At 69.1% G+C, this 57,232-nt stretch carries 44 protein-coding genes and 4 pseudogenes (2 of these 48 cut by a window edge); 20 read left to right on the top strand and 28 right to left on the bottom strand.

Annotated elements, in window-relative coordinates; genetic code table 11:
* The 6 genes from ACIBEI_RS19795 to ACIBEI_RS19770 all read right to left on the bottom strand — a co-directional run.
* On the bottom strand, window positions 1-1,022 hold the 5' portion of the coding sequence (locus ACIBEI_RS19795; RefSeq protein WP_398890445.1) for a beta-ketoacyl-[acyl-carrier-protein] synthase family protein. The gene continues 295 nt to the left of window position 1, outside the view; the window shows 1,022 of its 1,317 coding nt (coding positions 1-1,022); the start codon lies at window positions 1,020-1,022; the stop codon falls past the left edge of the window.
* Window positions 1,012-1,359: an acyl carrier protein gene (locus ACIBEI_RS19790; protein ID WP_398890443.1), complete on the bottom strand. Its 348-nt coding sequence runs from the start codon at window positions 1,357-1,359 to the stop codon at window positions 1,012-1,014. The genes ACIBEI_RS19795 and ACIBEI_RS19790 overlap by 11 nt, the downstream gene beginning before the upstream one ends.
* A complete protein-coding gene (locus ACIBEI_RS19785) occupies window positions 1,356-1,631 on the bottom strand; it encodes an acyl carrier protein (RefSeq protein WP_189843965.1) in 276 nt (91 codons plus the stop codon). Before ACIBEI_RS19785 ends, ACIBEI_RS19790 begins: the two co-directional genes overlap by 4 nt.
* Window positions 1,632-1,764: 133 nt before the next feature.
* Window positions 1,765-3,129 carry a class I adenylate-forming enzyme family protein gene (locus ACIBEI_RS19780; RefSeq protein ID WP_398890839.1) on the bottom strand — a complete coding sequence of 455 codons (1,365 nt, stop codon included), beginning with the start codon at window positions 3,127-3,129 and terminating at the stop codon, window positions 1,765-1,767.
* A 119-nt stretch (window positions 3,130-3,248) separates the two neighbouring features.
* Window positions 3,249-4,589 carry a 3-dehydroquinate synthase II family protein gene (locus ACIBEI_RS19775; protein ID WP_398890440.1) on the bottom strand — a complete coding sequence of 447 codons (1,341 nt, stop codon included), beginning with the start codon at window positions 4,587-4,589 and terminating at the stop codon, window positions 3,249-3,251.
* Window positions 4,586-5,413, bottom strand: coding sequence for a 2-amino-3,7-dideoxy-D-threo-hept-6-ulosonate synthase (locus ACIBEI_RS19770; RefSeq protein ID WP_398890438.1), 828 nt, complete (start codon window positions 5,411-5,413; stop codon window positions 4,586-4,588). Before ACIBEI_RS19770 ends, ACIBEI_RS19775 begins: the two co-directional genes overlap by 4 nt.
* A gap of 527 nt (window positions 5,414-5,940) precedes the next feature.
* Between ACIBEI_RS19770 and ACIBEI_RS19765 the strand changes: the two genes are divergently transcribed.
* Window positions 5,941-7,311 carry an MFS transporter gene (locus tag ACIBEI_RS19765; RefSeq protein WP_398890436.1) on the top strand — a complete coding sequence of 457 codons (1,371 nt, stop codon included), beginning with the start codon at window positions 5,941-5,943 and terminating at the stop codon, window positions 7,309-7,311.
* 146 nt (window positions 7,312-7,457) lie between these two features.
* Window positions 7,458-8,048 (top strand): hypothetical protein, encoded by a 591-nt coding sequence (locus ACIBEI_RS19760; RefSeq protein WP_398890434.1) that lies wholly within the window; start codon window positions 7,458-7,460, stop codon window positions 8,046-8,048.
* Window positions 8,049-8,066: 18 nt separating this feature from the next.
* Here the strand turns inward: ACIBEI_RS19760 and ACIBEI_RS19755 are convergent.
* A pseudogene (locus ACIBEI_RS19755) lies at window positions 8,067-8,291 on the bottom strand (IS630 family transposase); the annotation flags it as partial.
* A gap of 223 nt (window positions 8,292-8,514) precedes the next feature.
* On the bottom strand, window positions 8,515-8,862 hold the full coding sequence (locus ACIBEI_RS19750) for a MerR family transcriptional regulator (RefSeq protein WP_398890432.1): 348 nt from the start codon (window positions 8,860-8,862) through the stop codon (window positions 8,515-8,517).
* 535 nt (window positions 8,863-9,397) lie between these two features.
* On the opposite strand from ACIBEI_RS19750, the gene ACIBEI_RS19745 reads away from it, so the two are divergent.
* On the top strand, window positions 9,398-9,784 hold the full coding sequence (locus ACIBEI_RS19745; RefSeq protein ID WP_398890430.1) for a hypothetical protein: 387 nt from the start codon (window positions 9,398-9,400) through the stop codon (window positions 9,782-9,784).
* Window positions 9,785-9,930: 146 nt separating this feature from the next.
* Here the strand turns inward: ACIBEI_RS19745 and ACIBEI_RS19740 are convergent, their stop codons facing one another.
* From ACIBEI_RS19740 to ACIBEI_RS19725, 4 genes are all read right to left on the bottom strand, one after another.
* Window positions 9,931-10,260, bottom strand: coding sequence for an SCO5918 family protein (locus tag ACIBEI_RS19740; protein ID WP_398890428.1), 330 nt, complete (start codon window positions 10,258-10,260; stop codon window positions 9,931-9,933).
* A gap of 203 nt (window positions 10,261-10,463) precedes the next feature.
* Window positions 10,464-12,011 (bottom strand): DEAD/DEAH box helicase, encoded by a 1,548-nt coding sequence (locus tag ACIBEI_RS19735; protein ID WP_398890426.1) that lies wholly within the window; start codon window positions 12,009-12,011, stop codon window positions 10,464-10,466.
* A gap of 330 nt (window positions 12,012-12,341) precedes the next feature.
* On the bottom strand, window positions 12,342-12,545 hold the full coding sequence (locus ACIBEI_RS19730) for a cold-shock protein (protein ID WP_055611897.1): 204 nt from the start codon (window positions 12,543-12,545) through the stop codon (window positions 12,342-12,344).
* A gap of 305 nt (window positions 12,546-12,850) precedes the next feature.
* Window positions 12,851-14,449, bottom strand: coding sequence for an alpha/beta hydrolase (locus tag ACIBEI_RS19725; protein ID WP_398890424.1), 1,599 nt, complete (start codon window positions 14,447-14,449; stop codon window positions 12,851-12,853).
* A 339-nt stretch (window positions 14,450-14,788) separates the two neighbouring features.
* On the opposite strand from ACIBEI_RS19725, the gene ACIBEI_RS19720 reads away from it, so the two are divergent.
* Entirely contained in the window at window positions 14,789-15,400 is a 612-nt protein-coding gene (locus ACIBEI_RS19720) for a phosphoribosylanthranilate isomerase (protein ID WP_398890422.1), read from the top strand.
* A gap of 778 nt (window positions 15,401-16,178) precedes the next feature.
* Here the strand turns inward: ACIBEI_RS19720 and ACIBEI_RS19715 are convergent.
* Complete coding sequence (locus ACIBEI_RS19715; RefSeq protein ID WP_398890420.1) at window positions 16,179-16,511, bottom strand: antibiotic biosynthesis monooxygenase family protein; 333 nt, start codon at window positions 16,509-16,511, stop codon at window positions 16,179-16,181.
* Window positions 16,512-16,726: 215 nt separating this feature from the next.
* Here ACIBEI_RS19715 and ACIBEI_RS19710 point away from each other — a divergent pair, with 215 nt between their 5' ends.
* The 3 genes and pseudogenes from ACIBEI_RS19710 to ACIBEI_RS19700 all read left to right on the top strand — a co-directional run bounded on the left by ACIBEI_RS19710 (window position 16,727) and on the right by ACIBEI_RS19700 (window position 23,649).
* Window positions 16,727-20,200: a S8 family serine peptidase gene (locus tag ACIBEI_RS19710; protein ID WP_398890418.1), complete on the top strand. Its 3,474-nt coding sequence runs from the start codon at window positions 16,727-16,729 to the stop codon at window positions 20,198-20,200.
* A 63-nt stretch (window positions 20,201-20,263) separates the two neighbouring features.
* A pseudogene (locus ACIBEI_RS19705) lies at window positions 20,264-21,601 on the top strand (SpoIIE family protein phosphatase); the annotation flags it as partial.
* A 107-nt stretch (window positions 21,602-21,708) separates the two neighbouring features.
* Window positions 21,709-23,649: a glycoside hydrolase family 5 protein gene (locus ACIBEI_RS19700; protein WP_398890837.1), complete on the top strand. Its 1,941-nt coding sequence runs from the start codon at window positions 21,709-21,711 to the stop codon at window positions 23,647-23,649.
* Between the two features lie 37 nt (window positions 23,650-23,686).
* Here ACIBEI_RS19700 and ACIBEI_RS19695 read toward each other — a convergent pair whose 3' ends face one another.
* From ACIBEI_RS19695 to ACIBEI_RS19685, 3 genes are all read right to left on the bottom strand, one after another.
* Window positions 23,687-25,045, bottom strand: a complete 1,359-nt coding sequence (locus ACIBEI_RS19695; protein ID WP_398890416.1) for an MFS transporter — start codon at window positions 25,043-25,045, stop codon at window positions 23,687-23,689.
* A gap of 82 nt (window positions 25,046-25,127) precedes the next feature.
* The gene (locus tag ACIBEI_RS19690) at window positions 25,128-26,048 is read right to left on the bottom strand and encodes an amidohydrolase family protein (RefSeq protein WP_398890414.1); all 921 of its coding nucleotides are present in this window, start codon (window positions 26,046-26,048) and stop codon (window positions 25,128-25,130) included.
* A gap of 5 nt (window positions 26,049-26,053) precedes the next feature.
* Window positions 26,054-27,079, bottom strand: a complete 1,026-nt coding sequence (locus tag ACIBEI_RS19685; RefSeq protein ID WP_398890412.1) for an amidohydrolase family protein — start codon at window positions 27,077-27,079, stop codon at window positions 26,054-26,056.
* A 193-nt stretch (window positions 27,080-27,272) separates the two neighbouring features.
* Between ACIBEI_RS19685 and ACIBEI_RS19680 the strand changes: the two genes are divergently transcribed.
* From ACIBEI_RS19680 to ACIBEI_RS19670, 3 genes are read left to right on the top strand one after another with little or no spacing between them, the layout of a single operon-like run.
* Window positions 27,273-28,001 (top strand): response regulator transcription factor, encoded by a 729-nt coding sequence (locus tag ACIBEI_RS19680; protein WP_398890410.1) that lies wholly within the window; start codon window positions 27,273-27,275, stop codon window positions 27,999-28,001.
* Between the two features lie 11 nt (window positions 28,002-28,012).
* Entirely contained in the window at window positions 28,013-29,611 is a 1,599-nt protein-coding gene (locus ACIBEI_RS19675) for a sensor histidine kinase (protein ID WP_398890408.1), read from the top strand.
* A 20-nt stretch (window positions 29,612-29,631) separates the two neighbouring features.
* Window positions 29,632-30,624, top strand: coding sequence for a TAXI family TRAP transporter solute-binding subunit (locus tag ACIBEI_RS19670; RefSeq protein WP_398890835.1), 993 nt, complete (start codon window positions 29,632-29,634; stop codon window positions 30,622-30,624).
* A 171-nt stretch (window positions 30,625-30,795) separates the two neighbouring features.
* Here the strand turns inward: ACIBEI_RS19670 and ACIBEI_RS19665 are convergent, their stop codons facing one another.
* A complete protein-coding gene (locus ACIBEI_RS19665; protein WP_398890406.1) occupies window positions 30,796-31,062 on the bottom strand; it encodes a hypothetical protein in 267 nt (88 codons plus the stop codon).
* A gap of 74 nt (window positions 31,063-31,136) precedes the next feature.
* Here ACIBEI_RS19665 and ACIBEI_RS19660 point away from each other — a divergent pair.
* Window positions 31,137-31,460, top strand: a pseudogene (locus tag ACIBEI_RS19660) (DUF6928 family protein); the annotation flags it as partial.
* Between the two features lie 93 nt (window positions 31,461-31,553).
* On the opposite strand, the gene ACIBEI_RS19655 reads toward ACIBEI_RS19660, so the two are convergent.
* Both ACIBEI_RS19655 and ACIBEI_RS19650 read right to left on the bottom strand, forming a co-directional pair.
* A complete protein-coding gene (locus ACIBEI_RS19655; protein WP_398890404.1) occupies window positions 31,554-31,961 on the bottom strand; it encodes an NUDIX domain-containing protein in 408 nt (135 codons plus the stop codon).
* Between the two features lie 312 nt (window positions 31,962-32,273).
* Window positions 32,274-32,705 carry a hypothetical protein gene (locus ACIBEI_RS19650; protein ID WP_398890402.1) on the bottom strand — a complete coding sequence of 144 codons (432 nt, stop codon included), beginning with the start codon at window positions 32,703-32,705 and terminating at the stop codon, window positions 32,274-32,276.
* A 338-nt stretch (window positions 32,706-33,043) separates the two neighbouring features.
* Here ACIBEI_RS19650 and ACIBEI_RS19645 point away from each other — a divergent pair, with 338 nt between their 5' ends.
* The 4 genes from ACIBEI_RS19645 to ACIBEI_RS19630 all read left to right on the top strand — a co-directional run bounded on the left by ACIBEI_RS19645 (window position 33,044) and on the right by ACIBEI_RS19630 (window position 37,324).
* On the top strand, window positions 33,044-33,631 hold the full coding sequence (locus tag ACIBEI_RS19645) for a hypothetical protein (RefSeq protein ID WP_398890400.1): 588 nt from the start codon (window positions 33,044-33,046) through the stop codon (window positions 33,629-33,631).
* A 93-nt stretch (window positions 33,632-33,724) separates the two neighbouring features.
* Window positions 33,725-34,243, top strand: coding sequence for a hypothetical protein (locus ACIBEI_RS19640; RefSeq protein WP_398890398.1), 519 nt, complete (start codon window positions 33,725-33,727; stop codon window positions 34,241-34,243).
* 265 nt (window positions 34,244-34,508) lie between these two features.
* On the top strand, window positions 34,509-34,757 hold the full coding sequence (locus ACIBEI_RS19635; protein WP_398890396.1) for a DUF6959 family protein: 249 nt from the start codon (window positions 34,509-34,511) through the stop codon (window positions 34,755-34,757).
* Window positions 34,758-35,320: 563 nt separating this feature from the next.
* Window positions 35,321-37,324 (top strand): P-loop ATPase, Sll1717 family, encoded by a 2,004-nt coding sequence (locus ACIBEI_RS19630; RefSeq protein ID WP_398890833.1) that lies wholly within the window; start codon window positions 35,321-35,323, stop codon window positions 37,322-37,324.
* A 169-nt stretch (window positions 37,325-37,493) separates the two neighbouring features.
* Here ACIBEI_RS19630 and ACIBEI_RS19625 read toward each other — a convergent pair whose 3' ends face one another.
* From ACIBEI_RS19625 to ACIBEI_RS19615, 3 genes are all read right to left on the bottom strand, one after another.
* Window positions 37,494-38,420 carry an HNH endonuclease signature motif containing protein gene (locus ACIBEI_RS19625; RefSeq protein ID WP_398890394.1) on the bottom strand — a complete coding sequence of 309 codons (927 nt, stop codon included), beginning with the start codon at window positions 38,418-38,420 and terminating at the stop codon, window positions 37,494-37,496.
* Between the two features lie 689 nt (window positions 38,421-39,109).
* Window positions 39,110-39,739: a pentapeptide repeat-containing protein gene (locus ACIBEI_RS19620; protein WP_398890392.1), complete on the bottom strand. Its 630-nt coding sequence runs from the start codon at window positions 39,737-39,739 to the stop codon at window positions 39,110-39,112.
* A gap of 366 nt (window positions 39,740-40,105) precedes the next feature.
* Entirely contained in the window at window positions 40,106-41,188 is a 1,083-nt protein-coding gene (locus tag ACIBEI_RS19615) for a DUF1152 domain-containing protein (protein ID WP_398890390.1), read from the bottom strand.
* Between the two features lie 79 nt (window positions 41,189-41,267).
* Here ACIBEI_RS19615 and ACIBEI_RS19610 point away from each other — a divergent pair, with 79 nt between their 5' ends.
* Both ACIBEI_RS19610 and ACIBEI_RS19605 read left to right on the top strand, forming a co-directional pair.
* Window positions 41,268-42,008, top strand: coding sequence for a GntR family transcriptional regulator (locus ACIBEI_RS19610; protein ID WP_398890388.1), 741 nt, complete (start codon window positions 41,268-41,270; stop codon window positions 42,006-42,008).
* A gap of 274 nt (window positions 42,009-42,282) precedes the next feature.
* Complete coding sequence (locus ACIBEI_RS19605) at window positions 42,283-42,747, top strand: ATP-binding protein (RefSeq protein WP_398890386.1); 465 nt, start codon at window positions 42,283-42,285, stop codon at window positions 42,745-42,747.
* A gap of 258 nt (window positions 42,748-43,005) precedes the next feature.
* On the opposite strand, the gene ACIBEI_RS19600 is transcribed toward ACIBEI_RS19605, so the two are convergent.
* From ACIBEI_RS19600 to ACIBEI_RS19585, 4 genes are all read right to left on the bottom strand, one after another.
* Window positions 43,006-43,926: a helix-turn-helix domain-containing protein gene (locus ACIBEI_RS19600; RefSeq protein WP_398890384.1), complete on the bottom strand. Its 921-nt coding sequence runs from the start codon at window positions 43,924-43,926 to the stop codon at window positions 43,006-43,008.
* Between the two features lie 481 nt (window positions 43,927-44,407).
* Window positions 44,408-45,307 (bottom strand): hypothetical protein, encoded by a 900-nt coding sequence (locus ACIBEI_RS19595; protein ID WP_398890382.1) that lies wholly within the window; start codon window positions 45,305-45,307, stop codon window positions 44,408-44,410.
* Between the two features lie 2 nt (window positions 45,308-45,309).
* Entirely contained in the window at window positions 45,310-47,052 is a 1,743-nt protein-coding gene (locus ACIBEI_RS19590; RefSeq protein WP_398890831.1) for a sulfite reductase flavoprotein subunit alpha, read from the bottom strand.
* A gap of 5 nt (window positions 47,053-47,057) precedes the next feature.
* Complete coding sequence (locus tag ACIBEI_RS19585) at window positions 47,058-52,691, bottom strand: glutamate synthase-related protein (RefSeq protein WP_398890380.1); 5,634 nt, start codon at window positions 52,689-52,691, stop codon at window positions 47,058-47,060.
* A gap of 442 nt (window positions 52,692-53,133) precedes the next feature.
* Here ACIBEI_RS19585 and ACIBEI_RS19580 point away from each other — a divergent pair, with 442 nt between their 5' ends.
* Window positions 53,134-53,919 (top strand): SGNH/GDSL hydrolase family protein, encoded by a 786-nt coding sequence (locus ACIBEI_RS19580; RefSeq protein WP_398890378.1) that lies wholly within the window; start codon window positions 53,134-53,136, stop codon window positions 53,917-53,919.
* Window positions 53,920-53,993: 74 nt separating this feature from the next.
* On the opposite strand, the pseudogene ACIBEI_RS19575 reads toward ACIBEI_RS19580, so the two are convergent.
* Together ACIBEI_RS19575 and ACIBEI_RS19570 are read right to left on the bottom strand one after the other, a co-directional pair.
* Window positions 53,994-54,155: pseudogene (locus tag ACIBEI_RS19575) on the bottom strand (TetR/AcrR family transcriptional regulator); the annotation flags it as partial.
* A 306-nt stretch (window positions 54,156-54,461) separates the two neighbouring features.
* Window positions 54,462-55,118 (bottom strand): TetR/AcrR family transcriptional regulator, encoded by a 657-nt coding sequence (locus ACIBEI_RS19570; RefSeq protein ID WP_398890376.1) that lies wholly within the window; start codon window positions 55,116-55,118, stop codon window positions 54,462-54,464.
* A 166-nt stretch (window positions 55,119-55,284) separates the two neighbouring features.
* Here ACIBEI_RS19570 and ACIBEI_RS19565 point away from each other — a divergent pair, with 166 nt between their 5' ends.
* Both ACIBEI_RS19565 and ACIBEI_RS19560 read left to right on the top strand, forming a co-directional pair.
* Window positions 55,285-56,220 carry an MBL fold metallo-hydrolase gene (locus tag ACIBEI_RS19565; protein WP_398890374.1) on the top strand — a complete coding sequence of 312 codons (936 nt, stop codon included), beginning with the start codon at window positions 55,285-55,287 and terminating at the stop codon, window positions 56,218-56,220.
* A 64-nt stretch (window positions 56,221-56,284) separates the two neighbouring features.
* A protein-coding gene (locus ACIBEI_RS19560; RefSeq protein WP_398890372.1) for an MFS transporter crosses the window boundary here: on the top strand, window positions 56,285-57,232 show its 5' portion. Its footprint extends 825 nt past the window's final position; 948 of the gene's 1,773 nt are visible here — the first part of the coding sequence; its start codon is at window positions 56,285-56,287; its stop codon lies off the right edge, out of view.

The following is a 57,232-nucleotide window of genomic DNA, read 5'->3' as shown; positions in this document are numbered from 1 at the left end:
TCGGCCCCGTCGTTGTACTTGGTGCCGGTGCCATGGGCGTTGACGTAGTCGAGGGTGGCCCCGTCCGGGTCGCCGACGAGCCGCATCGCCTGCCGTGTCGCGCGGGCGAGCCCGACACCCTCCGGGTGCGGCTGGGCGATGTGGTGGGCGTCCGAGGCCGCGCCCCAGCCCACCACGCCCGCCAGCGGCCGGGCCCCGCGCCGCCGGGCATGCTCGGCGGACTCCAGCACGACGACCGCCACACCGTCGCCGAGCAACAGCCCACTCCGGTCCACGCTGAACGGCCGCACCATCCCGTCCCGCGACAGCGCCCGCCCGGAGTCGAACTTCCCGAACGTCTCCTCCTCCACCAGATACCCGCCCCCACAGACGGCCACATCGATCCGCCCGGAGGAAATCAGCCGACAGCCATGAATGATCGCGGCAGCAGAGGCGACACAGGCATTGGTGAAGGTGAGCCGGGTCCCGACCAACCCGAGTTCCCTGGCCAGGAGTTCGGCCAGCCGAGCGGGCACGGCGTCGGCAACTCGCTGAGAGCCGGTGGCGGGGAAGGTGTCGGCAACTCGCCGTGAGCCGGTGGCGGGAACGGCATCGGCAACCGACTCTGCGCCCACGGAGCTCCCGCGCACCGGCTGCTTTTCAGGGGCGCGGGGAACTGCGCGACCAGCCACAACGGACCCGCAGCCAGCATCCGACCCGGCGCCCCGCCAATACCGAGTCACACTCGTGTGATCCCCGGCCACACCGAGCAGAACGGCAGCCTCCGCACCCGCGCCGAGCCCCGCCATGGCAAGGGCTTCGTCCCCACACTCTGCAAGCGCATGCCGCAGGGCCCAGCCCTCAACACCCCCGGGCCCATCAGCCGCAGCCCCCGCCATCGCCGTACGGTAAGGCCCGGTATCGAACCGGGTCGTAGCCGTGAACGACGGAACCCCCGCAAAAACCCCCCGCCGCAAGGCATCGCCCCCCATACCGAACGCGGTACGCACACCGAACCCGGTGACGGTCACCTCACCGCTCACGGGGACCACCCCCTTCACGGCGGACGGCCTGGTCCGTCTGCGCGGCGCACAGATAGTCGGTGAGCCGCCGCAGAGAGGTGAACCCGGCGATGTCCTCGTAGCTGGGCTCGACGACCAGCCCGAACCGCTCCTCCACCACGTGCAGCAGCCACACCAACCCCAGGGAATCCAGGATCAGTTCGGTGTCCGCACCGAGCTCGTCGGGCACGCCGGGAAAGATCTTGCGGTCCGCCAGCAGCTCACGGACGGTGTCGACGGTGAGGGGCGAGAGCGTGGGCGTGGGCGTGGGCGCGGGTTCGCCCTCGCGTGCGTCGCTCGCCGTGGCCCCCGTACTCATGCCTTCGCACCGCGTCGGACGATCTCGGCGACGAGGGAGCCGAGGGTCAGCGAGGCGAGGGGCTCGATGTCGGTGTCCGGTATCTCCACACCGAACCGCGTCTCCAGCCGCAACGTGAGCTCGATCAGACTCAACGAGTCCAGATCCAGCCCCCCGACGGTCACCGGACTCTCGTCGGTGATGCCGTCACGGCTCATCAGGATGTTCATCTCGTCGATGACGGTGCCAAGAACGAACTCACGGATCTCGTCTTCCAAGACAGACGTACTCATGATGGATGTCTCCATGTGAAGGATCGCGAAAGGTGTATTCCGGCGCAGCACGGGCGCCCCTTCAGGGGCGCGGGGAACTGCGCGACAAGCCACAACGGGCCCGCGGCCAACGATCAACGGGAGCTACCCCGCCTCACCCGACAGCGCGTTCACGCAACAACGTGGGCTGGCGAACAAGCTTCCCGTTGGACGTACGAGGCAACGCATCCAACAGCCGAACCACCCGGGGCAACTTGTAGTCGGCGAGCCGCTCCCGACACCACCGCAGCAACTCCTCGGAGGAAGCCACGGCAGCCGTCACGACATACGCCTCGGTCACGCCCTCGTGAACCACGACCGCCTGCTCAACCGCAGGATGCCCCCGCAACACGTTCTCGACCTCGGTGAGATCCACCTTGAGACCGCCGATCACGACGAGCGAGTCGGCACGGCCATGCACCCGCACCGCCCCGCTGTCGTCGACCGAGGCCCGGTCCCGCGTACGCAGCCAGCCGTCGGCGTACTGCGTACCGCCGGAGTCGAAGAGGTAGGGCGACTCGTCGAGGGCGACGTCCAGTTCGCCCTGCCGCACCCGTACGACCATGCCCGGTGCGGCCGGGCCGACCGACGGCCGCAGCGTGCCGCCGACGTCCATGGCGACCACACCGCTCTCGGTGGTGCCGTAGGACTCGCCGACCGGCACCCCGTACCGCTCGGTGAACCGGGCGGCGACGTCCGGCGGCATCAGTTCGCCGCCGGACACCGCGACCCGCAGGTCGGGCAGTTCGGGGGGATCGATGGCGGCCGCGAGCAGTTCGTAGTGCATCGGCACCCCGAACACGGCGGTGACCCGGTGGTCCACCGCGGTCCGCAGGAGGTCGCGGGCGGAGATCCGGGGTGCGAAGACGACGGAGACGCCGGCCGCCAGGGAGTGCAGCAGCCCGGCGACCAGGCCGAAGCTGTGCGCTGTCGAACTGAGCAGCAGTACGCGGTCGCCCTCGCCCGGCATTCCGCCGATGCCGGCGAACCGGTCCACCTCGGCGGCGAGCGAGGCGGCGGTCCTGCCGATCACCTTGGGCCGCCCGGTGGAGCCGGAGCTGAACTGGACAAGCCGGTGCCCGGTGGCGGCCGGCCGTCCCGTTCCGCGGCACTCGGTGACGACCTCGTACTCGGGCCGGAAGCCGAACGTCGCCTGGACGTTGGAGCCCGCCCGGACCATGAACTGCGGCCGGCAGGACGCGCAGAGGGCCGCCACCTCGGCCGGTTTGAGCCGGAAGTCGAAGAGCATCACCTGGGCGCCCAGCCGCCACAGTGCGAGCAGCACCTCGACCTGGGTGAAGCTGGGCGGAGTCCGCAGACCGACGGCGCTGCCCGGCCCGATACCGAACCCGGCGAACACGGCAGCCTGCTTGGCCACCCGCTCCCGTAACTCGCCGCGGGTGATGGTCTCCTGTTGATGCGTCAGATACGGCAGAGCGTCGTCCCGCGCATCGAGCAGCCGCCGGACCAGAGAACCCATCCCGTCGACGTCCACGGGACCACCGGACGGGTGATCGCTGACTGTGTCTCTGTCTCTGCCTCTGTCCTTGAGGGGGTCTCTCAGCGGGCCTCTCCGGGGGTCTTTCAGGCCGCCGCCCATCAGACCTCCTTGCAGAACTCGCCGATGGGCAGGCCCACATGGCGCTTGTCCGTGGCCAGATAGCCGAGGAGTTCGTCGCCCGTCCGCAGTTCGGTGACGTTGAGGACCTTCCCGCCCGGGCCGAGCACCCGTACGTGCCAGTCGTCCTGCACGGTCAGACTGACCAGCCGTCCGTCCTCGGCGTGGGTGCGGATCTCAAGCAGCGGCCGGGACTCCAGCTTGGCGCGGCCGACCACGACCCGCCGGGTACGGCCGTCGGCGCCGACCCCGAGCAGGACACTGCCGGAACCGACCTCGCTGAGGTAGCTGGTGCGATTGTAGGGCCCGAGCGTGTACGAGTGCAGGGCACCGGCGTTGACCCGGAACGGCCTGGTCGGCATGTACGGCAGCGGGTGTGTCTCGCTGCAGCAGAGCACGAACCCGGAGGAGTACGAGCCGACGAGGATGCCCTCGTCCTCCTCGAAGTGCGAGCAGGTGTCCACGCAGACCCGGTCGCCGAGCCCGACGTGCCGGATGCTCTCCACGGTCAGCGTGGACAGCTCCAGTTGGGGGGTCGTGGCCTCCAACAGCCGTGCCAGCGCGAAGACTTCGTCGGCGCTGCGGGGCGTGAACAGGATGCCGTCCGAGCCGCGTTCGAGGACGTCGAAGACGATGGCCGCCTCCTCCAGGCCGTCGACGACGGTCACCAGCTTGCCCTCGGCGGACTCTGCCGCGGCGAGCACGATCTCCAGCGGGATCTTGGTCGGGTCGGCGAAGTGGATGACGGTGTACGGCAACGCCATGGCGCCCGCGCAGGACAGCGTCAGGGTGCGGTCGTCCCGTACGTCTATGAATCCGGCGGCGGGCGTGCCACTGGTGCCTCCGGTGCCGCCAGTCCCACCGCCGGCCTGGTTGTCCGCGGCGAGGGCGTCCAGCTCCTCCTGGGTGCCGAACTTCCGCAGCAGGAGGTCGATTCCGGCGGCGGGTCCGGCGGGTCCGGCGGGTCCGGAGGCGGCTCCGGTGACGGTTCCCGTGACGTTTCCGCTGCCGGCCGGGGAACTACCCTTCCCGGAGGGCAGGTTGGTGTCCTGCGCACCCCCGGAACCCTTCACCTCCTTGTCGCCGGGCCTCGCCCCGGGCCTGTCACCGGCCCTGTCACCGGGCCTGTCCCCGGGCTTCTTCGTGGCGGCCGTGCCCCCGGCCCCCGTGACCAGCACCCGGGTGACAGTCGGCGGCAGCGTCCCGAGGAACTCGGCGTCGGTGGCCACGACTCCGGCCATCCGGCTGTGGACGGCCGCGTCGACCACCGCCTGGAGCTGCGGACGGGGGACCTCACGGAGATCGATCCATGCGAACCTCATGCGACTCCTGCCACGATCGTCGAATATTTAGGCATGCTCATGTCATCTGTGATGCCGCTGCCGCTGCCGCCGCCGTGCACGACCGCGGAGAGCCGGGACACCAGCGCGGCGGGCGAGGGGGCCGAGAAGATCCGGCGGCCGATGGCAAGGCCCCGGCAGCCGGTGGCCATCACGGCGGCCCCGTACTCGACCAGGTCGGAGCCGTCAGGCGGACCGCCGGCCGCGAGCACGGGGATCGGGCTGTTGGCCACGACCTCGGCCATCCGGTCGATCGGCAGGGCGACGGAGGTCTTCACCATGTCCGCGCCCAGGTCGGCGGCGACGTTGGCGAGATGGGCGAGGAGGGCGGGGTCGCGCGGGTCCTCGATGCGGGGGCCGCGGGGGTAGACCATCGCGATCAGCGGCATGCCCCACGCGTCGCAGGAACGGGCCACCGCCCCCAGGTCGGCGAGCTGCTGGGCCTCGGTGTCCGAGCCGATGTTCACGTGGACGCTGACCGCGTCGGCGCCGAGCCGCAGCGCCTCCTCGACGTCGGCGACCAGCACCTTGGCGTGGACGTCGGCGGAGCGGGCGGTGCTGGCGCTCAGGTGCACCACCAGGGCGCAGCTCTTCAGGATGTCCGGCGGGAAGGCGCTCGCCCGCCCCTTGTGGACGATGATCCCGTCGGCCCCGCCGGCCACCAGGGCGCGCAGCAGGTCGTCCCACTTGTCGGCGGGGACGATCGGGCCGTCCGAAACGCTGTGGTCGAGCGGTACGAGCAGGTGCCGGTCGTCACCCGCGAGCGAAAGTCTTCTCAAGCGTAATAGCTTGCCAGTTTTCAGCATGGGTAATGCGCCTTCCCAGCCCGGAGGCCGCATTTAAGAAAGCCGAACCGCGACATCCTGTTGCGGTCTCCATGTCCGAAAAACGATGGTCGTAGAACTTTCAAGTTCAGTCGGTCATCAGCATTCACGCGTAATCAGCCGTTGGCAAGGCGTGATCACCGGCAAATTTTTATGTGGGATCGGGAATGAATATTGACAGCGATTTGACAGGTATGACGGGGTTGACGCCACGGGAGGGTGCTGTTCGTGGGGTGTTGGGCGGCAAATGACGAGGTGGCGGGTGTGGTGTGCTCTATGCGCATTGAGGAGGTCTGCCCCCGCGCATGGCCGCATCGGGCGCTTTCCTACGGATGTCACGTGTAAATGCCAGGCAATTCCCGCGGGCGGCTTTTCTTTCGGGCTTCCTTGTCGAAATTGAATTTCCGGGCTTAGGGTGACAGGCGCGCTCCGGAACGTGTTTCATGCGAGGCCGTCCCCCCCATCTGCACCCGGACCGTGTGGCCCGGGCGTACCGGAAGTGACTCCCCATGCCTGATTTACCGTCCAAGACCGCTCCCGTGACCGTCGGCCCAAGACCGGCCGCGTCCCCTCCGCCGGCGGCGAAGACCGAGGCCCCACGGGTCGCCGTCGCCAGCCTGGTCGGCACCACGATCGAGTACTACGACTTCGCGGTGTACGGCACCGCGAGCGCACTTGTCCTCGGCCCCGCCTTCTTCCCCTCGGGCAACCCCACCGTCTCCTCCCTGGCCGCGTTCCTCACGTTCGCCGCGGCCTTCCTCTCCCGCCCCCTGGGTGTCGTCCTGTTCGGCACGATCGGTGACCGGCTGGGCCGCCGACGGGCCCTGGTCGCCTCGCTCCTGCTGATGGGCGTGGCCACGGTCGGCGTCGGCCTGCTGCCCACGTACGAGACCGCCGGACTCCTCGCCCCCGTACTGCTGGTGACGCTCCGTCTGCTCCAGGGCGTCAGCATGGGCGGCGAATGGGGTGGGGCGGTACTGCTCGCCGCGGAACACGCGCCGCCGGGCCGCCGCGCGCTGTACGCGTCCATCCCGCAGGCCGGCCCCTCGCTCGGCTTCCTGCTCTCCACCGCGGTCATCCTGCCCACCCTGAACATCGTGGGCCGGGACGGCTTCGTCGACTGGGCCTGGCGCATCCCGTTCCTGCTCAGCACCGTGCTCGTCGTGATCGGCCTGTGGGTGCGTACGACGGTCTCGGAGTCGCCGGTGTTCAGCGCGACGGCCGCCGACCGTACGGGACAGCCGCGCCCGGAACCCCCGACGGCATCCCGCTTTCCGCTGGTCACACTGCTCAAGCGGTACCCCGGCCGGGTGCTGCTCGGCACGGGCGCGGCGATCGGCGGCTCGGCCGTCTACTACCTGACGATCGTCTACAGCATCTCGTACGGGCCGAAGGAACTCGGCATCCCCCAGAACACGATGCTGACGGCCGCGAGTATCGGCGCGGCGGCCGGAATCGCCATCACCCTCCCCGTCGCCAGGCTGTCCGACCGGATCGGCCGGCGCCCGGTGATGCTGACCGGAGCCGTCGGCTGCGTGGTGTGGGCGGTGCCCATGTACGCGTCCCTGAGTTCGCGCAACGGGCTGGTGATCACCGGCGCGTACACGGTCGGCCTGATGTTCCTCGCGCTGATGTTCTCCCCGGTGGCGGCCTTCCTCCCGGAGCTGTTCCCGGCCCGGCTGCGCTACACCGGCGCCTCCGCGGCCTTCATCCTCGCCAACACCCTCGGCGGCGGCTTCGCCCCACTCGTCGCCACCTGGCTGAACAGCCACTGGGAATCACCACTGGTCCTCGGCTTCTACACCGGCACCCTCTGCCTGCTGAGCCTCCTGTGCCTGCTCGCCCTCCCGGAAACCCGCGACAAGGAGTTCGACATCTGACGGGCCCGTAAGCCCGTAACCGGTCGTCAGTTTCGGTGGTGTCGGTGGTGTGGAGATCGAGGCGACCGGAGTGACGGGAGTGGCGAGAGGGGGTCGCGGCGGCGCGTTCGCCGGGGAGGAGGAACGAGGACGAGGGCGAGGGCGGCGTGTTCCTGGCCGCCCGCTTTCTGGAGACCACCGACTACAACCCGTACGGCTTCGGCACCCATGTCGGCACATCGCCGAACTCGACGACGCCGGCTCCCCCGTCCGTCTCGTGCTGTGACCGCGAAGGTTCACCGGGTTCGGGTCTTCCGCCGACGCTGACGATCTCGGAGTATCGGAGAATGGGGAATCGGGGGGATCCGGCCGAGGCATTCCGGGCGGAGGTGGGCGTTGAGTTCGCGTTCCTGGTCGAGGACGCCGGCTTTTCGGGCCCGGAGCAGACTGACAATGGACTTCTCTTCCACGGCGTCGGCCTGGACGTGGAGGTCTGGTTCCTTGACGGGCACGAGCCCGTGGTGACGACGCTGGTCGCCCCGGTCGCATCGAACGGCGTGAGGTCCAGGGGAGTATGGCTGGACGAGTTGTATGTCGTGAGCGGATGCGGTCCCGCTCAGGACGTTCCCGGCTCGGCCTCGACCCGGCGAGCGACGCTCAAGCGAGTCCGTCAGCATGCGGCTGCGCTGCGTCGGCTCATTCCGCAGTTGCTCACCGCTGAGGGTTCACAGCTCATTGCCCGCTGTCGCCAGGGCTGAGCCGCGCCGGCCGGATCCTCATGCGGCCGGCGCGGTCCGTCCTCCCCAGCGGATGCCCTTCTCGCTGCGGGTGCGGGCGCGTTCCTTGCGTTCGGCGGCCAGGACGTCGCGGTGGCGGGCGTTGGCGTTGCGCCAGCGCAGGTAGGCGTGCCGGGCCCGGGTCCGCACGGTGTGGTCGGGGTGGTGGGAGTTGGCGATGGTGAACTGCCTCACCGGTCCGAAGTGCGCCTCGATCGGGTTCGCCGGCCGGCCCGGCGAACCTATGCGGTCAGAGCACAAGCGGCGGCTCCGGACGACCTGACCCGCATCCTCCGCGAGCCCGCCTCCGAGAGGACCCCCGTGAACGCCGCCGACACCGGGCACTCCGGCACCTGACCCCCTCCGGCGCACCGGCACCGGCACCGGCACCAGCACCGGCCGGTCCGCGTCGGCGTCGGTGTACTCGGTCGTGAGTGTGCCGACGTACTCAGGCGGACGTCTCGGGAGACTCGGACGTCTCCTTCGCGGCGCGGCGGTACTCGGCGTTGATGCGCTGTGCTTCCTCGAGCTGGTCCTCAAGGATGACGATGCGGCAGGCGGCTTCGACAGGGGTTCCCTGGTCGACGAGTTCGCGGGCGCGCGCGGCGATCCGTAGCTGGTAGCGGGAGTACCGCCGGTGTCCGCCTTCGGAGCGGAGCGGAGTGATCAGCCGTGCCTCGCCGATGGCCCGGAGGAAACCCGGGGTGGTGCCGAGCATTTCGGCTGCCCGGCCCATCGTGTACGCGGGGTAGTCGTCGTCGTCCAGACGACCGCTGAGCGGAGTATCTGCTGTCATGTCACCTCGTTGACCAACGCGTCGAGGGGCCCTGGTGCCGTACGGCACCAGGGCCCCGAAGGAAATTGAACACCATCTGTCGGCTCTACTGCTGCGCCGACCTTCTGTTTCCGCGGTCCGGCCCGGGAGACGGGCGGGTATGCGGGGATCGCGAATGCGTGACCGGGAACCACCTTCCATTCCGGGGTCTTGCGGTACCCGGCCGGATGATGCCCTGGCCGGGCGATCCTGATGGCGTCTGCTCCCTCCGTTCTTCCTCGGGACCTGTGGTGGAACTGTCGTCTTCTACCCGCCAGTTCGTGTCTGCCGGGTCTCTCTCGACCTTGTCTACGAGAGAAACACTAACCACGACGCAGGCCAATGTCTACTCTGGCGAGAGTAGATTTCGGTTCGCTTGAGGCGTAGGTATTCTGCGGTCCGCGGTGACGGCCGGTAACACCAGGTGACGCCGGGGCGGAGGCGGGTGTCACCTGGCGGGGCCGGGGCGGGGCCGTGCGGGTGAGGCCGGGCGGACCGCTGAATAGACTCGGCTTCCATGACGAACCCCGACCGGCTCCTCGTGGACATCTCCGCCCTCGTGGAGTCCGGGCAGAGCAATCAGATGTCGCTGACCGTGGTGGTCGGCGGTGCCGTCATCACCGGCCGGCTCGCTCCGGAAGCCGTGTGGAGGGAGCGGGTGTCGGAGGTCCTGAACGATTCGGACCGCCTGGGCCCGTTCTCCGCCGTCTTCGGCGCCGAGCCGGCAGCGGGTGGCGGCCCCGGGGACGGCGACCGTGGCGGCCCACCCGCGTATCTGCACTTCCACCTCGCCCGGATCCTCCAGGGCAACATCGGGATTCCCGAGACGGGCGGGATGTACCGCGTCGCGATCGAGGACGTCAGCGCCTGGACCGTGGGCGACGTCAGCTATTCCGACCACTGAACCGCCGTACCCGACACGCTCCGCAAGAGCGAGACGCTCCGCAAACAACGATGAGGGCCCTGCCGACGCGCGTCGGCAGGGCCCTCATCGTTGTTCCCGGTGTCAGCCGGGGAGTGGTACGTCCTGGTGTCGGCTCGCGCCGGCCGTCACAGGCCCAGGGGGGCCGGGGAAGGGGCCGGGCTGCCGAGCAGGGCCGACGCGGTCTGGAGCGGTGTGGCGGCGACCGGTGCGGGCTCGGGCGCGGGACCGGCCTGGCAGGTGAAGCCGAGCCGGGTCATGGCCCGTACGACCTCTCCGCTGGTGAAGTCGCGGCGGTCCTGCCGGGTGATGATCTCGCCCACCTGCTTGACCGGGTAGTGGCGGCGGCCGATGATCACGGACTCGCCCGTGATGGCCTCGGGCTTGACGCCCTTCATCGAGTCCAGGACCCCGCTCTTGTCGAGGTCGAACGGGAACCGGGCGATGACGCAGCGCATGATGCCTCACAGGGAAAGGAGGGGTGGGGAGGGGGGAGAAGAAAGACGAGGGGGACCGGGCCGGCCGGCCGGGGGACGATCAGCGGGAAGGCGCGAGAACGCCGGGCGACGCCCGGCACACTCTCCCACTGCCCGCCGGGAGCGCGTACCGGACGCGGCCCGGACCGCCCTTCCGGCGAGCGACGGGAAGACGACGACAGGACCTAGGCCGCCGCACCGGTGGCGGACGGGCGCTGCGGAGTGCGGCGGGCCTCGCCGGTCGAGCGGCCCTTGCCGCCCGTACGGCCCCGGCGGCCCCGGGACGAGGAGGAGGCGCCGCGCCGCGGCCGGTCCACGACCGGAGCGGTGATGACGACCGGCACGCCCGAGGGAGCCTGCGCGCCCGTGATGCGGTTCAACTCCGCCTCGCCCGAACGCACTTGAGTGGTCTGCGGGGTGATGCCGGCGGCGGCCATCAGCCGGCTCATGTCGCGGCGCTGGTTGGGGGTCACCAGCGTGACGACGCTGCCGGACTCGCCCGCGCGGGCCGTACGGCCTCCGCGGTGCAGGTAGTCCTTGTGGTCGCTGGGCGGGTCGACGTTGACGACCAGGTCGAGGTTGTCGACGTGGATGCCGCGGGCCGCGACATTGGTCGCCACCAGCACCGTGACGTGCCCCGTCTTGAACTGGGTCAGCGTCCGCGTGCGCTGCGGCTGGGACTTGCCGCCGTGCAGGGCGGCTGCCCGGACGCCGCTGTTCAGCAGGTGCTCGGTCAGCCGGTCCACCGCGTGCTTGGTGTCCAGGAACATGATCACCCGGCCGTCGCGCGCCGCGATCTCGGTGGTCGTCCGGTGCTTGTCCGCGCCGTGCACATGGAGGACGTGGTGCTCCATCGTGGTGACCGCGCCCTGGGACGGGTCGACGGAGTGGACCACCGGGTCGGCCAGGTAGCGGCGGACCAGCAGGTCGACGTTGCGGTCGAGCGTGGCCGAGAACAGCATCCGCTGGCCCTCGGGCCGCACCTGGTTGAGCAGTTCGGTGACCTGGGGCATGAAGCCCATGTCGGCCATCTGGTCGGCCTCGTCGAGGACGGTGATGGCGACCTGGCCCAGGCGGCAGTCGCCGCGCTCGATGAGGTCCTTGAGCCGGCCCGGCGTCGCGACGACGACCTCGGCACCGGCACGCAGCGCACCGGCCTGCCGCCCGATCGGCATCCCGCCGACCACGGTGGCGAGCCGCAGCGACACGGAACGGGCGTACGGGGTCAGCGCGTCGGTGACCTGCTGCGCCAGCTCGCGGGTGGGTACGAGGACGAGCGCAAGCGGCTGCCTCGGCTCGGCGCGCAGTCCCGCCGTACGGGCGAGAAGTGCGAGACCGAACGCGAGGGTCTTGCCGGAGCCGGTGCGGCCACGGCCCAGTACGTCACGGCCCGCGAGTGAGTTCGGCAGGGTCGCCGCCTGGATCGGGAACGGCACGGTCACGCCCTCCCGGCCGAGCGCGGCCAGCAGCTGCGCCGGCATGTCCAGCTCGGCGAACGCCTCGACGGCGGGCAGCGCGGGGGTGGTCGTCACCGGCAGTGCGAACTCGCCCTGCGGCGCGGACCGTTGACGGCTGTAGCCGCCCTCGGAGCGGCGCGAGCCACTGGAGTAGCCACCGGAGTAGCCGCCGCCCCTTCCGGAGCCCGAGCCGCCCGTGCGGGCGGATCCTCCCGAACGGGTGGACCCACCCGAACGGGTACGGGAGAAGCGGTCGTTCGTGCGTGTGCGGTTCATGCGGAACCTTCCTTGATGAGGCACGTATCAAGGAATTCCCGCAGCAAATGAGCAGCGCAGAGAATTGCAAGAACGAGCCGAAGAGAAGCCGAAGAGAATGGGGGGCCGAATCGGATCGGCGGAGAATGCTCGCGGGATACGTCGCTGAAGTGCGGGGCGATATTCCGGCGGCAGTGCCGGGTATTCCGTTCCAGAGGGTCCGGCAGTATGTCAACCGGAGCGTCGGTCCGAGCATTCCCGAGGAGCGGGATCGTGCGGGTTTTCTGGAATGCAGCGAGCTGGGGCCCGCACCCCAAGGTGCGGGCCCCAGCTGCGAAGTACGCGTCAGCGTCAGGCGGGAACGATGTTCTCGGCCGTCGGGCCCTTCTGGCCCTGGGCGATGTCGAAGGTGACCTTCTGGCCCTCCTGCAGCTCGCGGAAGCCCTGGGCGGCGATGTTCGAGTAGTGGGCGAAGACGTCGGCGCCGCCGCCGTCCTGCTCGATGAAGCCGAAGCCCTTTTCCGCGTTGAACCACTTCACGGTGCCTGCAGCCATGTCAAATCTCCTTCGGGGGTGCGTCGGAATCCACAACCTGTGAAATCCGAGTCGCCGTGATGATCGCCCCGTCTTCAAGATTTCGGGAACCACAACTGCAACTGAGATCGAGAGTAGCACGCTGCGGTCGGGCGTGTGCGGAGGATAATTCTGCTCTGCCTGTCGAGGAAGGAATGTTCATCGCGCGTCGTGTTCATTTCTTACTTCGCGGGCACAGATATTGACGCGCCAGGGGCGCCGGGCCGGGAAGGGCCCGACGCCCCTGGCGTCGATCGGTGTCGGTCAGCGTAGGTCCACCGAGTGGCTCAGCGCAGGGAGCCGAGCCGGTCGAGGCGCTCGTTGACGCCGTTGCGGAGCTCGCCGAGCGTCGTGCCGGGCGGGGCCACCTTGGGTGTGACGGTCGGCGGCTGGGTCTCGTCCGCGCAGGTCGCGCCCTTGGCCGGAACCTTCAGGTCGACCAGGTAGCCCGTGACCGCGTCCGTCGCGCAGACGCTCCGCCCGAAGGCGGTGTGTCCCTCCGCCTTGAACGTGAGCAGCGAGGCGTTGTCGAGCTGCCGGGACAGAGCCACCGCGTCCTGGTAGGGGGTGTCCGGGTCGCCGGTGGTGCCGAGGACCAGGATCGGCTTGGAGCCCTTGGCACGGTAGGAGCCGTCGTAGCGGCTGACGCGCTCGCCGGGCCACTGGGTGCAGGCCGTGGCGTGCTGGTGGTCGTAGGTCGGCGGGCCGAAGGCCATGGCCGGGCCGAGCAGCGGTGCCGCCTTGGCGTAGGCCGTGACGTTCCGCTTCAGCAGGGCCTGGTCACGCGGGTAGTCCCTGTCGACGCACTCGACGACCACGTTCGGGACCAGGAAGTCGAAGCTGCCCGGGGACGGCGGACGCAGCAGGAACGAGGTGTTGTCGCGCTGCTGGGCCTTGCGCAGGGCCTCGCCGAACGCGGGCCAGATGACCTTGCCCTCGTTGATGTTGAACATCAGCCGGTAGACCAGGGTGTAGCCGTTGGCCAGCCCGCCGCTCGCGGTCGGCACCGGGTTGGCGTCCAGGTCGCGCTTGAGCTTCTCGAACGCGGCCCGGGGGTCGCCGTCACCGAACCCGCAGGTGGCCTGGTCGGCCTTGCACCAGTCGAGGAAGCGGCTCATCGCGCCGTCCAGGGCCAGGTACTGGGGCTTGTCGTAGGAGTACGGCCGGTTGGCGTAGTGCACCGGGTCGTACGCCCCGTCGAGCGCCAGGGCGCGCACCCGCTTCGGGAAGAGCGCGGCGTAGACCGTACCGATGTACGTGCCGAACGACCGTCCGTAGTAGGTGAGTTGCTCCTCGCCCAGGGCCTGGCGGAGCAGGTCGATGTCACGGGCGACGTACTCGGTGCCCACGAACGGCAGCAGGTCGGCCGACTTGTCCGTGCAGGCCTGGTTGAACTCGGCGGCCTCGCGCAGGGCCGGGCCGAAGGCGTCGGGGCCCGGGGCGCCCTTCGCGTCGGTGACGGCCTTGGTGTACCGCGTGTCGTCCCAGCATTCGAGCGCCGAGCTGCGCGCGACGCCTCGTACGTCGTATCCGAAGACGTCGAACGAGTCGCGCAGGGCGGCCGGCAGGTCGTCGTAGTTGCCGCGGACGAAGTCCACGCCGGAGTTGCCCGGTCCGCCGGGCTGCATGAAGAGCGTGCCCTTGCGCTTCGTCTGATCGGCGGCCTTCTTGCGGATCACCGCCAGGGTGATCTTGCGGCCGTCCGGGGCCCGGTAGTCCAGCGGCACGTCGGCGTTCGCGCATTCGAAGCCGCCCTGGCAGTCGGTCCAGGAGAGGGACGGCACGGGCGGTGTCGGCAGCGAGCCCTTCGAGGCGGCCGCTGCCGTCGGGTCCTGCTGGGCGGCCGTCGCCTGGGCCCCCGACCCGGCGACGACGAGTGCGGTCACCGCGGCCGCGGCGATCCTCAGGCGGGTGAGGCCGTTCCGCGCCCCGGAACCGGACCTGAATCTGAGCCGGTGCGTCGGTCGGCCGTCTCGGCCGTCTCGGCCGGGCGGGACATGATCGTGCGTTGTCACTTCGTGCTTCCCCTCGGGCTGGTGTGACACCAAGAACCCACTGGTCAATGTGAGTTCGGAGAATTTCTAGCTCAACGGGACGGGGAATGGCCAGAAGAGCGGATCATGTCGCGGCCGTTCGGCCGGATCTCCACAACCGGTGGTGGCTGCCCCGGTACGGGACGGCACCCAACGCCGCGCGATCGGCCCCGCATACGGCAGGCTGAGGGGGTGAGCAGCTCCCTCTTCATCAAGATCTGTGGCCTGAAGACCGAGCGGGACGTCGACACGGCCGTCGAGGCGGGCGCCGACGCGATCGGCTTCGTCTTCTCGGCCAGCCCGCGCCGCATCGACACGGCCACGGCGGCGCGGCTGTGCGCCCGTGTGCCGGAGAACGTCCTGACGGTCGGTGTCTTCCGCGACGAGCCCCTGCGGGACGTACGGTCCCTGGCCACCGACTCGGGGATCCGTGCCGTCCAACTGCACGGCCCCGAGGACCGCGCCTATTACGACGACCTCGCGACGGCCGGCTGGACACTGATCCGCGCCGCGGCCTTCGGCGACCCCGCCCCGCGCCACGGGGACATGGGCGAGGACATCCTCCTCCTCGACGCCCCCGTCCCCGGCTCCGGCATCGCCTGGGACTGGTCGACCAAACCCCTGGCCGCTCCGGGGGAGAAGTGGCTCCTCGCCGGCGGCCTAACCCCGGACAACGTTGGCGCCGCCGTCACCGCCACCTCACCCTGGGGCGTAGACGTCTCCAGCGGCGTGGAACGGAGCCGCGGAGTCAAGGACCCCGCCCTCATCACAGCGTTCATCACAGCCACCCGCCACCGACCTTGACATAAACGGCCTGGCCCGCGCCGACCGGCGACCGGCCGTCACTCGCACGGCTCGCGGCCGGCTGCGACCAGAGTCGCCTGCGGCTGGCCTTGACCTGGGCTGCCCGCAACCGGCTCTGACCCGTGGAGCGGGTGAATGACCTGGTTTGCGCCGACCTTCGACCGGCCCTGAGCCGGCCTTCCGCGACCGGCCTTGACCGGCGCCGACCCGCGACCGCTCCTCACTCGTGCGGCTCGCGGCCGGCTTTGACCCGAGTCGCCTGCGGCTGGCCTTGACCTGCGCTGCCCGCAACCGGCTCGGACCCGCGCCGCGGGTAAATGGCCTTGAACCGGCCGACCGCCACTGGCATTGACCTGCGCCGACCCTCGACCGGCCCTCACTCGCGCGGCCCGCGACCGGCCTTGGCCCGAGCCATCCGCAGCGGGCCCGGCCCCGAGTCGCCCGCGACCGGCTTCTGAACAGTGCTGCCCGCAACCGGCCCTGCCCCGCGCCGCGGGTAAACGGCCTGCCCCGCGCCGACCCTGAACCGGCCGACCGCGACCGGCCTTGACCCGCGCCGACCCGCGACCGACCCTCACTCACGCGGCCCACGACCGGCCTTGACCCGAGTCGCCCGCGGCTGGCCTTGATCCGCGCAGCCCGCAGCCAGCGTTGATCCGAGCCACCCGCAGCGGGCCCCGCCCCGAGCCACCCGAAGCAGGCCCCGCCCCGAGTCGCCCCCGACCGGCCTCTGGACAGCGCTGCCCGCGACCGGCCCCGGTCCGCGCAACCGCCCGTGTCAGCCCTGCTTGGGGGCGGCCTGCTGGACCACCTCGAAGGTCCACAGGGTCGAGTCCGTCGCGGCGGGCTTTGGGCGCTCGCCGCCACCGGCGGCGGCGCTGTCGCGGTGGGCGGCCTGGCCGCGGCCGGACATCCAGTTCTGGAAGTCCTCCTCGGCGCGCCAGCGCGTGTAGACGAGGTAGGAGTCGGTGCCCTCCACCGGACGCAGCAGCTCGAACCACTCGAACCCGTCCGAGCTGTCCACGGTCCCGGCACGGGAGGCGAACCGCTTCTCCAGCGTCTCGCGCTGCTCTTCGGGAACGGTGAGTACGTTGATCTTGACGATGCTCATGTCCCCATTCTCCAGCAGCCGGCACGGCGGCGGATGGCGGGCCGCGCCCAAGCCCGGCGCCCCCCCGGGTTCCCCCCGACACATGCCTGACGCGTCGTCAGAAATAAATCGGATGTCTTGACAACCCGACTACAGCCCGACCCGTCTCTATGGCGAGTCGTTGGGCGTACGGGTGAGGCGCCGGGGTTCCGGTGTCGCGGGACGACTCCTGTCCGATGGTCCAAGTGTCAGGAGTTCAGGTGGAGTTACGTGCGAGACCCTTACGTTCCGTCGTGGCGGCAGGGGCCGTTTCGGCGGCCCTTCTGCTGGCCGGTGTCCCGGGCGGGACGGCCCAGGCCGCGCCCGCCGGTGACCCGGCCGACGGGCGTACCGGGTCGGTAGTCGTTGGCGCGAGCGGCGTTGGCAAGGCACAGAAGGTGAGGACGGTGACGCTGGTCACCGGCGACCGGGTCCGGCTGGACGGCGCCGGCCGGGTCACCGGGGTGGAGCGGGCCAAGGGCCGGGAGCGGATTCCCTTCTCGGTCCGGGTGGTCGACGGACACACCCAAGTGGTGCCGGGCGACGCGCAGTTGCTGCTCGCACAGGGCAAGCTGGACACCCGGCTGTTCGACGTGACGCAGCTGCTGGCGGACGGCTACGACGACGTCGGCCGGTCCGAGCTGCCGCTGATCGTCACGTTCCGGGGCAAGAAGGCGCCCTCGATGAGCCCGTTCACCGGGGCCGGGGCGCGGCTGGGCCGGGCGCTCCCGGTCGTCAACGGCAAGGCGATGCGCTCCGTGAAGCAGCGTGGCGCCGAGTTCTGGAACGCCATGACCGGCACCGGCACCGGCACCGGCGGTGAGGGCAAGGGCGATGGAACAGCCCGGTTCGCCGACTCGACCGCCGTCGAGAAGCTGTGGCTCGACGGCAGGCGCAAGGCAAGCCTCGACAAGAGCGTCCCGCAGATCGGCGCGCCCACGGCCTGGGCCGCCGGGTTCGACGGCACCGGCACCAAGGTCGCCGTCCTGGACACCGGGATCGACACCACCCACGCCGACCTGGCGAGCCAGGTGATCGAGGAGCGGGACTTCTCCGGCTCCTCCGGCCCGGGTGACAAGTTCGGCCACGGCACCCACGTGGCGTCCATCACCGCCGGTACGGGAGCCAGGTCGGACGGCAAGTACAAGGGCGTCGCCCCGGGCGCGAAGCTCCTGAACGGCAAGGTCCTGGACGACAACGGCTTCGGCTCGGACTCCGGGATCATCGCGGGCATGGAGTGGGCGGTGGCGCAGGGCGCCGATGTCGTCAACCTCAGCCTCGGCGGCACGGACACGCCCGGCGTCGACCCGATGGAGGAGACGGTCAACCGGCTCTCCGCCGAGTCGGACACGCTCTTCGTCGTCGCGGCGGGCAACGACGGCGAGTTCGGCGAGGGGACCGTCGGCTCGCCCGGCAGCGCCGACGCCGCGCTCACCGTCGGCGCGGTCGACAAGGCCGACCGGCTCGCGGACTTCTCCAGCCGCGGCCCGCGCGTCGGCGACGGCGGGGTCAAGCCCGACCTGACCGCGCCCGGTGCCGCCATCACGGCCGCCTCGGCCGCCGGCAGCGTCCTGGAGGGCGCGTACCCCTCCGACATACCCGGCTACCTCACCATCGACGGCACCTCCATGGCGTCCCCGCACGTCGCGGGCGCCGCCGCGATCCTCGCCCAGCAGCACCCCGACTGGACCGGTGAGCGTCTCAAGGCGGTCCTCACGGGCTCCGCGAAGCCGGGCGCGTACAGCTCCTTCCAGCAGGGGACCGGCCGCACCGACGTGGTGCGGGCGATGGAGCAGAGCGTCGTCACCGAGCAGGGGCCGATCGACTTCGGCAAGCAGCGGTGGCCGCACAACGACGACGAACCGGCGACCAAGAAACTGACGTACCGCAACCTCGGTTCGGAGCCGGTCACCCTGGACCTGTCCGTCGACGCGTTCTCGGTGGACGGCAAGCCCGCGGCCGAGGGCATGTTCGCCGTGTCGCCGCGGCAGCTCACCGTCCCGGCGGGCGGCGAGGCGACCGCCGACGTGACCGCCGACACCCGCGCCGGCAGCGCCGACGGCACCTTCGGCGGCTCGGTGCAGGCCACCTCCGCCGACGGCAAGACCCAGGTGCGTTCCGCCGTCGGCGTGGAGCGCGAGGTCGAGTCGTACGACCTGACGGTCAAGCACCTCGACGAGAACGGCGAGCCGGTCGGCGACGCTGCCACCCAACTCAGCGCCATCCACAGCGACTTCTACGCCGACCTCGCCGACGAGCAGGACGGCGAGATCACCGTACGGGTGCCCAAGGGCGTCTACACCCTGAGCGGTGTGATCCACCCCTCGTACGACGCCGCCACGCACGCCGTGCTGGTGCGGCCGATGCTGAACGTGGACAAGGACACCACCGTCGCCGTCGACGCCCGGCAGGCGCGGCCGGTGGACATCACCGTGCCCGACGCGGCGGCGAAGAACACCGAGGCCACGGTCGTCTACACCTACGACCGGGGCGGTGAACTGAGCCCGGGCAACCTCCAGTTCCTGGTGCCGACCTTCCAGGGCACGCGGTTCGGGCAGCTCGGACCCGACGAGTCCGCGGGCGGCATGTCCGCCGTGTTCGCCGGCGACTGGACCCGCACGGACGACACGGGTCGGCCGGTCGCCTACCACCTGGCCTGGAACCGCGCCGGCCGGCTGGACGGCTTCACCGCCGACATCCGGCAGGACCAGCTCGCCAAGGTCGACGTCCAGGTGGGCGTGCCCGTCGAGGGCAGAGGCGTCCAGTTCGAGGCGTCCGCGCACACGCCCGACGGGGGCCTGGTCCTCAGCTACGACGACCTGCGCGCCGACCTGCCGCTGAGCACCACGGAGTACGTCCTCGACAACGACGTCAAGTGGTCCTTCCGCGCCTGGCAGATGTTCGGCGAGGGCGACGACAGGGTCTCGGAGAGCTTCCTGATGCGGATGCCGAGGACCTGGCAGGCCGGACGGAGCTACACCGAGCGGTTCAACGTCGGCGTCTTCGGCCCGACCATGCCCGCCGCGGGTGACCTCGGCCCGGAGCGGGGACTCCCCGGAGTCGTGCGGTACGGGAACGTCATCAGGGCCTACACGCCGCTGTTCGGCGACGGCTCCGGCCACTGGGGCCTCAGTGACTACACCTCGGTGACCAGTTCGCTGCAGGCCAACGGCAAGGAGATCCCCGACGACCACGGCATCTCGCCGATCGACCTCACCGAGTACACCGTTCCGGCCGGCGACAGCGCGTACCGACTGACCGTGGACGCCTCACGTGATCCCGCGGTGTACCCGGTCAGCACCCGGGTCCGCACGGAGTGGACCTTCCGCTCCGCCACCACCCCCGAGGACGGCACGACCGCGCTCCCGCTGTCGGTGATCCGCTTCTCCCCCGACCTGACCCTGTCCAGCACGGCGAAGGCGGGCAAGCGGTTCGAGGTCCCCTTCACCGTCGAGGGCGCGGCCACGGGCAAACGCCCCGCCAAGCTCGCCTTCGAGGTCTCGTACGACGGAGGCACCACCTGGCAGCCCACCAAGGCCGTCGGCGGCACGCACCTCTCCCTGAAGCACCCGGCGAAGGCGGGCTCGGTCTCCCTCCGGGCCAAGCTGACGGACCGCGCCGGCAACACCCTGGTCCAGACGATCGAACGGGCCTACAACACGACCCTGTAACCCCGTAGCTGTCTGGATCTTGCACCCGGCCTCGTCCGGGGCGGTGTCACCACCGCCCCGGACGAGGCCGTTCGTGAGGTGTACGGCTTCCACTCGGCCATGACCGTGCCCCTGTCGGCGCGCGGCACCGCCCTGGGTGTCGTCGTCCTCGCCCGGCACCGGCACCCCGACCCGTTCAATCAGGACGACCTGGTACTGGCCGAGGAACTGGCGGCCCGGGCGGCGGTCTGCATCGACAACGCCCTGCGCTACACCCGCGAACGCGGCACGGCCGTCACCCTGCAGCGCAGCCTGCTGCCGCAGAGCCTGCCCGAGCAGGCCGCGGTGGAGGTCGCCTTCCGCTACCTCCCGGCCGGTGCCCGGGCCGGCGTGGGCGGGGACTGGTTCGACGTGATCCCGCTGTCCGGAACCAGGGTGGCGCTGGTCGTGGGCGATGTCGTGGGCCATGGCATCCACGCCTCGGCGACCATGGGCCGGCTGCGTACCGCCGTACGCACGCTCGCGGACATCGGCCTGCCTCCCGACGAACTGCTCACCCACCTCGACGACCTGGTCGGCCGCCTGGCCACCGAGGCGGAGGGCGTGGAGCCGTCCGCCGCCGAGGGGGAGAGCCCGGGAGGCGTCGGAGCGACCTGCCTGTACGCCGTGTACGACCCCGTCTCCCGCCGGTGCACCCTCGCCAGGGCCGGGCATCCCCCGCCGGCCGTCGTGACCCCGGACGGCACGGTGGAGCTGCTCGACGTTCCCGCGGGGCCCCCGCTCGGCCTGGGCGGTCTGCCCTTCGAGTCCCTCGACACCGAACTGCCGGAAGGAAGCCTGCTCGCCCTCTACGCCTACGGCCTGATCGAGTCCAGCGACAGCGACAGCGACCTCGACGAGGGCACCTCCAGGCTGCGCCGCGCCCTCGCCGCTCCCGCGGTCTCCCTGGAGGCGCTGTGCGACGCGGTCCTGGCGGCCGTGCTCCCCCGGCGGCCCAGCGACGACGTGGCCCTGCTCATCGCCCGGACCCGGGCGCTCGACACCGACCGGGTCGCCGCCTGGGACATCGACCCCGACCCCGCCGCCGTCGGTGAGGCCCGCAAGAACGCGCTCGGCCGGCTGGCGGCCTGGGGCCTGTCCGACGCCGCCTTCGTCACCGAACTGGTCGTCGGCGAACTGGTCACCAACGCCATCCGGCACGCCGCGCCGCCCATCCAACTGCGCCTCATCCACGACCGGACCCTCATCTGCGAGGTCTCGGACGCCGGCAGCACCGCACCCCACATGCGCCGCGCCCGTTCGTACGACGAGGGCGGCCGAGGTCTCCTCCTGGTCGCCCAGCTGACCCGGCGCTGGGGCACCCGCCCCACCCCCACGGGCAAGACGATCTGGGCGGAACAGAGCGTGGAGCCGGACCTGTGACCCACGAGGCCGGAGAGCCGCACCCGTAGGCCTGGACCAATACCGCCCCATCCCTCATGATGACGCTGGCATGACAACGTCAGTCAGTGTCGTCCTCGGGATTCGGGATGGTGACCGTGCGCGGATCCTTCGTCGGGGCGGCTCTGACCGCCGTACTTCTGCTGGCGCCCCTGACGCCCGTACCGGCTGCCGCGGCCCCGCAGGGGTCTGCCGCCAAGAGTGCTCCCCGATCGGAATCCGCCTCGGCCGCCGCGGACTGGACGGCGCCGCTCAGTGCACGAGGCCGCTGGATCGTCGACGCGGACGGCGACCGCTTCAAGCTGCGGTCCGGCAACTGGCATGGCGCCAGCGGTACTTGGAACGGCTCGGGAAGCGTGGACGAGGACGCCAACCATCACGCGGGGGAGAACTCGGGCCGGACCCCCCTCGGCCTGGACCGGGCCCCCATGGCCGAGATCATCGCCGGTTTCCAGGAGATCGGGATCAACAGCATCCGGCTGCCGTTCTCCAACGAGATGATCCACGACGGCGTGCCCGTCAAGGACGACGCGGTCGCCGCGAACCCGTCCCTGCGCGGCATGACCCCGCTCCAGGTGTACGACGCGGTGGTACGCGAACTCACCGCCGCGGGCCTCGCCGTGATCCTCAACAACCACACCAACACGACCCGTTGGTGCTGCGGAGTCGACGGCAACGAACGCTGGAACGCGAGTCAGTCCACCCAGACCTGGGAGGCGGACTGGCTCTTCATGGCCCGCCGCTACAAGGACAACAAGCGTGTCGTCGGCGCCGACCTCTACAACGAGGTCCGCCGCAACATCTGGGACGACCCCAACTGGGGCCTCGGCGACGACCACGACTGGTTCGCCGCCTCCCAGCGCGTCGGCGACCGCATCCTGACGGAGGCCAACGCGGACCTCCTGATCATCGTCGAGGGCATCAACTGGACCGGCATCCCCATCGACGGCTTCGCACACGAACGCCCCACCCTGGAGCCCGTACGCCGTCTCTCGCACACCCTCGTCGACTCCGGCAAGCTCGTGTACTCCGCCCACTTCTACGACTACACGGGCCCGAACCACAGCGGCGCCACGGGAACGGGCGAGACGACCGACCCCCGCTACCGCGACTTCAGCCCCGCCGAACTGACCGCCGTACTGAACCGCCAGGCGTTCTACGTCACCGCGGAACAGGACCAGCACTTCACGGCCCCCGTCTGGATCAGCGAGTTCGGCGTCGGCGGCCGTGAGGAGACGGGCGCCGAGCAGCGTGCCTGGTTCGAGAACTTCGTCGACCAACTGGTCCGTACCGACGCCGACTTCGCGTACTGGCCGCTCGTCGGGTGGCACGAGAACCGCAGGGGCAACGGCTGGGCCCTGCTGCACTGGGACTCTGCGGGCCACCGCATGGGCGTGTACGACGGTGACGACTGGCGGGCCGCGGCGTGGACCCGGCTCGTCCAGGCCTCCGGCCGTACGGGCCCTGTCGCCCCCGTGACGGAGTGGTCGATGCTCAGCCCCGACCACGGCGACTTCGTCGCCTCGCGACGCATGCGCGCACTCCCCGACTGGGACTCCGGCGCCCGCAAGGCCGCCTGCCCCGACGGACAACGCCTCCTCGGCCTCAGCCACACGGGCAACCGGGGCCTGTGCTCGGACGTGACCGCCGGGGCCTTGTGGGCCCCGGCGGGCGGACACGAGGTGGTCAGGGACGAGCGCCACGTCGTCCCGGGCGGCGACTGGGCCTCCGGATACACCAAACTCCAGTGCCCCGACGGCCACTTCCTCACCGGCTACAGCGTCCGCGGCTCCGCCGTCTCCGCCGCCCTGTGCGCGGCCGCCCCGACCGGGAAGCTCGGGGCGGCCGGCCGTACGGTCTGGTTCGACCGCGGCGACGACAGGGGCCCGGCCCCCAAGGGCGGCGACTTCGCGAGCGGCCACTACAAGGGCCAGTGCGCGGCCGACGAGTACGCGGCCGGCATCGCCTACACCGGCCGCGTCGGCTCGGCACGGACCCCGGACGCGCTGTACTGCCGGAAACTCGCCTGACCCGCCTGGTCTCAGGCAGGGACCCCCGCACGTTGTCTCAGGCAGGGACCCCCGCACGTTGCCGCTCCGCTTCCGCGAGGCGTGCCGAGCGGGTCAGGGGGCCGAAGACGGCCAGCACGACCGCGCCGACCAGCCAGGTGCCGGCGATGAAGTAGAAGACGCTCTGATAGCCGTGGCCGTTGTAGAGCGCCGCGACGATCAGCGGACCGGCGGCGTTCGACAGCCGGCCGAAGCCGTAGGAGACGCTCGTCCCCAGCGAGCGGCCCCGGGTGTCGAAGAGTTCGGGTGAGTAGGCGTAGGCGAGGGCGGTGTAGCCGCGCTCGAAGAGGTTCACCAGGAAACCGAACACGATGATGAGGACCGGGTTGAACGTGAGCCCGTACAGCAGACCGCAGGCCGCGATCACCGTGCCGAAGGCGACCAGGCACCACTTGCGTTCGAACCGGTCGGTGACCAGCGACGCGAGATAGCAGCCGAGCGGTGCGCCGACCGTCGTCAGGGCCACGTAGAAGACGGACTTCTCGACGCTGAAGCCCTCCTTGGCCAGCAGGGTGGGCGCCCAGCTCGAGTAGCCGAAGAAGCCGATGGTCTGCGTCATCCACAACACGGTGAGCAGCAGCGTCGGGTACAGGTACTTCTTCTGGAGGAGCAGGCGGAGCGGTGCCTTCGTCGACGGTGTCACGTCGACCGGGGGCGCGGGCTCGGGCAGGGGTCCCTTCTCCGCGACGACGCTCGCCTCGATCTCTCTCAGGACCGCGTCGGCCTTGGCGTGCTCGCCCCTGCTCTCCAGCCAGCGGGGTGACTCCTTGAGATGCCGGGTGAACAGGACGAGCAGGATGCCCAGGGAGCCCCAGATGTAGACCAGCCGCCACGACCAGTCGGTGAGCGGTACGACCGCGCTCGCGATGAGGTTGGTGACGGGAGTGCCGCAGATGCCGATGACGATGGCGTACGCCTGGTACTTGCCGCGGACCGCCGACGGATACATCTCGTTGATGTAGACGACTCCCACGACGGTCATCGCCGACAGCCCCGCCGAGGTCAGCACACGGAACACACCGAGGGACACGAGGTCCCAGGAGAAGGCCGCCGCGAACGAGAAGAAGCCGAAGAACATCGTCGTCCACAGCAGGGCCCGCTTTCGGCCCCACCGGTCGGAGATGGACCCGGCGACGATCGCCCCGATGAACATGCCGACGAACGAGAGCGAGGTGACGTAGGCGACCTGGTCGACCGTCAGGCCCCACAGCTTGATCAGTTTCGGCGCGGTGGTGGCGAAGCTGTTGATGTCCGCGAACTCGAAGAAGTAGGCGAAGGCGATGGCGAGGAGAGTGACTTTGTGGAACCGGGAGACCGGAAGCCTGTCCAGCCGGTTCAGCGCGTTGGCTTGTCGCATGAGCGGACCCTTGTCCAAGTTGGGGAGAAACAGGGGGAGTTGGGGGTTGGGGAGGAACAGGGGGAGTTGGGGATTCGGTGGGTCAGAGGTTCTCGTCGGGCCAATAGAGGCCCATCGGGTTGGCGACCAGGAGCTTGTGCCGCTGCTCGTCGGTGACCGCGACCTGTGGCAGGTGGTCGACGAGGAGGCCGTCGTCGGGCATGTGGTCGGTGAGGTTGGGGTGGGGCCAGTCGGTGCCCCACAGCACCCGGTCGGGGAACTCCGTCACGACGCGGCGGGCGAAGGGGACGACGTCGGTGTAGGCGTGCCGTTCGCCGTCCAGGGCGGCGGGTCCGGTCACGCTGAGGCGCTCGGGACAACTCACCTTCACCCGGACATCGTTGGCGTCGACGAAGCGCAGGAACCGTGCGAACCGCGGCCCGTCCACCGGCTGGGTGACATCCGGGCGCCCCATGTGGTCCACCACCAGCGGAACGGGCAACGAGCCGAAGAACCCCTCCAGTTCGGGCAGGTCGGCGCTCTCGAAGTAGAGGACGACGTGCCAGCCCAGCGGGGCGACCTTCCTCGCGATCGTGCGCAGGTCGTCCTTGGGGGAGGCGTCGACGAGACGTCGTACGAAGTTGAAGCGCACCCCGCGTACGCCCGCTATGTGGAGGTCCAGCAGCTTCCTCTCGGAGACGTCCGGACGGACGGTCGCTATGCCGCGCGCCCTGCCGTCGGCCGCCCGGACGGCGTCCACCATCGCGGAGTTGTCCACGCCGTGGCAGGTGGCCTGCACGATGACGTTCCGGCTGATGCCCAAGTGGTCCCGGAGCGCGAACAGTTCGGCGCTGCCGCCGTCACAGGGGGTGTACTTCCGCTCCGGTGAGAAGGGGAACTCCGCCTGGGGGCCGAAGACATGGCAGTGGGTGTCGACGGTTCCCGGCGGCAGCCGGAACTCGGGCCTGGACGGGTTCTCGTACCAGTCCAGCCAGCCGGGGGTCTTGGCGGCGGGAGTGCTCATGGTGCTCACCGGCCCTGGCGCTTCAGCAGTGCGTCCAGGCGGGGGTACACCGCGCGGGCATTGTGCTCCTGGACCGACGCCAGGTCCTGCGCGGGAAGCCCGGCCGCCTCCGCGTAGCGGCGGGTGTCGTCGAAGTGGTGGCCGGTGCACGGGTCGATGTCGCGGACGGCTCCGATCATCTCCGAGGCGAAGAGGATGTTCCGGGCCGGGATCACGTCGTACAGGAGGTCCGAACCGGACTGGTGGTACACGCAGGTGTCGAAGTAGACGTTGCCCAGGACGTGTTCCTCCAGCGGAGGTTTGCCGAGCGCCATGGCGAGGCCCCGGAAGCGGCCCCAGTGGTAGGGGACGGCACCGCCGCCGTGCGGGATGACGAGACGCAGGGTCGGGAAGTCGGCGAACAGGTCACCCTGGACCAGCTGCATGAACGCCGTGGTGTCGGCGTTGAGGTAGTGCGCGCCGGTGGTGTGGAAGGCGGGGTTGACGCTCGTGCTGACGTGGACCATCGCCGGGATGTCGTACTCGACCATCTTCTCGTAGACGGGGTACCACGAGCGGTCGGTGAGCGGCGGGGCGGTCCAGTGGCCGCCCGAGGGGTCGGGGTTGAGGTTCAGGGCCACGGCGCCGAACTCCTCGACACAGCGGGTGAGTTCGGGGAGACAGGTGGCGGGGTCGACGCCGGGCGACTGCGGAAGCATCGCGGCGGGCACGAAGCGCTCCGGATACAACCGGCTGACGCGGAAGCAGAGTTCGTTGCAGATCGCCGCCCAAGCGGCGGAGGTCCCGAAGTCCCCGATGTGGTGTGCCATGAACGACGCGCGGGGCGAGAAGACCGTCAGGTCGATGCCGCGCTCGTCCATCAGCCGGAGCTGGTTCGGCTCGATGGTCTCGCGCAGCTCGTCGTCGCCGATGCGCAGATCCGCGCGGGCGGGAGCGGCCGACGGTTCGGTGAGGGAGGCGATCTGCCGGTTCCGCCATGCCTCCAGGGCCGGCGGGGCGGTCGTGTAGTGACCGTGACAGTCAATGATCATTACGGCGTCCTTCGCGGCGGGCTGCTGGGTGCCGTGCAGCCTGGCTCGGCCCCGCACGGGCGGGCGAGAGACCCGGACGCAGAACTAACCTCCCCTTAACACTCCGGCGGGCGCACGGTCGGTGTGGTTTACATTCGGCTGCGAGCAGAGGCGGCGGACGCGGCCGAGGAGCGTCCGAAGGGAGGTGGACAGGGTGCGGATACTGCTGGCCGAGGACGACGACGGTGTGGCCGCGGCGCTCGTGGAGGTCCTGTACGACCATGGTCACGTCACCAGGCGGGTTCGGTACGGCAGGGAGGTGCTGACCTACCACCGCAGCTCCGACCTGCTGCTTCTCGACCTGGGCCTGCCCGACACCGACGGTCTGGACGTGCTGCGCGCCCTGCGGGCGGTGAGCGACATGTCGGTGGTGGTGCTGACCGCCCGCGGCGACGAGCGCTCGGTCGTGCGCGGACTGCGGCTCGGGGCCGACGACTACCTCGTCAAGCCGGTACGTCTCGCCGAGCTGCTCGCGCGGATCGACGCCGTCACCCGGCGGAACGCGGCGAAGGGCGCTTCCGCTGTGCGGGCGGGCGCCTCCGCCGTACGAACGGTCCGTGCCGGTGACGTCGCGGTGGACCTCGACGCACGCCGGGTCGTGGTCGGCGGGGCGGAGGTAGAGCTGACCACCAAGGAGTTCGACATCCTCGCGGTGCTGGCCGGACGCGCGGGCACGGCGGTCAGCCGCGAGCAGCTCCTGGACGAGGTGTGGGGCGACGCCCACCACGCCGTGTCCCGCTCCCTGGACGTCCACCTCACCCAGCTGCGCGCCAAGCTGTGCCGCCCCGAGCTGCTCACCACGATCCGCGGCTTCGGCTACCGATTCGGGGACCTGGGGGACCTGTCCGGGGACCCCGGGAACCTTCGCGATTCCGGGGCCTGAGGAGCCGGCGCGTGCGTACCAGGGTCGAGGCCGCGCTGCTGCTGTTCGTCGTGATCGCGGTGGCCGCGTTCGCCGTTCCGCTGCTGCTGTTCACCGCGTCCGACCGCACCCAGCAACTGGTCCTCGCCCGCAGCGCCGACCTGGACCGCTTCGCGTCTCTCATGGACCAGGCCGCGGCGACCGGCGACACCTCGGCCGTCACCGCCGAGGTGCGCCGCTACACACAGCTGTACGGCGAATCACTCGTCGTCACGGACACGCGCCGCAACCCCGTCGTCCAGACCGGTGGCATGCGGGCGGCCGATCCCGCCGTCGCCCGGCTGCTCGACGCGGCGCTGCGCAACCAGACCGCGCATCCCGGGGGCACGCTTCGGCCCTGGTCACGGGGGCACCGGATGTTCGCCGAGCCCGCGGGTACCGGGACCCGGGTCTCCGGGGCCGTCGTGCTGCGGGCCTCGGTGGAGACCGCGGCGGAGGACATCACCCGGCGCTGGGCCGCCGTCCTCGCCGGAGCGGCTCTGGTCGCGGTCGCCTGCACGGTCCTCGCCCGGGCCGCGACGGGGTGGGTGGTCAGCCCGCTGCGCCGTCTCGACCGGGCCGTCGGGCAACTCGCCGCGGGACTCCCGCCCGAACAGACCCGAGCGGGCGGCCCGCCCGAACTGCGCCAGCTCGCCACCGGCTTCAACCGCATGGCCCGTACGGTCACGGCGGCCCTGGAGCAGCAGCGCAGGCTCGTCGCCGACACGTCCCACCAGATGCGCAACCCCATGGCGGCCCTCAGGCTCCGTGTCGACGCCCTGCACACGCATCTGCCCGCGTCCGCCGACCGTACGTACTCCGGGGTCACCACCGAACTCGACCGTCTGGAGAGCCTTCTCGACGACCTGCTGGCCCTCGCCACCGCGGAACACCGGGCCGGGGAACTGACGGTGACCGACGGCTCGGGCGCCCGCTGCGACGCCACGGCCGTGGCGGCCACCCAGCACAGCCTGTGGGAGCCGGTCGCCGACCGCGCCGGAGCACGTCTGGGCCTTGGGCCCGCCGAGGCCCCGGTCCAGACCGCCTGTACGGACCGCGAACTCGCCCAGATCACGGACATCCTCCTGGACAACGCCATCAAGTACGCGGGCCCGGGCGCCGGGATCTCGCTCAGCTGCACCGTCGAGGGCCCGCTGGCGGTCCTCACGGTGACGGACGACGGCCCGGGGCTGGGCACGGAGGAACTGGCCCTGGCCACCACGAGATTCTGGCGTTCGGGCCGGCAACGACAGGACGGCACAACGGGTACGGGGCTGGGACTGGCCATCGCCGAACAACTGCTGGCGGGGCGGGGAGGCCGCCTGGAACTGGGGCCGGCGCACCCGCGAGGGCTGCGGGCCAGGGCGCTCGTGCCGCGCGCCGTGACCGATGGAGGGGACGGAGTGGACGGCGAGGGCGGTGGGGGCGGCGAGGGGGGCTGCGGTGGGGGTGACGGCGGCCGTGCGGGTGGTGGCGGTGCGGGTGGCGGCGGCCGTGCAGGTCATGGCGGTGCGGGTGACGGTGGCCGTGCAGGTGACGGTGGCCGTGCGGGTGACGGTGGCCGTGCGGGTGACGGCGGCGGCGTGTGGTGAACCACCCCGCCGACCGGGTGGTGAACCACCCCGTCGACCGCCGCAGCCTTCTCCACGCCGCCCTGGGCACGGCGGCCGTCGCCGTTCTCGGCGGCGCGCTCACGGCCGACACCTCACGGCAGCGTCCCGGACCGAGCGGTGTCCTGCGGTTCGCGACCGGTGAACCCACCGCGTTCTACGAGGCTTTCGGCCGCCTCGTCGCGGCGGAACTCGAGACGGCGTATCCCCGCCTGAGCTGCCGCGTCCGTACCACCGCAGGCAGTGTGACCAACATCGAACTGCTCCGCGACGGCCATGCCGACCTCGCACTCGTCCTCACCGACACCGCGCAGGCGGCCAAGGGCACCGCCCTCTTCCCGCGCCCGGTGCGCCTGCGCGCGATCGGCAGGGTGTACGAGACCTACCTCCAGTTCGTCGTCCGCGCCGACTCGTCCGTGCGCGCGGTGCCCGACCTGGCCGGACACACCGTCTCGCTCGGCGCGACCGGATCGGGCGCGGCCGAACTCGGCGAACGGATCCTGCGCGCCGCGGGCCTTTCCCCCGGCACCGACGTTCCCGTACGCCATTTCCCGCTGGCCGACGCGGCCGAGGCGATGCGGGCGGGCTCGGTCGACGCCCTGCTGGTCGCGGGCGGCGTACCGCTGCCTGTCCTGTCCGACCTCGACGACCGTTTCGGCCTGCGGTTCCTGCCGCTGGCCGGCCTGCTGCCCCGGCTCGGTGGCCGCGACGGATTGGCGGGGTCGGGCCTGGAGGAGGTGTCCCTGCCGCAGAGCGCGTACCGGACAGCGGGCGGAGTCGCCACCATCGGCGTGTCCAACCTGCTGGTGTGCCGCCCCGACCTCCCCCTCTCTGTCGCCGACGCGCTGACCCGCCTGCTGGTCCTCCGCGCCACCGCCCTCGTCCCCGACAACGCCGTCGGTACCCAGTTCCTCGACGTCGGCAGCCTGATCGGCACGGGCGGCATCGCCCTGCACCCCGGGGCGGCCGCGGCGTACCGCTCACTGCACGGCTGAGTACGTCCACCGGAGCCTGCGGTTCGGGCGTTCGGGCGTTCGGGCGTCCCGCTCCGGGATGCGCGGGGCCGCGCGGCCGGACTCTGCGGGGTAGGCCCCGGCATCTTCCCGGTCACCGGGCCGACGGATTCGCTCCGCCGAGGCGCCGTCCGGGCGCGGGCGCCGCAGTCCCTACCGTGTCCGCCGTGAATGCCGGTTCCGGCGTCGACGCAGAGTGAAGGCGCAGGCGAGCATCCCGAGGCCCCAGGCGATCAGAAGGGCACCCCACAGCGGCATGGTCACCTCCGGAATCAGGAGGCGGATCTCGACGCTCTCGCGGTTCTCGAAGATGAAGACCAGAGCGATCGCGCTGATCAGAACGAACGGCACGAGACGCCGCACACCGGGCCGCGAGAAGAACGGCGTATGCGCCTTGTGGTCTGTACTCGTCTCAGCCATGGGGCCGCCTCTCCGTCACGCACCCCTGCATCCAGGTTCCTCTTCCACGAGATGACCCGCCACCGAAGGGCCGTATGGGGGCGGCAACTCCTCGTACCGAGCCGGACGCGGTACGTGTCAGGTGCGCCCTGCGGCCCACTGCCGACCCGCTCTGCCGGACCTGTTGCGACGGGTGGGAGCGGCGGACTCGGCACGGAGTTCCGCCATGCTGCCCGCGCCTGTATCCGGGATGGGAAATTGAGGACAGCACGGGTACGAGTCTCTCGGACGGCGTGTATCCCCCGGACGGGACGGCCTATGCGGCCGCCTGGCCGGGAGTGGAAGTGGTCTGCGATCGAAGGGTGATGATCGACCTTCCGTCGCAGCTTCCGGAGCACCTGGTCGCGGCAAGCGCAGGCCGACGGCTCGTCCTGCACGCGATGCACAGCGTGGTCGACTGGCTGGCGTTCGTGGTGGTTGCTGTACTTCGCTGCTGTACAGCGGTCACGGGATCAGGAAAGCAGGCCGGCCTCGTGAAGCGCATCGAAAGCCATCTCGTCGACGGCCGAGACTCGGTCGCGATCTGCGTAGTGGAACCACGCTTTCTCGGCGATCTCCCTCGATGGGATCAGCTCACCGCGGTGATCGGCGGTGTAACAGATCATCCGGAAAGGGCCGTGATCCGGATGGCCCTCGCCGATCTCGAAGGTGCCGAAGTGCACCATGGATCCGGGGTCGATCGCCGCCTGCAGTTCCTCGTCGATCTCCCGCACTAGGGTCTCGCCGTCGGACTCGCCCGGCTCACGATGACCGCCCGGGAAGTAGAAGCGATCTCTGCCGTGACTACGCGTCACCAATACCCGGTCGTCCCGAATCAGGATCCACGCGACCTTCTCCGGCACACCGTTGCCATTCGCCATGGCTCGGGACCGTATCGGAGGGCATCGTCTGCGTCAGCACCGTCCAGCCTCAGCCACGCTGCTGGCGACGTCCGTACGAGGAAGCGGAGCTGGCGGAAGCGTAGCGGCGAGCCTTTGAGGAACGACCGCTTCGTCCCGAAGCAACTTGGGTGAGGGCCCTGCCATCAGCTGGTGCGCCTCTCACCTGTGTTGATGGTCCGTAGGTGTCCGCGCTCGTCCGCCGGTGTGCGTCGGCGTTGTCACGCAGTTAGACACTCATAGCTGCCCTGCCTGAGGCTCGCTTTCCGATGCCTGCGATTCGTGACCGGGGCTCTAGCTGCGTGGTCGACGAGTTGGCCAGGGGTGCCCGTCGGGGGATTGATCCGAGGGCCGGCCCGCTCGAACGAAGTCGCCGTATTCGTCCTGGACGATGTTCTCGTTGACCCACCGTTCCCGCACTGCGCCCGTGGTCTCCTCGGCAGCGGTCACCGCGTTCGACGGGTCCTCGGCCACGACAACGAGCCGGCCGAACTCTTTTTCGCTCGCGTCGGCGTCGAGGGGTGGAAACCCGCCCAGGTCGAGGAACGCCCCATGCCCGACATCCTCAACGGCATGGACGTAGACCTTGTACGACGCATTCGCTGGACGGACTTCTACGTAGCTGACGCCAAGCAGCCCCGGAGCACCGACCGGCCCGAGGAACTGCTCCACCGGCCGACCCCGCTTCAGGGCCCCGATGATGAAGGCTTCTGTCAGGTAGCGCACCCTGCAAACCCTACCCAGCGCGTCAGACGAGGGGTGTGGGCGAAGCTCGTATCTTGGGAAGCAGCGGGCATGTTGGGCATGTTGGGCTTGTAGGGCGGCTGACTTGGGACGAACGCCTCGTGCGCGAGTTCGGCGGGCTTTGCGCTCTCCCCGTGGTTCCCCGCTGTTCCCTGCTTGATCTGGTGCGGCTGTGGTGCGCTGCTCAGACCGCAGTATCGGTAGGTCGCCCGAAACGGGGGAGGCGAGCACCCCCTCCCACCGATCGGTGAGGATCACTCTTTCGGCCGTGGCTCTCCGCAAGTAGTCTCCATCCGGCGGCTATCTGATCGGCAGGGGACATGTCAGGAGAGCTGTTCACCTTGATGGGTGTGCTCGTTGGCGCATTTGCCTCCTATGTTGGCGGCGCGTTGATGGAGAGATCCCGCTGGCGACGCCAACTCTCAACGAGATGGGACGAACGCCGTCTGGAGGTCTATCTCCGATACGCCGATGCCATCAAGAGATTCACATCGATGGCCGGCCGTCTGGCAGCGGGCAAAGGACTCTTCGACCTTCCCCAACCGCTGCCCCAGGACATCGGTCTTGAGCGCCTGGCCGACGCTGAACTGGAGCGTGGGTACGCGTTTGAGGCAGTGCTCCTGATGGGAGACGCGGACACGATCTCGGCAGCGAGAGCGCTGCAACGTCACGCCTGGGTGCTGGAGCAGTTCGTTCGTGACATGCGCTCCGGTACGGCAGAAGACTGGGAGCGAGCGTTCAGAGCTGTAACGCAGCCGAGGCATGACGTGGTTGGAGCCTGGGTGATCCGGCCGATGTTCCAACACGCTTTCCAACTGTGGTGGGGTACTGGGCTGTGTACAGGGGCGTTCACCTGCGTTCATGGGCGGCCCGCTCACGGGCCGCACTCTGATCCAGGTCTTGCTTGAACGGCCCTGAACGGGGCTGAATGAGACGGAAAGTGAGACGGTGGCACAGTGAATCACGTCAGACACAGACGGCTGCGGACCCAAGGTTGATTGATGACGACAAGCTGGTGGATGTTTGGGCTTGGCGTGGCAACGGGCGTGTTGGGTACCGGGGTATCCGGAGCCAGCCACGTTCTGGCGCTCAAGAAGGACCGTCGGGAATTGGCCGAGAAGCTCAAGGCGGAGCAAGCGCAGCAACTTAGGGATGTAGCTGAAGCATCACTAGTCACGGTGACGGTCCGTGGATCTGGTGGATCCGTCGCCGTGAAGATCACAAATGACGGTGACCAGCCGGTGCTCCGCGTCGAACTGTTGGATATCCGGCGGGAAGGTGCTGATCCTGCCGAGACCTGGTCTGTAAATCAGAACATGGTGCCGCAGCCGGCCGTGATGCGTGAGGTTCTAAAGACACACACTGCCCTGCAGGTAGCGACATGGCTCTTGGATGCGGACGGGAAACGCATGTCTGTTCCGCGAGCTGTCGAGTACGCGGTCCGCTTCTGCGATGTGTCCGGCCAGTGGTGGCTGAGGGACGCAAGCGATGCGCCTCCCCGCCCGATCGAGGCACCATGAACGAAGCGTGACTGAACTGCACCGCGTGCGGCCCTGGAGGTCCCCGCGCTGCAAGTAACGTCGCTGGCCCTAACCCTGCAGTCGCTCAGCCGACTGGACTTCGTCCGCCGGCAGGCCATGGGTGCCTGACCACTGCTTTAGGAGTTCGATCGCGTGGCCTGCACGGGGTCCCGCCCCCGGCGTCGGTGCACCGTTCGCGACCGCCCAAGGCCGCCTGCGTTCGCCGTCTTTGATGTGAGCTGGTGATGTCAGATTGGATGGCCTGATGGAACGCGTTGAGGCAGAGCTGTTCACTGACGGTGGGAACGATGCTGTGGTTCGCCTGCCCGGTCGCAGGTTCCCCGGAGTGCCGATCCAGGGCGACTCCCTGCACATCCTCCGCAGCGACATGGCCGAGGCCGGGGAGTCCGCCGGTTTACTGCTGGCGAGCCTCGATGCCTTGCTGACGCGATACTCCACTGCGCTGGAACGGCACAAGATCCAGCGGTCGTACCGACCGGGCCTCTCAGCTTGAGAGGCTTGTGTGCTCTGGCCTCGACCGTCTCGCTGAGCTCGGCGTGATGCGCGCTGACACCGCGGTTGACCGCCGACTCGATACCGGTGCTCCCCAGAGTCCCCGCGCAATCTGGCATGCGTCTGGCACGGCTTCTTCGCCCTGAAGCGAGTGGGGGGTGAGCGCGCGACACAAGGCAGGATGACCGCACTTCAGTACTCGTTGCCGTCGTCATCTGCGGCTCTGTCTTGGCGAACTGAAGGCCCGTAGCCGCAACTTGGAGGTTACGAACTGCGACGAAGGCGGAGCAGAAGTGTGCCAAGTGGTGCAACATTGTCGCTGATGTGCCATCAGTTGACTGGTTGGCGATTTTTGAGTACATGACGGTGTGACTCGTGCGAAGCTAGCCTGCCTCGTCCTGGGGGAATAGGGGGAACAATGGTTAGGCGTAAGCGGAAGAGCAAGAACCAGAGCAGTCAGGGCGTTGCGCCGTCGGCACAGGGCATGGTGGCTGCTGAGCCGACAGCACCTCAAATTCCTGTCCAACAAATACCGCAAACTCCACTCAAGTTGCCCAAGGTTCTATTCGCCGAATCAACATCGGCCAGTCCTTTGCTGAGTATGACGCAGCTCTCAGCGACCCTGCGATGTTCGTGCACACACCCGCTCTTTCTGCCGCTCAGAACCCGGAGAGTGGCAAGGTCTTCTTTGTAGGGCGACGGGGAACCGGAAAGACGGCAATTCGCAAATATTGCGACGAAAATGGCGACCTGACCCGCGTGATCGTTCCCGAAATATTCAGCCCTTCATCAACTCTGCAGGAAATCGATCTACTGCGTAACACCAAGCAGCGGCCGTTCCGATCGCTCGTCTCTGCGTTCCGCCGTGCATTGCAGATAGAAATCCTCAATATCTGGCAAGAGTCGCGAAAAGCTAAATACCAAACCCCCCCGGAACTCGCGGAGGAGTTGGAAACCTTTGGGTATTTAGACTTCGATATTCGCTGCCTGAGCTTCATTCAGCTGATTAGTGGACCTCTTGCTAGTGGAGATGATGAAAGGTGGTTGATAGAGAATAAGGCGGCTAAGAAGATAGCAGATTGCATGAAGTTGCTTGGTTCCGGCGGGCTTTCCACTCACACGCTCCTCATCGACAGCATCGATGACTACTGGGAGGGTAGTGACGAGGGCTTGGTGTACCTGACGGCCTTTATGCATGCTTGCCTGGAAACTTCGACCCAGATTCCATGGGCTCGTGTCATTCTCTTTCTTCGAGAGAATATCTTCGAGCGCGTGAGAGCTCTGGACACAGAATCCTCCCGCCTAGAAACGGCAGTGGTCGGTATGGAGTGGACCGAACGACAATTGCTGGAAGTTGTCGAGCGTCGCTTGAATCGAAATCTAACGGCTAAATTCGGTTTGAATGGGGCCACTTGGGACGCCTTCTTTGAGAACAGTGATATTGCGTGGCGCAATGTGCTGGAGTATTGTCAAAAGCGCCCTCGAGATATCCTGATCTACGCAAGTAACGCTGTCGAGGCGGCGCAGTCCGCTGGCCATGAGAAAATCTTAATCGAGGACGTTCAGCAGGCCCGCAGGCGGTTCTCAGACAACAGATTTCGTGATCTTGGTGACGAGTATGCGGAAAACTATCCACATATCTCGCTTGTTCTTTCGCGGTTTTATGGTCTCGGAAACTCGTTTACGTTTGGTGGTGTCGAGTCGTTCATCCGGAAACTTTTGAATGACAGCGAAGCTGTTCAATTGTGTGGATCTTGGCTCTATGAGAATTCCTCTCCGGAGCGGTTCATTAGGCTGCTTTATGACATTGGATTCGTTGGTATCCGCGCATCGGGGAGACAATCGAAGTTCCGGGCACTCGGTCCTATGGATACCAGCCCACCTCCGGTTTCGGAGACTACTGATATCGTGATTCACCGATGCTATTGGGATGCGCTGGACCTGCAGGACACCCTCGTGCGACATCTCCCAGAACAGAAAGAATTCGGCAAGATCGGAATCATCGAAGACCTTCCGGGTGGCTTCGACCCCACTGAGTACACGACAAACATCGATCTCATTGTCTCTACTCTCAGTGACCTCCCGCTGGGCCACGCTGGCGCAACCGACTTTGAAGAAATTGTCGGCGATGTGATCAAGCTTTGCTTCTTCCGTGGTTTGGAGAACGTAGAGGAAAGGTCTAGGGACTTCGAAGGTCGCGTTATTCGAGACTGGGTAGCTGCGAACAGGGCGCAAGGCGGATTCTGGGAATCTGTGCGTGTCCGCTACGACGCGGTGCAGGTGATCTGGGAATGTAAGAACTACTCCGACCTTTCCGCGGACGATTTCCATCAGTTGAGCTATTACATGACTGACGTCAGTGGTAGGTTTATCGTTCTGGCATTTCGTGGCGAATTGAAGTCTGCCCATTATCAACATCTAAAGCGGATAGCTACACACAATAAAGGATTTGTCTTGCCGCTCACCGAGAAAGACCTGATGGTTTTCCTTAGGCAGGCAAAAAACGGCAAGATTAAAGAGGATCATATTCAGAATAGGTACGACAGTATCGTACGAAAGCTGTCTTAGTTCGCCTAGCCATGCGGTCCAGCTGACCTGTATGGCCGAAGAAGCCCACGGGCTCTGACCAGCTCAGATTCCGTGGGCTTCTACTGTTGTCGGGTTGGCGTTCGGCTGACCTTGGACGGCCCGGAGAAGGCCCGGTCTTGGCTCGCAGGCCAGGAAGACTCGCATACTCCTACCCAATGTCGATAGGGGGAGCGCCGGAATCTGCCCACACATTTGCGAGACGGGTACCGATCTCTGTCAGGCACCAAGTATCCATTGATTCTTTTGAATCTCCGGCCCCGGCTTCTATCAGTCTGATGTAGCCATCCGCTTCGAGGGAACGCAAGGAGTCTCGTTCGCTTCGCGGGTGAATGAAATGAGTGCCCCCACGTTTCGAAAATACCCACAGCCAAATATGCTCAGCGCGAGTGTATCGTTTAAGATTCCAGGCGAGGCGCGCTTTGAGTAGGTGTATTTCCTGCTCTGAGAAGTCTCCTGTGTCAAACTGCCTGTGGTGGTTTGGGCACAGGTAGATCAGATTGCCAAAGTTATTTACTCCTCCCCTCGCCATGGGCGTGATGTACGCCAATTCAATAATTGTGCTGTGGCAATGGGGGACAGGGCATGTTCCGCCGGCCTCCAGCCTAAGATCTCTTTTAAGTCTGGTTGAAGTAGCCCGGCCAATCCTGGAGGTCATGGCTGGCGTAGCGGGTGGCGATGCGATTGCAGGGGGTGCCGTCCATACGCCCTCGCTCGTGATGGTGTTGCTGTGGTCTTCGAAATTTCCATGACTTGTCGGGGATTTATCTGCCAGGAGAATCCACAGCGAGTGAAATTGCTGGGCGACCTTTCGAGGTTCGGGTCTGGTTAAATCCAGCGACGCCAGTACGAGGACTATGGCTTCGAGCTTGCACCATCTTGGAATGGATTTGCCGGACAAGATATTCGAAGCTCCCTGGTGTGAAATCATGTCGCAATTATCGCCAAGGTGAATTGACGCGTTGCTGATGGATTTGATGCCCGGGAATCCTGCTCGCCTGTAGAGTTCGTGAAGTTTAATTACTAGATATCGATGTGCACCGGCAGGTAAATCCTTCTCATTGGGAAGTGGAATCATGCTCACTCCTGGACGGATCCTCTGATGTCTCGTGGGGTCAAGTATGGCAAACCAGGAGAGCGGGATTCCAGGTCTAACGAGGTCAACTTGGGTCAATAATCTTCCACTTGCGCCCACTGGCATGACGAGAGCGGGAGGCTGGTACGGGGTCAAGGTGGCCCATTCGAACAAGTGATGTGGAGAGTGGGAACATGAAGAGGATCATGCCGCTGGTCAAGGTCATCATTGGCGCTGTAGTCGCAGCTCTCACGCGTGCCTTCGTGGCCGAGGAGTTCGACTCGCAGGAGTAGACACCGAGGTCGGTGGAGCGGCTTTGGGCTGGTGCTGCTTTGGCGCGAGTGATCATGGCTCCGTAAGCTTTCGGCGCGTCGGGCAGTCCGTGGACCTGCCCGGTAAAGCACGACGTTGGGGCCATGATCTTCGAGGCTCGCGCCAAAGTGGCTGCGTAAAGCCGCGGAAGCGACCGCCCTAGCCACGATGTACCCCTTCACTGACGTCAGGCGGCTGATCGCTTAGTGCGCGGCACGGGCGGCAGCCGGGCTGGAGCGGGGCGGAGACAGAAGCGCAGGCCCGGCCGGGTCCGGGGCCGCGTGCGGTGAGCGGAGCGAGCCGCCTTGGACCAGTAGAGAAAGTTGTAACCCAGTTTGCTGTTCGATCGAGTGCTGGCGCTCAAGAGGAGTGGTTTAAGGTCACTCAGCTGAGGCTGGCCTCGTTGCGATGTCAGGCGGGAGCTGTGTTGCATTGTCCAGTATTGCTGCTATCTCGATCTGTTCCGCCGTGCAGCCTTGTGCTGTCGATAGGTCCGTTCCGAACAGCTTGGCGTTCGTCAGGTTGGCGTCCATGAGGCTGGCATCTCGAAGATTGGCCGCCCGTAGATTGGCTTGACCAAGGTAGGCGCGATCTAGCCAGACACCTTCCAAGCTGGTCTCTTGCAGCCATGCGTCTTCTAGTTGCGCCTCTGTTAGGTCCGATTTGTCGAGTTGGGCTCCGCCGAGTCTAATTCGATCCAACCGAGCCTGCTTCAGGTCCGCTCCTCTGAGATCAGTTCCGCGTAGATCGATTCGAAAGGGCTCGTGTACTACGGGCCGTCGCCCCAGCACGGTTAAGGCCGCCTGCACATGCTCGGTTGGGTGTGGGTTCGTCTGTGGCGCGACCTCGACGTCAGTAGCGATTCGCGTGTGCTCTCTTATAAATGAGGCGAGCACTTCGACTACCGTCAGGTGATCCTTGAGGGAGTCGCGCATGATGCGTTCGAGTGCGTATATGCCACCTAGGCGCTCAACTGTTCGGTCCGATGCCAGAAGCTTGATCGCTTCCACGTATCGGTCAGTAACCTGAGCTTCTCGTGCTAGTTCAACTTGTTCCCGATCCCGATCGCGTGTGTGTCGCAAGCTGCGATCGGTGTAGTAGAGACCAGCTGCAGCGACTACACCCGCGCCGAGTGCAACGAGTGCCGTGCGGACACCTGTGACAACGACACCGTCGGCTGGCTCCAGGTTGTTGGTTCTCAGATGCTGCCCGTCCAGCCACCAAGGTCCTTGCCACAGCAGCAAGACGTAACCGGACAACGCTACAACGAGCCCCGCTACTAACCCCGCGCGCTTCCACTGCGGCCGCATAGCGAGGAGAGTGCCCGGCGGAGTGGATGGCTAAGCTCGAAGTCCGTTCCAAGCGGGGCGGTGCTCTTAAAGGCACCACAGGGGAGCCGAGTGTTGCGTGGGACGGCTCCGGATCAGGAACTGGCGGAGATCCTCGCGCTGGGAGCCGTTGAGGTTCAGAGCTTCGGTGAGGTGGCGGAATGTTGTGTGGGTGACTCCGCGGCGCCGGGCCTCGCCCTCGAACTGGTCGAGTTGGGCCAGCACGGTTTGGGGGACCAGGTCCGCGGGTGGCTGGTCCTTGAGCCATGCGGCCTTGTTGCGTTCGTAGTCGATTTCTGAGTATCCGCAGATTTCCCGGCTGTGCGCTTCGACCTCGTCGAGCGTCTCGGTCGTCATGATGGCGCGGGCCAGTTGGTTGCGGGTGATGGCGTCGTCCAGGTCGCCCTCGTGGACGGTGGGGCCTTCGTCGGTGAGCGCGACGGGCAGGCCGGCGTCCCGGACCTCGCAGGTGCCACGTACGCCTCGGGCGGTTGCGGCGAGCATTCCGGTGGCCTCGGACGGATGCCACTCCAGAACCGCGCTGACCGGCTCGACATCCTTCGCCGTGAAGGTGTGGACGAGGGGGCCCAGGATGCCGCGCAGGTCGTCGAGCGGTAGTTCGCCGTCCAGGCCTGGGCCTGCGATCAACAGCCGGATGGGTGCGTTCACCTGGCAGCACGCGGCGAGCGTGAGGGCGTCCGCGAGCGGGCTCTTGAGGGTCGGTTCGTCGCCTCGCGCGAGGATGTCGCCGCCCACGTCGAGTAGATCGATCGTCTCCGGTGACAAGTGGCCGATCAGCTCTTCGAGTTGGCGTGTGATGCCCTCGGCGCCGTGGTGAGGGTCGATCAGGGCGAAGGTGTGCGGGAGCTCTGCCGCGAGACGGGGGAGTGTGGAGCCTGCCGGGGCGATCGGGCGGGCGTCCGCCGGCACTGTCCAGACTGCGGGGGTGAGCTGTTCGAGGCCGGTGAAGTTGTCCGGTCCTCGGGGGCCCGGTACCGGGTCGATGAGGAGGCGGTCCCACGCGTACGTGAGGATCACCGCCTGGTCCTCGGCGCCGTAGAGGGCGGTGTGGAGCATGGCGGCGGCGACTGCGTCGCCCCCTCCTCCTGCTGCGACGATCAACCTCGTCATGGAGTCAGAGTACGGGGTGGAGGGTTGACCGCTCACTCTATAGTGGCTAGAGGCCATAGCCACTTGGCGAGGAGGGTGAATGCCTCAGATCGAGGAGGCTCAGCCGAAGTATCTCCAGATCGCGCACTTCATCCGCGATCAGATCCTTCGGGGAGACCTGCGGCCGGGGGACGAGGTGCCCTCGGAGCGGCAGTTGGCGGCGGACTGGAAGGTGTCCCGGCCCACTGCCGCACGGTCGTTGGCGGCATTGAGTCATCAGGGCTTGGTCGAGAAGCGCCAGGGGTCGGGCACGTACGTGCGCAGCCTGGAGGTCAACCGGCGGGCGCGTGAGCTGTACGGCCGGGCCCGGCAGACCGGGAAGATCTACACGCCCGGCGAGTATGCGGTGATCACTTCGGCCGGTTGGCTGGATGCGCCGGATCACGTTGTCGAAGCCTTGGGGCTGGTCAAGGATCGTCGGGCCGTGCACCGGCGACGGGTGACCAGCAACCATGACGGGCCGATCACCCTGTCCACCTCGTGGTTCGCTCCTGACGTCGGCCGGCGTGCGCCGAAGCTCCTGGAGCCCGAGCGGATCCAGGAGGGGACGCTCATGTACGTCGAGAACATGACGGGCCGCCAGGGCAGTTATGCCGAGGACCGTATGTGCGCTCGGAGCGCCACTGGCGAGGAGGCGTCGGACCTTCAACTGGCCGCTGGTTCAGCCGTTCTGGTTGTTCATCACGTCGTCTTCGACCTTCAGGACCGGCCGTTGGAGTTCGCCGAAGCCACCTATCCCCCGCATCGCTGGGCCTTCGAACAGGGCTACCCGCTCACCTGACAGTCCGGCAGTTGCGTCGATCCGCTTGCACACCCCAAGTGGCTAATGCCACTATCCATGAAGTGGCTAAGGCCACTTCTGGGAGGAGGCACGGCGTGACGGTCAGCGGCTGGACAAGGGCGCACGGTTCGGTTTCTGGGGATGCCGTGGGCGCGGTTGGAAACGCGTCGGCTCCCGTGCCGCTGTGGCGTTCTCCACGGCCGACGACCGCGCTCGGGCCACATCGAAACGGCGCTGCCTCGACTGCGACGGCAGCGGCAAGGAGTGAGCGCGGATGGATGACACCACCGATGGCCGCGACGGTTTCGGTACCGCACGACTGGGGGCGATGATCCTGCACCCGGCGCCGGAGTCCGTACCCCGGGCCCGGAGCTGGTTCCGGAAGTTCATCACCGCGTACAACCCGGCCTGCTCGATCGACGACTGCACGCTGATGGTCTCTGAGCTGGTCACCAACGCGATTCTCTACGGACGGGCGGATGAACCCTGGCTGGTGCGGGTGGAGTGGTACCGCGTGGAGACGTCGCTTCGGATCGAGGTGCACAATCCGGGGTTCCCGGCGAACGTGCGACTGCGGCGCCCGGAAGCCAGCGAGGCACACGGGCGTGGCCTGTTCCTGGTCGACGCCATCGCCGACTCGTGGCACTCCGGACCCAGCCGATTCGGCGGGACCGTGGTCTCCGCCGTGGTGGCCGACGCCTGGCCGACGAACGAAGGATTCGGCCCCCTTCTACTGTGAGTGCGCAAGTGTCTCTGGTCTGGCTGACCAGTTGAGCCGACCGGCCCCGGGACAGCACAGCAGAAGACCCCGGATGCCTGGAGGCGGAAAGGCTGTACCGGATGTGGTGGCACCTATGGAGCGGGGCAGGGCGAGCCAGAACGAGGTAGGCCGCGGATGTCACCGAAGGCGTACGCCTGCATCCCGAACACGCCGACGCGGCCGGCCGGACAGTCCCCCGTGCCATCCGACCGGCCATCGGTTGTACGAACGGGGACGTTATCGGGCGGTGGGCGGGCGGGTCTTGGACGAATTTGACCTCGTGGAGACGGCCAGGGCGCCTTCCACGCGGCGGGCGGCCAGCATCTGGCCGGGGGTGGTGCCGGCGATGGCGCGGAACTCGCGGTTGAGGTGGGCTTGGTCGTAGAAGCCGCAGGCCGTCGAGATCTCGGTGAGGCTCGCGGCCCCGCGGTTGAGCATCGCCACGGCGTGGCGGAAGCGGAGGACGCGGGCGGACGCCTTCGGGGTCAGTCCGATCTGCTGGGTGAACCGTCGGATCAAGTACCCCTGGCTCCATCCCACTTCGGCGGCCATACGGGCGATCGGGATCGCCCCCGCGCTGCCGGAGAGCAGTCGCCAGGCGTGGCCCACCTCGGGCGAGGGCTCCGGGCCGTCCCCGAGCCGGGCCAGCAACGCCTCGTCCAAGAGGTCGAACCTGGCCGACCAGTCCTGGGTGGACGCCAGTTGTTCCACCAGCATCCCGGCCCCGGACCCCAGAACGTCCCGGATCTCTATGGCCAGGTTCGTCAGCTCGCTCATCGGCATGCCGAACAGCCGGTACGCGCCCAGGGGTGTGAACTCGACCCGGATCGCCTCCTGGCCGCCGGGATGCACGCAGATCGCGGGCCGGTCCTCCAGCCCCACCACCAGCGACCCGATGCTCCCGCTGTCCCCGCCCGGTATGCCCAGCCGCCGGACCTGGGAAAACGGCTCCGCGAGGTTGATCAACAGGGTCGCGCGCCCGGACGGCATCAACCGCGCCTCGTACGGCGAGGTCATCGCCTCCCAGTAGCCGACGTAACTGCGAAGGAACGGCCGCAGCCCCGGATGCCAGGGGCGCGTGACCCGCCACAGACCACCGACCCCCGTGACGTCGACCGCACCCGTACGCAGCGTGCCGCCCCGCGCGCCTTGAAGCACCAAAGGGCTCCCCTCAACCCGAGGGACCGCCCCGAGCAAACCGCCTGGCCGCTCCGCAGTACCTCGTCCGCTGTCCGGTGTTTGCTGTCCGGTGTTCGCTGTTCGGTGTAGCAGCCGATCGTTCCGCGTGTTTCACAGTACCCATGTCGTCGCACCGAACTCACGGGCCATGGAGTGAAGTCGAGATGCGGATGGTGGATGGCCGAAGAGGCGCCCCGAGCCGATGACCGCCCCGAGCCGACGAGGGCCGCCGCGAGCCGCTGAGGGCCCTGGGCCGAGGAGCGTCCCGGGCCGAGGAAGGCCCTGGGCCGAGGAACGTCCCGGGCCGAGGAGCGACCCAGCCGAGCAACATCCCCGGCCAAGCAACATCCCGCCCGTCGGACCAGCGACAGGCCAGGCGTCGGGCAGCGGCACCCTACGCGTCGGGCAGCGGCACCCCACGCGTCGGACAGCGGCACCCCACGTGTCGAGCAGCGGCACGCTACGCGTCCGGCAGCGACGCCGCGAGATGTTCCCACGCCGCGTGCACGTCCTCCCCGACCATCCCGAACTGCGTGACGACCGCGACGCAGCGTCCGTCCTCGTCGTCGAGTTCGAGCGCCGAGGTCGGGCCGTGGGCCGCCGTGGAGCGGACGAGGTGGCAGGCCCGTACCCCCGCGAGGTCGATCTCCACCGAGCTGTCCGCGATCGCCGCGAACACCCGGCCGCCGACGGTCCGGTCGGTGACGTGGACGTGGCCGCCGCACGCCTGCATGGCCGCCGGGGCGAACACCGCGACGCCGATCGGCAGTCCGACGGAGCAGACGTGGTCGAGGACGGCGGGGAGGACATCGACCTCGATCGGCCGGTGCTCGCCGCGGTAGCGGTGGAACGCCTCGCGCCGGGCCGCCCCGCCGTCCGCCAACACCGCGTCCAGCTGGGCCAGTTGGTCGCCGCTCTCCCACTCCGGTACGTCGGGAACCACGGGCGGCCCGGTGGCCGACGCCCCCGCGTCGACCGTGGGCGCGAGTCCGACCAGCAGCCGGTCCCCCTCGGACAGCAGCCGCCCCTGGTGCACGGTCCGGCCCTCCGCGTCGAGCAGACGCAGGGCGACCGAGCCCGTGCCCTCGTCCCGCGCGACCACCGCCGTATCGACCCCGTCGGCGTCGATGCGCAGCGCGATCGATCCCGGCCGTACGGCGAACGCCTCGCCGCGCAGGCTCGGGACCGCGTAGCTGCCGGCCTGGTCGATCCGGGCGACCGGTCCGCCGGTGACCGCCTGCACGTACTGGAAGAGTGTCAGGCACCGCGCCAGCTCCGGCATCCGCGCGTCGATCAGCCGTGCGGTGCCGTTCCGCCTGCCGCAGCAGCCCTCGAACCCACAGCCATGGTGTTCAGCCATCCTCAGTACACGTCCCGTACATAGCGCTTCGCCCGGCGCAGATCCGCCAGGTACTCCGCCGCGTCGTCGTCCCCGCGTCCGCGCTGCTCGGCGACGACGCCCAGCAGGGCCGCCTCGACGTCCTTCGCCATCCGGGAGGCGTCGCCGCAGACGTAGACGTGCGCGCCCTCCTCCAGCCATCCGTACAGCTCGCGCGACCGCTCCCGCATCCGCGTCTGCACGTACACCTTCTCGGCCTGGTCGCGCGAGAACGCGAGGTCCAGTTCGGTGAGTACGCCCCGCTCCCGCAGCTCGGCCAGCTCGTCCTCGTACACGAAGTCCGTCTCGCGGTGCCGGTCGCCGAAGAACAGCCAGTTGCGGCCGGTGGCACCCCGCGCGGCGCGCTCGTGCAGGAAGCCGCGGAAGGGTGCGATGCCCGTTCCGGGGCCGATCATGACCATCGGGGCGTCGTCGTCCGCCGGGACGCCGAAGGAGGCGTTCGGCTGCACGAATACGCCTACGGCCGCCTCCTCGCCGACCCGGTCCGCGAGGTACGTCGACGCGACACCCCCGTACGACCGGTCCCCGGTGCCGTACCGGACGGACGCGACCGTGAGGTGGATACGGTCCGGGTGGGCGAGCGGGCTCGACGAGATCGAGTACTGCCGTGCCTGCAACGGCCGCAGGAGAGGGAGGAGTTCGGTCAGGGTCGGTGCGGCGGCGGGGCCCGCGTCGCGGAGCAGGTCCAGTACGTCCCGGCCCCAGAGCCAGGAGTCGAGGTCGGAGCGGTCGCCGTGCGCGACGACCGCGGCGAGTTCGCTCGACGGCGCCCGTTCGACGAGGTCGGCGATCAACTCCTTCGACGGGGTGCGGATCTCGCGTTCGGTACGGAGTGCTTCCGCCGCCTCCTCGTCGCCGCTCGCGCCCAGGTGCGCCAGGAGCCCGCCGACCAGGGCCTCGTCGTTCAGTGGTACGACGGCCAGCGCGTCCCCCGCCTCGTACGTGATGCCGCTGTCGCCGAGGTCGAACTCGTAGTGGCGGATCTCCTTCGCGCTGCGGGGCGAGGACAGCAGCCTGTTCACCGCGAGCCGGGAACGGTACGGGGTGCGCTTGTTCCAGGGGGAGCGCGGGGTGGCGGCCGTATGAATCTCGGTGCCCGCGCCCGTACCCGTGCCCGTGCTCGTCGCGCCGGTTTCGGCCACCAGCCGCTCCAGCACCGCCGCCGTCCACTCCGCCGCCGGTTCCTCGAAGTCGACGTCACAGTCGACGCGTTCGTGGAGCCGGCCCGCCCCGAGCTGCTCAAGGCGGGTGTCGATGAGCTTCGCCGCCTGGCAGAAGTCGTCGTAACCGCGGTCGCCGAGCCCGAGGACCGCGTACCGCACGCCTTCGAGCCGCGGTGCCGTCTCGGCCTGCAGCGCCTCCCAGAACAGCCCGGCGTTGTCGGGCAGTTCGCCTTCCCCGTACGTCGAGGTGACCACCAACACATGGGACATGGCGGCGAGTTGCTCGGGCGTGACGTCGTCGAGCGCGGTTACCTTCCCGCCGAGGCCGCGGGCCCGGGCCCCGGCGGCCAACTCGCCTGCCACGAACTCGGAGTTCCCGGTCTGCGTGCCGAACAGCACGTCGATCGTGGCGGCAGGCACGTCAGCCGTCCCGCCCTCCCGGCGTCCGGCGGCCGCGACACCGGCGATGAACCCGGCGAGCCAGGCCTCCTGTTCGGCGGAGAACGGCGCGTCGGCCGGGATCAGGGACCCGGTCGGGGGCATGAGGGTCACGTGGTCACCGTCTCGGTCGGGGCCTGCGGGGCGCGGCGCGTGGCGATGTCGTCGAGGGCCGCCGTCGCGAGCAACTCGTCGAAGCGGGCGGCGCGTACGCGGCCGGCGTTCTTCGTCGTCTGGTGGACGATCCAGCCGTAGGTGCCGGGGGCGTCCACGCTGAGGTTGTTGCGCTGCTTCAGCGCACGCTTGTAGTCGCCGAGGCGCTTGCTCGCGATGAGCGTGGCCAACTCGCCGTCGTCGAACCGCTCCAGCGTGCCGCGCAGGTACTTCACCACCCGCTGCTTCACGAAGAAGTCCTCGGTGAGGACGAGGTTGCGGACGGCCTCGGCGACCCGGGGATCGTCCGGGCCGGTGGCGCCCGGCACCCGTTGCACCGCCAGGTCCTGTGCGACGCCGAGCACCGTGTACGACGACAGCAGCGAGAACATGTCGTCGCTGCCCTGGTCGCCGAAGGCCGGGGCCCGGCCGCCGAGTACGGTACGGCGGTCGCGGTAGTCCACCTTGAACGCGCGCAGCTTGTCGGTGGCGATCGAGGTCGCCAGCTCGTCGAGCAACTCGCTGCGGGTCGCCGCCGCGAGGATCTCACCGGCGTCCTGGTAGAGGAGCAGTGCGCGGGGCATCCCGCAGTACACGTGCTGCCGTTCGGCCTCCCAGTTCTCCAACAGCCTTGCCGCGAGCGGGGAGTTGGTGGCCTCGGCATGCCATGTCAGCAGCAGTCGCACGGCGGCCTCGTGGAAGTCGCCGTGCGCGGTGTCGGTCACCGGGAACACGAGCAGCGAGTCGGCGCTCACCCGGCCGGCCGGCTCGCCCGAGGGGTCGTACTGGTAGAGGAACCCGCCGCTCATGCCGTTGCCGAGGCCCTTGCCGAAGCCGCCGAGGTTGAGGACCGTACCGCCGGTCATGTACTCGCAGCCGAAGTCGCCGAGCCCCTCGACGACCGCCGTCGCGCCGGAGTTGCGCACGGCGAACCGGTCACCGGCCTCCCCCTGCACGAACGTCCGCCCGCCGGTCGCGCCGAACAGCGCGAAGTTCCCGACCAGCACGTTCCCGCCGCGCTCGGCGCTGCCGCCGCCCGGGGCGCGCACGACGATCCGCCCGCCGCTCTGGCTCTTGCCGACGCCGTCGTTCGCGGTGCCGGTGTGTTCGAGGGTGATGCCGTCGTTGCAGAACACGCCGTACGACTGACCGGCTGACCCGGTGGTACGGATCCGGACGGCGTCGTCGACCAGGCGGCGACGGCCGCGGTCGTCGGTCGTGAACGCGGGCCCGTCAACGGTGAGTTGGTGGTTGAGGAGCCGCTCGATGTCGATGCCGAGCTGCCCGCCCACCGACTTGTCGCTGTTGCCGAGGTGGATGCCCTCGACGAGCAGGGACGGCTCACGCCGGTCGACGAGCGCCGCACGGACGCGCTCGATGAGGGCGTCGTCGGTGGAGAAGTCCTTCTCCAGGTACTCCGGGTCCTCGACGACCTTCTCGGGTACGTGCGCGAGCAGGCGCCGTACGTCGAGGCGCCCCACGCTCGCCGGGTGGTCGAGGAGTTGCAGCAGATCCGTACGCCCCCGGGCCTCGCGCAGCGACCGCAGCCCGAGGCGGGCGAGGATCTGCCGTACGTCGTGCGCGATGTTGAGCAGGTACTGGGCGAGTGCGCGCGGATCGCCCTCGAAGGCCTCGGAGTTGGTGGTGAGTCCGGCGGGGCACTTCACGTTGCAGTTCTTCGCCATGACGCAGCCGAGCATCATGAGCGCGGTCGTTCCGAACTCGAAGCTGTCGCCGCCGAGCAGGGCCGACGTGACGACGTCGCCGCCGGTCTGGTGCGCGCCCGAGCAGCGCAGGACGACCTTCTGGCGCAGGCCGTTCGCGACGAGGGCCTGGTGCACCTCGGCCACACCGATCTCCGCCGAACGGCCCGCGTACTTCAGGCTGGTGACGGCCGCGGCGCCCGTACCGCCGGTGTTCCCGGCGACGTTGATGACGTCCGCGCCGGCCTTGGCGACACCGACCGCGATGGTGCCGATGCCCTCCGAGGACACGAGCTTCACGATCACCCGTACCCGTGCGGCCTTGCAGTCGTGGATGAGCTGGGCCAGGTCCTCGATGGAGTAGGTGTCGTGGTGCGGGGGAGGGGAGATCAGCTCGATGCCCGGCGTCCCACCGCGTGCCGCCGCGATGTCGACCGTCACCTTCGGCGCGGGCAACTGGCCGCCCTCGCCCGGCTTCGCGCCCTGCCCGATCTTGATCTCCAGTTCCTCCAGCATCGGGTCGGCGAGGTAGCCCGCCCAGATGCCGAACCGTCCCGACGCGAACTGCTTGATCCGGGAGCCGCGGATGGTGCCGTACCGGGTGTGGTGCTCGCCGCCCTCGCCGCTGTTCGACATCGCGCCGACCATGTTCGTGCCGTGCGCGACGGCCTCGTGCGCGGTCGCCACGAGCGCGCCATGGCTCATCGCGCCGGAGGCGAGGGCACGGGTGATCTCGTGGGCCGGTTGTACGTCGGCGAGTCGGACGCTGTCGGGGGCGCCGCGGAGGAGCGTGAGGAGGCGGGCGGCGGTGCCGGTGGCGGTGACCTCTATGCCATCGGCACCCACGGCGACCGTCTCGACCTCGCCGGGGTGTGCGAGCGCGAGGCCGTCGGCGAGGGCGGTGTGGCGTTCGGTGTCACCGTCGAGGCTCAGCCGGACAGTCACCGTTCCCGGGGACCGGTCCACGACGGTCGCGACGACGCCCCGGACCGTGACGCTCGCGTTGCCGCTCGTGGAGAACCGGCCCAGCTCACGGGCGAAGTCCTCCGGCGTGCGCAGCCCGGTGACGTCCGCGGGCAGCGCGAGGACATCGCGCAGTGCGGCCGGCCGGCGCGACCGTTCCTCGTGCGTGGTCCGCAGGAAGGCGCGGTACCCGGGGGTGATCCGGAACGCGTCGATCTCGGCGTCGCTGAGGGCGTCGTACCCGGTGTTGCGGTACGCGGCGTCGGTGATGCCGAACGCGTCGTCGAGCTGGCCGAGGGTGAGGAGACGGAGCGCGTCCGAGTCACCGCCTTGCCCGCGCGGCCCGCCCGGGCCGACCATCGCGTCCTGCTCGCCCTGTGGGTCCTGTCGGCCGAACTCCGGACGCTCCTCCGTCATGTCGCCGAAGCCGCGTACGGCCGTGACACCGAAGGAGTGCCCGGCGCCGTCCGACCGCTCCTTGAACAGGCCGAGCAGCGGGATCTGCTGCTCGGTCTCGACGGTACGGGCCCGCTCGTGCCACTCCGTCGCGGCCTGCGCGATGCGGGCGAAGCCGACGCCGCCGACCGGGGCCTCCATGTGCGGGAAGGCCCGGGCGAACACGTCGTCGCGGGTGTCGAGGTAGTTCGGTTCGAAGAAGGCGCCGCCGATGTAACTCTCGGCGGTGCACAGCCCGACCCGCCCCATGGTCTTGGCGAGCGACTTCTCGGCCGCCTTGCGGAAGCGTGCCAACGCCCGGTCGGTCTCGGTGACTTCACCCGCGGGGGCCGGTGCGCTCGGGTGCCTCTCCTCGGCGCGCAGTCGCGCACTCAGGCTGTAGACCGCCGACGCACCGAAGCCGAGCGCGGTCGCGACGTGGTGCGACGACGGCAGTTGCCCGCTCTCCGCGACGATCGAGACGCGCAGCCGCAGCCCGGTCTCGATGAGGCGCTGGTTCGCCGCCGCGACCGCGAGGATCACCGGCAGCGGCGCGCGCGTGGAGGAGATCCCCCGGTCGGTGAGGACCGCGATGCCGCCCCCTTCCGTCGCGAACCGCTCGACGTCGTCGCAGAGCCGCTCCAGCGCCGCCCGGAGCGCGTCGGCGTTCGCGGTCTCGTCCCCGGACACCGGGTCGTAGAGCATGTCGAACCGCTCGAGCGGCACGATCCGCTGGTCGCGCAGCCGGACCATGTCGAGGTGCCCCAACACGGGTGAGGAAACGACGAGTTGACGCCCACCGACGCTCCCCGTGCCGTCCGGCTTGGGTCCGAGCGCGACCCGCATGCTCATGCCGTCGGCCTCGCGGATGCTGTCCAGCGGCGGGTTGGTCACCTGCGCGAAGCGCTGCGAGAAGTACTTCGCCATGCCGCCCTCGGTGTCGCTGAGCGCGTTGATGGCGTTGCCGTAGCCCATCGCGGAGATCCGCTCCGACCCGTTGGCGAGCATCGGGTCGAGCATGAACCGGAAGCTCTCCTGGTTCAGCGCGTACGCCACGTACCGGCCCGAGAGGCTCAGATCGCCGTCGTACCCGAGCGTCGTGGTGCCGCGGTAGTAGTCGGGGGCGGGCAGGTCGTCGAGGTTCACCCGGGCCGCGTCGAGGAGTTCGGAGTACGGTCGCCGCGCGGCGAGGGCGTCGAGCACCTCGCGCGTACGCATCCGGCGGCCGGTGCGGTGGTCGACCACGAGCATGCCGCCGGCCTCGATACGCCCCCGGTGCACGACCTCGTCGTCGGGGAACGCGACCTGCCCGGCCTCCGACGCCACCATGAGGTACTCGGCGGTCTCGACGGTACGCAGCGGACGCAGGCCGAGCCGGTCGAGGCGGGCGCCGATGACGTCCCCGTCGCTGAAGATGACGGCGGCGGGCCCGTCGTTCTTCTCCTCGTAGAGGGAGAAGTACTCCAGCATGTCGCGGACGGCGTCGGGTAGGGTGCGGTCGTTCTCCCAGGCGGGCGGCATGAGCGACACGACGGCCTCGACGAGGTCCAGCCCGTCGTCGAACACCCGGCTCTGCAGGGTCTGGTCGAGGCGGCTGGAGTCGGACTGCCCCGGCGGGCGCACGATGCTCCGGGTGCGGGCCCGCGCGAGGGCCTCGTCGCTGAGCCGGTTCTTGCGGTCGGTGTTCAGCTCGCCGTTGTGCGCCATGAGGCGGAACGGCTGCGCCATGGTCGGATGCGGCTCGGTGTTGGTGGAGAACCGGGTGTGGAAGTACAGCGACCGCACGGAGTGCCGGGGATCGCCGAGGTCGCGGAAGTATCCGATGACCTCACCGGAGTTGAGCCGTCCCTTGAGCACCTGGGTGCGCGCGCTGAGCGACAGCGGGTACAGGCCGGCGTAGGTGTCGTCGGCGTAGGCGACGGCTTCGACGGCGAGCAGGGCGCGGTTGGCGGCGGTGTCGACGTCGGCACGCGTCCAGTCCGCCGGGGCCCGGAACACCCATTGCACGATGGGCAGTTGGTGCTGCTCGGCGGCGGGCCGGGCGACGCTGTGGTCCACGGGTACGTCCCGTACGAGCAGTACGTCGAAGCCCTGCTCGGCGATGCTGCGGCCGACGAGCGCGACGGCGGCTTCGCGGCGCCGGGCACCGGTGGCCGCGTCGGTTGTGTCGGGCGCGCCGGCGTCGGTCGCATCGGTCGCGTCGGCGGCGTCGGTCGGCACGAAGCAGTTGGCGACGCCGAAGTGCCCGGCGCGCAGCTCCTCGCCGGTGATCGCGCCGAAGAACTCGACGGACAGGTCGACGCTCACGCCCCCGCCGTCGCCGACACCCTCGGCGGAGGTGCCGCCACGGTGCGGGATGGCGCGGAGCGCTTCGTCGCCCTTGCGGATGACGTCGTGGCTCGGTGTCCCGTCCAGGCGGGTGATGAAGCCGACGCCGCAGGCGCTGTGTTCGCGGGCAGGGTCGTACAGACCGAAGGTGGGGCGCTTCAAGTGCGGGTCCTCTGAGCGGGTTCCGGCCGGGGACAACTCCCCGGCCCTCGATGCACTGGGGGAGGACGGCCAGGCTGCGTCGGTGAAGCGCTCGCCGCGGGCGGACCGGTGTGATGGCCGGGGCCCTGAGTGGTGCGATTGAGTATGGTAAGGCTTACCTAACTTTCCTTGCAAGGGAGGGGCGGGGTCAGGGTGCTCGGCACCGCGTCGCGGGCAGGTCGGGCAGCCGGTGTTCGCGCGTCGGCCCCGGGCTCGGATCCCGGTCCCGCACCGTGGAAATGCAACCTGGGTTAGAGGGTGGAACTACGTCCGTGGGCTGACGAGTCCGGGCACCCGCGCTGAAAGGATTTCAATTCCCGACGGCGGGAAAAGCCGTGATTCCGAGCTCGCGATCCAGAAGGAAATCATGCGTAAATCGACGTCAGTTGTCGTCAGTTCCGTCATGGCATTCGCCGGAATGGCGACGGTGGCCGGCACTCCGGCCCAGGCCGCGACAGGACCGGAGTACGTGGCGCTGGGGGACTCGTACGCATCCGGAGTCGGCGCGGGTCCGTACGACCCCGCGAGCGGCGCCTGCAGACGGAGCCCGATGAACTATCCGCACCAGTGGGCGGCCGCGCACCCCAAATACACCCTGAAGGACGTCACCTGCAGCGGCGCGACCATAGCGGACGTGCGCAAGAACCAGCTGTCCGCCCTGAGTGGCACGACCGGGTTCGTCACCCTCACGGTGGGCGGCAACGACGCCCAGTTCGCGAAGCTGGTGCAGACGTGTCTCACCAAGGACGACGCCACCTGCAAGGACGCCACCGACCGGATGTCGTCCTACGCCAGGAACCAGCTGGTGACGGAACTCGCCGCCCTGTACCGGGACATCAAGGTACGCGCGCCCAGGGCCCTGATCCTCGTGCTCGGCTACCCGAGGACGGTCGCCCCGACCGGGACCTGCAGCGTGACCGACCTCGGCCCGGTCAAGCGCACCGCCGTGAACGGCCTGGCCGACGCCCTCGCCGAGGGCACCCGGGCCGCGTCGATGAGGGCGCCCGTCCACTTCCTCGACATGCGGGCGCGGTTCACCGGCCACGGGGCCTGCGGGTCGGACCCGTGGATCACCGACCTGAACGACCCGGCCGCCGTCTTCCACCCCAACCTGGCGGGCTACACGAAGGGCTACACCGCGAGGCTCAACGCCATCTGGAGCTGCGTCCGCCGCGCCACCCGGGGCTGACGCCCGCGCCACCTGGGCCCTCTCGGTCTGCGGCTGCCTGCTGCCGGTCGCCGGTTACCGGTTGCCGGCGTCCGTCAGGTCGGCACCGGCCCGTCCGCCGTCGCGCGGAGATGCTCGATGCCGGTGTCGAGTGCGGCCCTGAGGTGGGCCGAGTCCCCCGTGGACATCATGATCGCCACGCCTCCCTGGATGCCCGCCAGCAGTGCCGCGGCCGTCCGGTCCACATCGAGGGCCGGTGCCACCCGAGTGTGCCGTGGCGCCGGCGATCGCCCGGAACGCCGCCCCGGACGGCCCGGGCAACCTCGGACGGCAAGGAGCGCGGGTCGGTGCCGTCCTCGATAACCGCCGTCCGCCTGTACGGACCCGCTGCGGGTGCGGCTCCGCAGCACGGCGGCCCCGGGGCCCGAGCGACGGACGGTGTCGGCGACCGTGTGCCTGGCCGACCGGCCGCCGCCCCCCGCCCCCTTCAGGGCCGTATCACGACCGCTCGCGTCACGGGCAGGTCGGTCTCGACCCCGCACACTCGGACCCGGCGGCCCGGTTCACCGTCCCGGAAGTGTGCCCTCCCCGTTCCGGGCGAGGATGCCCAGCAGGATCACGTCGAGGGCGCCGTCGAGTCGGTCGCGCAGGTCGAAGGGGGCGGGCTCCACGCGGATCCAGCGCAGGACCGTGGAGAAATAGCAGGCTGCCAGCATGGCGCCGACCTGGTCGGCGTCGACGCCTGTCCGTAGTTCCCCGCGCTGCCGCCCCTGCTCGACGATCTTCGCCAGCTCGATTTCGAGGGACCGGTCGTGCAGGAGGCTGCCGACCCGGGCGCCGGCGTCCATCAGGATGGTCGTCTCCGCCCGGGAGGCGACATTGAGCTCGGCCATCTCCCGGAGATAGCGGCGCAACCGGTCGCCCACCGACAGGTCCTCCAGCCGGAGCGAGTCGAGGATCTCCGCGACGCGCGCCCGGCGGCGGGCGCCCCACTCCTCCAGGAAGCCGACCTTCTGCGAGAAGTGGTTGAAGACGGTGGCCCGGGCGACGTCGGCGGTCTCCGCGATCTGTTCCATGGTCGTCGTCTCGTATCCCTGGGAGACGAACAGGTCCAGCGCGGCGGCGTAGAGCTGGTCGCGCACCTGTCGGCGTTTGCGCTCGCGGCGTCCGGTGGGCCGGGTGTCCGCCGCGGCCGTGGCTCCTGCCTCCGGGGTCTGCATGGCCCTCAGTACAGCACAGGCGTGCACGGGTCTTGACCCGCCGGAACCCTTCTCATTAGATTGCAGGCCATTGGTGGACTGCAGTCCATCAATGGACGCGAGTCTCGCAACCTGGAATGCATTCGAGGGCTTGTGCGGGACCTGGCGCAGCCGAACTGGAGGCAGCGTGGCTTCCCTGATCACTCCCACGGGCTCGGTCGACCTCGGTCGTGGCTGTCATGCGTGGATTGCGCAGGCCGGCGGCTGGGGGATGAGCAATGCCGGACTGGTCACCGGCAGGGGCGAGTCCCTGCTCGTCGACACCCTCTTCGACCTGGGCCTGACCCGGACCATGCTGGCCGGGCTTGCACCGCTGACCGGCGCCGCGCCCATCTCGACCGTGGTCAACACCCACGGCAACGGCGACCACTGGTTCGGCAACCAGCTCGTGGCCGACGCCGAGATCGTCGCGGCCCGCGGATCACTGACGGACATGCGGCAGGCGGGCCCGGCCCAGGTGCGGGCACTGCTGGCCGAGGACAGCGACGCCGGACGGTTCGCCCGCCGGATCTTCCGCCGCTTCGACCACCGCGACGTCCAACCCGTCCTCCCCAACCGGGTGTTCGACGGCGAGACGGTCCTCGACATCGGCGGGACAGAGGTCCGGCTGATCGACGCGGGGGCCGCGCACAGCGCCGGCGACACGATCGTCCATGTCCCGGGCGCGCGAACCGTCTACACCGGTGACATCGTCTTCGTCGGCTCCACGCCCGTCGTATGGCACGGCACGTTCGCCGCCGGGCTCGCCGCCTGCGACCTGTTGCTGGGCCTCGACGTGGACACCGTCGTGCCCGGACACGGCCCGGTGACCACCAAGAAGGCCGTCCGGGCCGTCCGCGACTATCTGTCGTACGTCCATGAAGAGGCCACCGCCCGCTTCACCGCCGGAATGCCGGCCGCGGACGCCGCACGGGACATCCGCCTCGGCCCCTTCGCCGGCCTCGACGAGAGCGAGCGCCTCGCGGTCAACGTCTACACCGTCTACCGCGAGCTCGACCCCGGCCTGCCCCCGCTCGACGGCCCCCAGTCCTTCGGCCGCATGGCCTGCCTCGCCCACCCCTGAGCTTCGCCGACCCCCTGAGCCGCGTCCGTCTCGTCCCCGTAGCCGCACCCACCAAGGAGGAGACATGGTCTCCAGCCCCTCCGACGATCCACCCGTCTACGATCCACCTGCCTACGACTCCCCCGCCGCAGCGCCCGCCCACGACTCCCCGGCCGCACCGCCCCCCGCACCGCCCGCCAAGCCGGCCGTCGGCCACCGGGGCACCATCGTCGCCGGATGTCTGGCGGTCTGCCTCGCCCAGATCGGCCTCGTCCTGCCCGCCGCGATCAACGGCGTCATCCAGCGCTCCCTGGAGACCTCCGGCGCCGAACTCACCTGGATCAGCGACGCGTTCCTCGTACCCGCCGCGGTCCTGGCGCTGACCTTCGGCGTCGTCGGTGACCTGTACGGCCGCAAGAAGCTCCTGGTGGGCGGCGCCCTGCTGGCGGCCGTCGGCTATCTGGTCTCCGCCACCTCCGACTCACCGGCACAGCTGATCACCGGGCAGGCGCTGTCCGGCATCGGCGCCGCGGCCCTCTTCCCCGCCTCCCTCGCCGTGATCATCGCGGGGACCCCGACACCGGCGGCCCGCGCCCGGGGCCTGGCCTCCTGGACCACCGCGCTGTCCATGGGCGCCCTCATCGCCCCGCTGCTGTCCGGCGCGGTCGTCGAACACGCCTCCTTCCACTGGGCGTTCGCGGCCACCGGCGTCCTGGCGGTCGTCACCGCGGCCGCGGCCTGGCGGCTGACCGCCGAATCCAGCGCACCCGAAGGCCGCTCACTGGACTGGCCGGGGCAGATCACCATCGCCCTCGCCCTGCTGGCCCTGCTCTACGGCATCATCCAGGGCCCCGCCGACGGCTGGGGGTCGGTGACGGTCGTCGGCTCCTTCGTCGTCGCCGCGGTGATGCTGGGGGCGTTCGTCGCGGCCGAGTCGCGCGGCGCGTCGCCGATGCTGCGCCTGGAGCTGTTCCGCAACCCCGCGTTCTCGGCCTCGGCCGCCATGGCGGTGATCGGCATGTTCGGCTTCCTG

Origin of the sequence: Streptomyces sp. NPDC050988 (assembly GCF_044456225.1) — a bacterium.
GTDB lineage: Bacteria > Actinomycetota > Actinomycetes > Streptomycetales > Streptomycetaceae > Streptomyces.
Note: the sequence above shows the minus strand (reverse complement) of the source record. Positions and strands in the feature narration are given on the sequence as shown.

Excerpts from the sequence above, each read along its gene's own strand:
- ACIBEI_RS19595 (WP_398890382.1), bottom strand. The coding sequence starts at position 45,307 with ATGGCTGAACACCATGGCTGTGGGTTCGAGGGCTGCTGCGGCAGGCGG.
- ACIBEI_RS19775 (WP_398890440.1), bottom strand. The coding sequence starts at position 4,589 with ATGAGGTTCGCATGGATCGATCTCCGTGAGGTCCCCCGTCCGCAGCTC.
- ACIBEI_RS19690 (WP_398890414.1), bottom strand. The coding sequence starts at position 26,048 with ATGAGCACTCCCGCCGCCAAGACCCCCGGCTGGCTGGACTGGTACGAG.
- ACIBEI_RS19570 (WP_398890376.1), bottom strand. The coding sequence starts at position 55,118 with ATGCAGACCCCGGAGGCAGGAGCCACGGCCGCGGCGGACACCCGGCCC.
- ACIBEI_RS19640 (WP_398890398.1), top strand. The coding sequence starts at position 33,725 with ATGACGACAAGCTGGTGGATGTTTGGGCTTGGCGTGGCAACGGGCGTG.
- ACIBEI_RS19645 (WP_398890400.1), top strand. The coding sequence starts at position 33,044 with ATGTCAGGAGAGCTGTTCACCTTGATGGGTGTGCTCGTTGGCGCATTT.
- ACIBEI_RS19685 (WP_398890412.1), bottom strand. The coding sequence starts at position 27,079 with ATGATCATTGACTGTCACGGTCACTACACGACCGCCCCGCCGGCCCTG.
- ACIBEI_RS19790 (WP_398890443.1), bottom strand. The coding sequence starts at position 1,359 with ATGAGTACGGGGGCCACGGCGAGCGACGCACGCGAGGGCGAACCCGCG.
- ACIBEI_RS19750 (WP_398890432.1), bottom strand. The coding sequence starts at position 8,862 with ATGACAGCAGATACTCCGCTCAGCGGTCGTCTGGACGACGACGACTAC.
- ACIBEI_RS19785 (WP_189843965.1), bottom strand. The coding sequence starts at position 1,631 with ATGAGTACGTCTGTCTTGGAAGACGAGATCCGTGAGTTCGTTCTTGGC.
- ACIBEI_RS19615 (WP_398890390.1), bottom strand. The coding sequence starts at position 41,188 with ATGACGAGGTTGATCGTCGCAGCAGGAGGAGGGGGCGACGCAGTCGCC.
- ACIBEI_RS19780 (WP_398890839.1), bottom strand. The coding sequence starts at position 3,129 with ATGGGTTCTCTGGTCCGGCGGCTGCTCGATGCGCGGGACGACGCTCTG.
- ACIBEI_RS19625 (WP_398890394.1), bottom strand. The coding sequence starts at position 38,420 with ATGATTCCACTTCCCAATGAGAAGGATTTACCTGCCGGTGCACATCGA.
- ACIBEI_RS19715 (WP_398890420.1), bottom strand. The coding sequence starts at position 16,511 with ATGAGCATCGTCAAGATCAACGTACTCACCGTTCCCGAAGAGCAGCGC.
- ACIBEI_RS19700 (WP_398890837.1), top strand. The coding sequence starts at position 21,709 with ATGGTGACCGTGCGCGGATCCTTCGTCGGGGCGGCTCTGACCGCCGTA.
- ACIBEI_RS19735 (WP_398890426.1), bottom strand. The coding sequence starts at position 12,011 with ATGAACCGCACACGCACGAACGACCGCTTCTCCCGTACCCGTTCGGGT.
- ACIBEI_RS19655 (WP_398890404.1), bottom strand. The coding sequence starts at position 31,961 with ATGGCGAATGGCAACGGTGTGCCGGAGAAGGTCGCGTGGATCCTGATT.
- ACIBEI_RS19710 (WP_398890418.1), top strand. The coding sequence starts at position 16,727 with ATGGTCCAAGTGTCAGGAGTTCAGGTGGAGTTACGTGCGAGACCCTTA.
- ACIBEI_RS19580 (WP_398890378.1), top strand. The coding sequence starts at position 53,134 with ATGGCATTCGCCGGAATGGCGACGGTGGCCGGCACTCCGGCCCAGGCC.
- ACIBEI_RS19605 (WP_398890386.1), top strand. The coding sequence starts at position 42,283 with ATGGATGACACCACCGATGGCCGCGACGGTTTCGGTACCGCACGACTG.
- ACIBEI_RS19745 (WP_398890430.1), top strand. The coding sequence starts at position 9,398 with ATGACGAACCCCGACCGGCTCCTCGTGGACATCTCCGCCCTCGTGGAG.
- ACIBEI_RS19635 (WP_398890396.1), top strand. The coding sequence starts at position 34,509 with ATGGAACGCGTTGAGGCAGAGCTGTTCACTGACGGTGGGAACGATGCT.
- ACIBEI_RS19695 (WP_398890416.1), bottom strand. The coding sequence starts at position 25,045 with ATGCGACAAGCCAACGCGCTGAACCGGCTGGACAGGCTTCCGGTCTCC.
- ACIBEI_RS19610 (WP_398890388.1), top strand. The coding sequence starts at position 41,268 with ATGCCTCAGATCGAGGAGGCTCAGCCGAAGTATCTCCAGATCGCGCAC.
- ACIBEI_RS19665 (WP_398890406.1), bottom strand. The coding sequence starts at position 31,062 with ATGGCTGAGACGAGTACAGACCACAAGGCGCATACGCCGTTCTTCTCG.
- ACIBEI_RS19740 (WP_398890428.1), bottom strand. The coding sequence starts at position 10,260 with ATGCGCTGCGTCATCGCCCGGTTCCCGTTCGACCTCGACAAGAGCGGG.
- ACIBEI_RS19730 (WP_055611897.1), bottom strand. The coding sequence starts at position 12,545 with ATGGCTGCAGGCACCGTGAAGTGGTTCAACGCGGAAAAGGGCTTCGGC.
- ACIBEI_RS19770 (WP_398890438.1), bottom strand. The coding sequence starts at position 5,413 with ATGCTGAAAACTGGCAAGCTATTACGCTTGAGAAGACTTTCGCTCGCG.
- ACIBEI_RS19590 (WP_398890831.1), bottom strand. The coding sequence starts at position 47,052 with ATGCCCCCGACCGGGTCCCTGATCCCGGCCGACGCGCCGTTCTCCGCC.
- ACIBEI_RS19765 (WP_398890436.1), top strand. The coding sequence starts at position 5,941 with ATGCCTGATTTACCGTCCAAGACCGCTCCCGTGACCGTCGGCCCAAGA.